Origin of the sequence: Acidobacterium capsulatum ATCC 51196 (genome assembly GCF_000022565.1) — a bacterium.
In the GTDB taxonomy this organism is placed as follows: Bacteria; Acidobacteriota; Terriglobia; order Terriglobales; family Acidobacteriaceae; genus Acidobacterium; species Acidobacterium capsulatum.
Genome location: NC_012483.1, coordinates 3630383 through 3688053 on the forward strand (window position 1 = coordinate 3630383; position 57671 = coordinate 3688053).

The window sequence follows — 57671 nt, forward strand, 5'->3', positions numbered from 1 at the left end:
CAAAGTCGCTGCCGCAGCCGAGGGTGGGGCTCGCGTGGAACCCCGCAGGCGGGCGCACGGTGGTGCGCGCGGGCTTTGGCATTTACAACGACATGCAGGATGCGCTGGGCTATCGCATGGACCAGAATGCTCCGTTCAATCCCACGTATGCGCTCGACAATGTGCCGGTCGGGGAGTTTCCGCTGGGCGCGACGCCACCAGCGGGGGCCAAGGTGGCTCCGGCGGGCGTGCAGCCGGATATGAAGACGCCGACGCTGATCTCATGGTCGCTGCGCGTCGAGCGGGAGCTTTCGCCGAACACGACGCTGTCGCTCGGGTATGTGGGGTCGCATGGGTATCACGAGATCGTGAGCCTGGATGACAACGAGCCAACGCCGGCGCAGTGTCCAGGTGGGGGATGCCCGGCGGCGTATCCCGGAAGTTTTCCGGCGGCGCTGGCGGGGACGAAGGTTCCGGCGGGCGCGTACTATAACGCGCCGGGAACGCCCCGGGTGAATCCCAACCTGGGGGCGGCGTGGGCCTGGTTTTCGCGGGGTGACAGCGCTTATGACGCGCTCCAGGTGGACCTCGAGCATCGCATGAGCCACGGCCTGCTGGTGCGCGGCGTGTACACATGGGCCAAGGCGCTCGACGATGGCGATTCGCTGAATGCGACGGCTTCGGGCAATGCGCCGGGGCTGGTGTCGAATCCTTTTGACATGCGGGCAGACTGGGGGCCGGCGACCTATGATGTGCGCAACGCGGCGGTGGGCGATGTGCTCTACACGCTGCCCTTTGGACATGGACAGCGCTGGGGCGGCGGCCTGCCGGTGGTGGCCAATGACCTGCTGGGCGGGTGGACAGCGGCGTCGATTGTGACACTGCAGTCGGGCTTTCCGTTCACGCCGCAGTTGAGCTACAACCCTTCGAACAATGGGGACACGAAGAATCCGGTGCGGCCGTTTCTGAATCCGGATTTTCACGGCAAGGTGATTGTGGGCAAGGCTTCGGAGTGGTTTGATCCGAATGCGTTTGTGGCTCCGCCGCCGAACAGCGGCTTTTATGGCAACGTGGCGCGCGACAGCTACACGGGGCCCGGGCTGGCGGAGTGGGACTTCTCGATGCTCAAGGACACGACGCTGGGCGGGAAGGTGAAGCTGCAGTTTCGCGCGGAGATCTTCAACCTGCTGGACCGCGCGAACTTCAATACGCCGAACCTGGTGGTGTTTACTCCGTCAGGCGTGTCGCCGACGGCGGGCGTGATTACGAGCACGGCGACGACGGCGCGGCAGGTGCAGTTCGGGGCGAAGGTATTGTTTTAGGCTGCCCCACGGACGTGGACCTGCCGGTGGGGACCCCGGTGAGCTACCCCATCGGCGTGGACTTCTTGTGCGTGAACCTGATTCCCGGGTGGGGGAGTGCGTCCGGGGACGGATGCAGGCGCCGCACCTCGCGCAAAAAAAAACACACATTAACGTCCTGTATCTTATAGATACGGTTGGACTTGCGGGAGGTTAGGCTGGCAAGTCCTTTAGAATCAACGCGGACTAATGTGGGTTTGGACCCCTTGGAGCCGGGAAAAAGCCTGGATATGGATCGGGTCGGGTGAGGCTTTTCTGAGCTTCTATTTCCATGTTAGCGGAATGAGGGGGAATTCCCGGCAGGGTGAGGGGTTACTTTTGGGGGGGTGAGCGGGTTGCGGAATAAATCGCCAAAGGACGCAGCATTTACGCACAGGTTGTTGCCTATCCTTGTTCGTTTACCCGAGCCGAGTGTCCTAGAAGGGAGGTTCTTCATCGCTCCTCGTCAAATCGGCTAGGTAGATGATTTGTGAGGCCGAGATTCCGAGGATGTATTCGGAGAGCTCTGCCGTTGCTGCTCCACCTGACGCAGCTCCGTGAGCTACTCCTTCACCGCTATTCCGGAATCCATAGAGCCCGGTGAATGTGTTCCCGATTGTTTTCGGGAACAGGTTGCGATCACTGCTGGTCGCCCAGCCAACGAATTCTCCTAATGTCTTGACCTTTGCGTCTGGAAATAGCTCCTTCGCTGCCGCTTCCACTGCACAGACGGCCTCTTTGACAGTGTTCTCGTGGTCAATGTTCTTACGGTCAAGAAAATAGCGAAGCGCTTTCGAAAAGTGCCGTCGAGCTGCATCCAGTCTCTGGTCGGCTAAAGCTTTCTCGGCTTTGTTTATTTGGCTAATCGTGTGGCGTTTCCCCCGCCGCTGCACAACTCCGTCCTGGAAGTCGTAACCGAGACCTTCCTCATCAAAAAGACGCTGCAATTCCTCAGCGATATATGACTGTGCTTGCGCTTTTGTGAAGGTGACCTCATCGTGGTCATACCAGCGCGAAATGTCTTGCGCGAGATGGCCATAAAGGCGTTCGCAAAAATCGTATACCCGATCCCACTCGAGCTGGTCCAGATACTTTTCCGTGTCCAGCTTAGCTTGCTTTTCGCCTTGGGTAGTTGTGTTGTTATAGTCCACTGGTGTGGCTCTGGCAATCCTCCTGAGTTCCTTGGCGACGACAATCCAGTCCCGGAGGAAGTACTTCTCAATCGCACCACTCAAGACATGGAGCAGTCCGTTGCGCGCGGTAACGGGAAAGTCTCCATCGATCCACTTCCTTTCACGGTGATGCCGAGCGGAGAAGGGTTGAAATGTTGGCGTTGTCATTTGGATGAGATTCTAACCGGCTTATTTCACTGGGAAAAGCGCAGATCGGAATAGGGAACGGCATTTCTAGCATCTGGACTCTCCCGGCTCTCTCAGCTTGACGTAGGATTTTGAACAGTCAGCGATGCTTAATTTCAATCCACAATGGCGGCTAGAAGCACCGCCTAACGATGACCTACACCACGGATCAATCCCTAACGAAGCGGTGGACGAATTCGTTCAACTGATCCGCGCAATTGCCATTGGGCCTTCGGCAAAAAGGGTTTGGGAACACCTCAAGAGAAAATTCAGCGGACCCGCGAGGAGACAATTTTGGTTGAGCACCAACGCCTCGTTTGCAGAGCAAGACGGTCGCGAATATTTAGTGGATGCGGCGAGAAATTCTCCGCTATTCATCGAGGCGTTCTATGACAGCTGGACGGACTTAATGAGCGAAAACCCAGCCCATATTCCACAAATCGTACCGACCTTAAATCGGATTCTAAGTGCTCATGGGATTGGTTTTAGATTGAATCCTCCAAATTTGGAGACGCTTGGTGAACCGGCGCCCCTTGTTGAAGTGGTGATTCCTGCGGCTACCTTAGAGGGTCGTGCCAGTGAGGTGATTCGCACTTCTCTTGACAGGGCTGCCGAATATCTCGAGCGGGGTGATGATCGCGCCGCTGTAATGGAATCGCTATGGTTACTGGATAGTGTTACCACCATTTTCAGCGGACTAGCTTTACCAGCGGGGGATGTGAACGGAGTCTATTTCAAAACCATCGTGGGAGATCTACGCCGTCTCCAGTCGGGCCGGACCCTTTCGTATGCAGCACGGTGGATGGAGACGTTGTATGGATATCTGTCCGCGCCAGGCGGAGGACAGATACGCCATGGGATGAATCTGAGCAATGAGATTCAACTGAATCGAAATGATGCTCGCCTTTATTGCAACCTAATCAGGAGTTACATCGAATATTTGCTGGGTGAACACGAGCGCCTCACGCGTTGAGAGTGCTTGGGGGAAATAATTAGATCAATCCGTTTCCAACGATTCAGCCATCGACCGGTTCATTCGGCCCAATGCACTCCTCCAAAACAATTCGCGTGTTGTAGAACGCCGAGTCCGTTCTTTTGAGGACAGGAACGACAACCCCACTCAAGCCAACTTCGGGCTTCAATGGGGCACCCGTCTGTGGATGGGGCTTCGATATGGGGGCGCGCGGAGAGTGGTTGCGCGTTTGCGCAGGGGCTGAAGCCCGGGGTTTATTTGTTCGGGGATGGCATGGCTGAAGCCATGCCCTGATACGGTGTCTTTGCTGGATCGGGATTGATTCGTCTCGTCTCTTTGCGATGTGGAGGGCCTGGTGTTGAGGGTTGGGGAATGCGGGTCCCTCCGCTCACTTTGCTTGGTCGGGATGACAGAGGGGGGATGGTGGGGGAAACTCCGGGCGGTGTTTGGCGATGGAGAGATCGCCGGGATTCTTCGGCCAAAAGCGGGCCTCAGAATGACGCATCGCGGGCGGTGGGTGGTGTTTAGGGTTGGAGAATGCGGGTCCCTCCGCTCACTTTGCTTGGCCGGGATGACAAAGGGTGGGATGGTGGGAGGAACTCCGGGCGGTCTTTGGTGTGGAGAGATCGCCGGGATTCTTCGCTTCGCTCAGAATGACGCATCGTTTGCTCAGAGGTTTTCTCGCAGGGGCTGAAGCCCCTCTTTTTTGTAGCCGGTCTGCGGCACGGCTAAAGCCGTGCCCTGATACAAGAGATGCTCTTTCAGGGCGAAGGACTGCAGGCTCCTCCGCTTGCTGCACTTTGGTCGGGATGACAAAGGGCGGGATGGTGGGAGGAACTCCGGGCGGTGTTTGGCGTGGAGAGATCGCCGGGATTCTTCGGCCCAAAAGCGGGCCTCAGAATGACGCATCGCGGGTGGTGGGTGGTGGAGACGCAGGGGAATGCGGGTCCGTCCGCTCGCTTTGCCTGGTTGGGATGACAGGGTGGGTGAGGGGGGAAGACGACCCCACTCAAACCAACCCCGGGCTTGAATGGGGCACCCGAATCCTGCCCTCGTTTTGCAAGAGTGGGCACCCGGTGCGGGAGGTTTCCGCAGGGGCTGAAGCCATGCCCTGATACGGGGAGGCCTCGGATGACTAGATTGCTTACCCACATCTCTTTGAGATGTGGGGCACCCGCATTTGTGCCCTGATTATGGAGATGGTCTTTCCCGGGTCCGAACGGACGGACCCGGGGCACCCTGAGAGAGTGTGATGGGGCGTTCTCCCGTGGATGGACACGGGGTGGCCCGAGGGGGAGCGTGATCGCGCGCTGTCCCGTGGCGGGGGCTATTTGGCGTTGCGCTTTTCGGCGCGGGCCTTGCGGCGGGTTGGGTGGACCATGAACGAGACGCCGATGCTGATGAGGTAGAGGGTCAGCATGGGGGTGGCGAAGACGCACATGGTGAGCACGTCGGGCGTGGGCGTGATGATGGCCGCGATGATGAAGATGATGAGGATGGCGTAGCGGATGTTCTTCCAGAGGAAGCGCGGGCTCACGATGCCGAAGAGCGAGAGGAAGAGCACGACGATGGGCAGCTCAAAGGTGACGCCGAGGCCCAGGATGACGGTGAGAAAGAGGCTGGTGTACTCGTTGATCTCGATGAGGGGCTTGAACTCTTTGCTGTAGCCGAGCAGAAAGTCGAGCGAGCCGGGATAGACCCAGCGGTAGCCGAAGTAGGCTCCGGCAAGGAAGAGGCCGACGGTGGCCACCATGAAGGGGACGACGTACTTTTTCTCGTTGGCGTAGAGGCCCGGAGAGATGAACATCCAGAGCTGGAAGAGCACGAAGGGCGAGGCGAAGATGCAGCCGACCATGAGGCTGATCTTGAGGTACATGTTAAAGGGGTCAATCGGGTTGTGATAGACCAGTTGGGTCGGCATGTGATGCGCAGCCAGGGCGGTGGTGATGGGCTGCTGCATGAAGTTGTAGATCTGGGCGTGGAAGCCGTAGGCGACGAAGAAGCCGATAATGATGGCCAGTCCGGCGCGGATGATGCGGCGGCGGAGCTCTTCGAGGTGCTCCATGAGGCTCATGCCGGGCAGCTCGGCGCGTTCAGAGACGGCGGCGCGGGCGCGATCGACGATATCAGACATGACGGACGGCCTCGCCGCTTTCTGGCTGTGACGGAGGGTGCTGGGCTTTGGCTTCGGGGGCTTCAGTGGTGGCGGCTTCGGTGTGGCTTACGCCTTGCCCGGTGGCCGGGTGGTGGATGACTTCGTGGATGGAGTGGGTTTCGAGCGGTTCGGCTTCGGCGGCGGCCAGGGTGCCATCCTCAGAGGGCGGCAGCGCGGCGACGTAGGGCTCGCCGGGGAATTCGGGGTCTTCCTGCATGGCGACGTGCTGGAGGGGCTGGACGATCTCTGACGGGTCAGCGGGCAGCGGCTCGGTCTGGGGATGGACGGCGAGGACGCGCTCGGTCTGCTCCTTGAGCGAGGCTTCGAGGCGCTTTTTGCGGTCTTCCTCGTCCATGTTGCGCAGCTCTTCATCCATCTGCATCTTGAATTCATTGCTGGCGCGGCGGAATTCCATCATGAGACGGCCGATCTGGCGGCCGATTTCGGGCAGCTTCTTGGGGCCGAAGAGGACAAGCGCCAGCAGAAAGATGAAGGTGTAGTCGCCGAAGTGCATGAATTCTTATGATACCCGCCGGGGTGCTGAGCCGGAATGGGAACCGGCCGCAATGTGAGTACGCCTGAAAGGGCGATTCAGGATGACTGCTGTATTAAACTAACAGCAAATATTGGATTTGCGGGCGCGCAGAATTTGCGACATGCAAGAGGGCGTTCCCATCCAATATTGCAAAAGGCGGCAACATCCCCGCCGGTTGGGCGCGCGAGCGCAGTGAACCGGCTGCAGCCTGCGATTTGCTTTCAACATCCCCGTCCCGGGCGGCCTTGACCGCAGTGGACTGAAGGCGGCTGAACCTTGAATAGTGTTGTCGATATGGAAGTGGCTTCCGCAGTGGCGGAGCCGGATGCGTGCTCGCTCGATCATTACCTGTCGCTGCCCGATCACAGCATGGATGAACGGATTGCCGCGGCGCGGGCGCGCCTGGGCGCAAGCACGGTGTTGCTGGGGCACCACTACCAGCGCGATGAAGTGGTGCGCTTTGCCGATTTCACGGGCGACAGCTACAAGCTGTCAAAGATTGCGGCTGAGACCGAGGCGAAGTATGTGGTGTTCTGCGGCGTGCACTTTATGGCCGAGAGCGCCGATGTGCTGGGGCGCAGCGAGCAGCACGTGATATTGCCGGACCTGAATGCCGGCTGTTCGATGGCCGATATGGCGGAGATCAGCCAGGTGGAAGCCTGCTGGGAGACGCTGCTGGGGGCCGGGCTCGGTGCGGAGCAGGTGATGCCGCTGACGTATATGAATTCGACGGCGGCGATCAAGGCGTTTTGCGGCGAGCGGGGCGGGCTGGTGTGTACGTCGTCGAATGCGCGCAAGGCCTTTGAGTGGGCGTTTGCGCGGGCGGAGAAGATTTTGTTTTTGCCGGACCAGCACCTGGGGCGGAACACGGCCTTTGCGATGGGCATCGGCCTCGATGAGATGGTGGTGTTTGATCCGTGGCAGATTGGCGGCGGAGTGCCGGCTGAAAAGCTGCGCGCGGCGAAGGTGATTCTGTGGAAGGGGCACTGCTCCGTGCATCAGCGCTTTTTGCCGGAGCATGTGGACCGGGTGCGGGCGAAGTACGAGGGGATTCGCGTGGTGGTGCATCCGGAGTGCCGGTGGGAGGTGTGCCAGAAGGCCGATGCGCTGGGCTCGACGGAACGGATTATTGCTGAGGTGGAAGAGGCCCCCGAGGGCACGATGTTTGCCATCGGAACGGAGATTCACCTGGTGAACCGGCTGGCGAAGCGGTTTGCGCCGCTGGGCAAGAAGATCATCACGCTCGACGATACGGGCTGCCTGTGCACGACGATGTACCGGATCAGTCCGCAGCATCTGGCGTGGGCGCTCGAGAACCTGCTGGAAGGGCGCGTGGTGAACCAGATCAAGGTGACGGACGAGGTGAAGCACTGGGCGCGTGTGGCGCTGGACCGGATGCTGGAGATTCGCGGCTGATGAAGACTTTTACGCTTGCCGAGGCCGAAGCCCTGCTGCCCACCATTGAATCGCTGCTGAAGCGCGCGATGGAGGCCAAGCAGGCGGCGGAGTCACTGGAAGAGGAGTTGCAGGATCTGGCGCAGCGCATTTTTGTGAGCGGCGGCATGATGGTGGACGTGGCCGAGGTGACCCGCAAACGCGCGGCGCTGGCCGGACTGGTGCAGCGCGCCAAGGACGCCGTGGAAGAGATGGACGCGATCGGCGTGCAGGTGAAGGACCTGAGTATCGGGCTGCTGGATTTTCCGGCGTATCTGGATGGCGAGATTGTGCTGCTGTGCTGGCGGCTGGGCGAGGAGCGCATCGGCTTCTGGCATTCGCTGGAGTCGGGATATCGCGGGCGGCAGCCGGTGGAGGGCCGCTTTGGAAGCCACGGCCCTGACAAACTGAACTGAGAATCAGGGCAGACACGCTGAACTGAGTTGGGTGGCTGCCGCGCGAATGGAAGCGGTCAGGCTGCGACTTGACGGCGGGAGAAAAGAAGCCCGATGGATGGGCGGATGACGAGGCCCAGAAGGTCAATGAAGGCGTGGAGCGCGATGGCGTTCCAGATGCTGCCGCTGAGCAGGTAGACGATGGTGAGGGCGAGGCCAATGATGGTGGTGGCGAGGATGCCGGCGATGCCCTGGTAGAAGTGGGCGAGTCCGAAGAAGAGCGCGGCGATGAGAAATGCCGGAACGGCGTGGCCGATGAGGATGGTGAGCAGGAGGGGCAGCAGGAGGCGGAAGTAGACCTCCTCACTGAAGCCGGCATTGAGAGACAGAAGGGCTGCATGGGCGACTTCGCCCCAGTTGCGCGGGAGGAGCGGGGTGATATTGCCCACGGTGACAGGCTTGACGGCCTGTTTTTTGTTTTTGCGGCGCGCCATGAAGCTGGTGAGGATAAGGCCGCCCACGACGGCGCAAGCCAGTCCGGCAAAGAAGCCGGCAAGGCCGGAAGCGCTGGGGCCGCGGCTGACGAAGAAATGGGAGAGGCGCTGGAATTCGGCAGGCAGAGCCACCAATGCGGAGAGACGCCGGAGAATGGCGAGAGCGGCGAGCGAGCTGGCCCCGTAGAGCAGGAAGCTCTTGAGGGTCCAGATGCGGAAGCGGCGCTGGCGGTCCTGGGTGCGGGTGAGGGCCTGGAAGGCGCGGTATTCCGCAGGGTCTTTGCGAAGCACATAGAGCGTGGGCAGCAGGCAGAGAAGGAGCAGAACCGCGGCGATCAGCATGGGAGGGAGTCTCCGGCAGCAGAGAGTGAAGAGGATTTGCCTGAGAGTTTACATGGAAAGATGAGCGGCGCAAGAGCCGGGTGCGTCCACTTATGCAACAGGATGCGTTGCCACCGGGCGCGGCTGCGATGGGATGATAAGAGGACGATGAGAGACGTGAAGGGTTCTGCTGGGCGGAAAAAGAGGATCGCAGAGTGGAGTTTGCTGGCGGGGCTGCTGCTGGTTCTGGGTGGATGCGGGCAGTTTTTTCCGCCATTGACGAATAACAGCAGCTCGGGCGGTGGTAGTTCTACGGTGGGCAATTACTTGTATGTCGCCAATTCGGGCTCCGGGCTGGACAGCATTGCAGGGTTTTCACTGGCGAGCGGCAAGCTCTCGACGACTTCAGGGGTGACCTATACCGTTCCTTCGGCTCCATCCTGCGTGGCGGTGACGCCGAGTGACAGCTTTTTGTATGCGGGCTCTCCGGCGGGGGCGATCTATGTGTACACGATCAACAGCGATGGCTCGCTGACGATTGGCAATAGCGGTTCACCTGTGGCGACTGGCGTATTGCCGGGCTGGCTGCGCGTGGATACGACAGGGAACTGGCTGATTGGGCTGGACTCGCTGACGGGCGAGGCGTATGTCTTCAGCATCAATACCTCGACGGGAGCGTTGACGGCGGTATCCGGCTCGACGGTTGTGCTGCAGAGCACGGCAACCCACGGCATGGCGCTGACGCCGAATGACGGCTACGTGTATGTGGCGCTGGGGACAGGCGGCGTGGAGACGCTGAGCTTCAACTCGTCAACGGGTGCGCTGGCGCAGGTGAATGGGCTGGTTTCGCCCAAGCAGAATCTGGATGGCGACAATGCGGTGGCGGTTTCGCCGAATGGAAGCTATCTGTTTGTGGGCGAGACGGGCATCAACGCGGTGCGGGTGTATTCGATTGGGACGGGCGGAGTGATCAATGAGATCTCCGGCTCGCCGTACAGCACGGGGCTGGGGCCGGATGCGATTCTGGTGGATGCGACGGGCTCGTATGTGTACGTGGCCAATGGCACGGACAACACGATCAGCGCGTTTTCGCTGGGGACGACGGGCGCGCTGACGCAAATCTCCGGCTCGCCGTTTGCGGCGGGCACGACTCCGTGGGCGATGGCGGAGGACAAGAGCGGAACTTATCTGGCGGTAGTGGATAAGGGCGGCAGTCCTGACTTGAAGGTGTACAGCTTCAGCACAACGACGCCTGGAGCGCTGGCGGCCTTTGCGACTTCGGCGACCGGGACTGATCCAACGACGGCGATTTCGATTGCGGCGACCGAGTGAGGGTTGATCCCACATCTCTGCGAGATGTGGGGGCTGTGATGGAGCTTCTCACAGGGGCTGAAGCCACTTTCTATTTGGGCTGGGATGGCACGGCTGAAGCCATGCCCTGATACAAGAGGCTTCGATTGATTGGGCTTTTCACCCACATCTCTTTGAGATGTGGGGCACCCGGCTGGGATGGTGGGAGAAACTCCGAGCGTTGTTTGGTATGGAGAGATTGCCGGGATTCTTCGGCCAAAAGCGGGCCTCAGAATGACGCTCCTTGGGCGGGCCGGAATGGGGATTGCGGGTTTTAGCGATCAGGCGGATTTGCGGCGGAAGGCGGCCGAGGCGAGCGCGAGCAGTGTGAAGGCGCTGCAGGCGAAGGCGAAGAAGTCGCCGTGCCCGGTGTAGAAGGTAGTGCCGGACTCGAATCCGTAGCGGGCGGCGAGGCCGCCGAAGATGTGGCGCGGGATGGATTGGGTGACGCGCCCGTCGGGATCAATGACGCAGGTGAGGCCGTTGTTGGTGTCGAGCAGGAGCCAGCGGTGGTTTTCAATGGCCCGCATGCGCGCCATGTTCAGGTGCTGCCAGGGAGCGCTGGTGTCTCCGTACCAGGCGTCGTCAGAGATGTTGACGAAGACCTGCGCGCCATTTTTGGCGAAGAGGCGCACCTCATTGGAAAAAATGGATTCGTAGCAGATGAAGATGCCGTAGATGTGGCCGTGTTCACGGAAGACGACGCGCCGCCAGCCGTGGGTGAAGTCGCCGATCTGGTCAACGAGCGCGCTGGCCCAGAAGAAGAGGCGGCGGTAGGGCACGTATTCGCCAAAGGGGACGAGGTGAATCTTGTCGTAGCGGCCAATGTGCTGGCCGTTGGGCGCGAAGACCGAGGCCGAGTTGTAGGTGGCGCTGGCCGGCTTGCCGTTGCGCAGGAAGTATTGCTGCGCGATGTCGCCGGCGATGACGCCGGCATCTTCGCTGCGGGCGAGCTGGCCCATGTCGGCGCGGAAAGAGGGGTCTTCATCGACAAAAGGCGAGGGCGCTTCGGGCCAGACGATCATGGTGGGGTGGGCCGGAGCGTTTGCGCAGTTGGGGATGACCTTGTGATGCGTGAGGCCGTAGACGCCGGGATAGTAGGGCGTGCAGGCGGTGTGGCTGGCGGCGGAGAAGCGCGTCATGTCCGCAAGCCAGGTGTTGTTTTGCGTGCGGGGCACGTTGGTGGTGCCGAGGTTGACCTGCAAGAGCAGCGCGGTGGCGGAGGTGGGTTGCGGGGCGGGCTGCATCCAACTGCCGACTTGCAGGATGCCGCAGAAGAGGATGGCCGTGGCGAGGAGCTTGATGGCCACACTTTGCGCGAAAGGCGCGCGCGAAGTATGGGGCACCCGATGTTGTTGTGACAGGAGAAATGCTGAGGCGAAGAGGGCGTTGCCGGTGACGAGGACGGCGGCGATGCCGTAGGTTCCGGCCCAGGGAGCGATGCGGGTGAGCCAGAAGTTATCGACCTGCGCGTAACCGAGCTGGTCCCAGGGCACGCGGGTGAGGTGATAGGCGAGCAGCTCGACGGCCGGCCATGCGATGGGCGCGAGGCAGAGCGCGGGAACGAGGCCGAAGCGGCGGCGGAAGACGGCGAGAATCCACGCAAAGAGGCCGAAGTAGAGGCCGAGCACGAGGCTGTAGAGAACCAGGATTCCAGCCGCGCCCGCAGCCGGGACACCGGCGTAGATGTGCATGGTGCGGTAGATCCAGTAGGAGTTGATTACGTACCAGGCGATGCCGCCGAGGTAGCCCACGAGAAAGCTGCGGCTCAAGTAGCGGCGCTGGATGGCGGCGCGCTCGCGCAGCACGGCCAGAAGCAGGGGAACGAGGGCGACAAAGGCGATGGCTCCGCGCCAGGGGCGCATGGGACCGGCGAGCGGGAAGCAGAGGTCAAGGAGGATTGCGGTCGAGAGCGTGAGTGCGATTTGTGCAGACCAGGCAGGGCCACGAAGCCGGGCGGCTGCGGCGGGCGGCTCAGCGAGTGTGCCGGAAGATGTTTCGGGGAGCGTGGTCGCCACGGTGCGAAAGATTCTCCTCGGAGAGATGCGGAGCGTTGCGGAATTGGCGTCAGTCGCCAAAGAGCTCGTGCAGGTCCTCGACAAAGCTGATGACGATCACGGCAGCCGATCCTGCCAGTCCCACAAAGAAGAGGAAGGTGAGGAAGTCGGCGGCGATCCGGATAATTGCGTCCACGACAGGATTGTATCGCGAGAGCGGGATGAGCGCTTTTGCGGGAAATGGGAATGCGCGCAGAATGTGGTTGTTACGAGGTTGTCACAAAGATTGATTGACTGAGCCGCGAACTGCACATAAACTCTGCGATTGAGCGCCGGAGGGGCCTTGTAGACTCCTCCAAATTGCCGAGCCAGCCACTTTTGATGCCTTCAGAACAGACCTATCACGCACCGCAGTCGAACCGAGTGAAGCTCGTAGTTGCTTCATCGGTGATGCTGACGTTCATTTCGTTCTGGCGGGCAGCCGCGGTGGTTTTGAACGATCTTGGGTCGTCGGCCTTTTATGCCGGCGGCATTGCCGAGGCAGCCATCGGCAAGTCCGCGCCGTGGTTCATTCTGGGCGTCATGCTTTTCTCGTTTGCGGTGCGAGCCGTTTACGTGGAGAGCTGCTCGATGTTTACGCGCGGCGGCGTTTACCGCGTGGTGAAAGAGGCGCTGGGCGGCACGTTTGCCAAGGTGAGCGTTTCGGCGCTCATGTTCGACTACATTCTGACGGGACCGATTTCGGGCGTGTCAGCGGGGCAGTACATTGTCGGCCTGCTGAATGAGCTGCTGCAGGTTTGCGCGCGGAATGGCTACCTGCCCGATACGCTGATGGACAGCCATCATGCGGCGATATTGCTGCCGGTGAATGGCGCCTCGGCAGTGCTGGCCATTGCGGTGACGGTGTACTACTGGTGGCTCAACATCAAGGGCATTGAGGAGTCGAGCGAGAAGGCCCTGAGCGTGATGAAGATCACGACGGTGATGGTCGTGATTCTGCTGGGGTGGGGCTTTTATACGGCGTGGGTGCGGCATGCATCGCTGCCGCCGTTTCCGACGCCGGAGAATCTGCATTTTTCGATGCCGGCGCTGGGCTTTTTGCAGGGCACCAAGCTGGCGAGCATGTTCGGGTTGTTCGGCATTCTGATGGCCTTTGGCCACTCGGTGCTGGCGATGAGCGGCGAAGAGACGCTGGCGCAGGTGAATCGCGAGATTGCGCACCCGAAGCTCAAGAATCTGAAGCGCGCCGCAATCGTGATTGCGATCTACAGCTTTGTCTTCACCGGCATTGCTTCGCTGCTGGCGGTGATGATTATTCCGGACAGCGTGCGCGTGCCGGTCTATAACCAGAACCTGATTGCGGGCCTTGCGATGTACATGGTGGGGCCGCTGTCGCTGCGCATCATCTTCCGCATTTTTGTGGTGGTGGTCGGCTTCCTGATTCTGTCAGGCGCGATCAACGCCTCGATCATCGGCTCGACGGGCGTGCTGATGCGCGTGGCCGAAGATGGCGTGCTGACGGACTGGTTTCGGAAGCCGCACAAGCGCTTTGGCACCAGCTACCGCATTGTGAACCTGGTGACCGCGCTGCAGCTCTTCACGATTGTGGTCAGCGGCGGCAACATGGACATGCTGGGCGAGGCGTATGCGTTTGGCGTGATCTGGAGCTTCACGTTCAATTCGCTGGCCATGCTGGTGCTGCGCTGGAAGTACAAGGGCGAGCGCGGCTGGAAGGTTCCGGTGAATATTCGCATCGGCAAGATGGAACTGCCGGTGGGCTTGTTCAGCGTCTTTCTGGTGCTGCTGATGACGGCCACGGTGAATCTTTTCACCAAGACCGTGGCGACGGAAAGCGGCATTGCCTTTGCGGTTGTATTCTTTGTGATCTTCACCATCTCGGAGCGGCACAACTCCAAGCGCACGCTGGTGACCGAGCAGATGAAGGAGCACTTCCAACTGGAGCATGAGGAGAAGATCAGCCGCGAGGCGCTGGCGATTCGTCCGGGTGGCGTGCTGGCGACGATGCGCGATGCGTCGAATCCCTTTGCGCTGAAGTGGGTGCTTTCCCGCACGGATACCGAACAGCAGGATGTGGTGGTGCTGACGGCCCGCATGATGGGCGCGGGCGGTCCGGAGTATGTGGACGATCAGCTCTTCAGTGAATATGAGCAGATGCTGTTCACCAAGGCGGTGTCGGTCGCGGAGAGCTTTGGGAAGCATGTGTCGCTGCTGGTGGTTCCGGCAGGCGATATTTTTGCGGCACTGGTGCAGACGGCGAACAATCTGGAAGTAGATGCGCTGGTGAGCGGGCTTTCGCACCGGATGACGGCGCAGGAACAGGCGTTCCATGTGGGGCAGGCGTGGGAGAATCTGCCGGAGCCGAAGCGGCAGTTCACCTTTTATGTGATTTCATCGAATGGCGAGGCGCAGGCGTTCCATATTGGCCCGCATGCGCCGACTCTGCAGGCCGAAGATGTGCAACTGGTACACCGGCTATGGTTGAACTTCAAGCGCGATCCGGAGATGGGAAACCTGCACCACCACGACATTGTGACGTATGCGCTGACGCGGCTGGCCGGTGAGTATGCGCGCGACAAGGAAGAGACGCTGAAGGGGCTGCGGCGGTTTGCGCACGACGGGGCGAAGAGTCCCACGCTGGGGCTGCCGGGCAGCCAGCGGCGCGATCCGAAGGATTATTCGATTCCCGCGCCGGGCATTGGCGGCGGGAATGTGGATGACATTGATGGGTAACGGGGTGAAAGTCCCCAGTTGTCAGTCCGCAGTTGCGAGTGAGGCGGCAGTGGAAAGGAATTGAGGCAAAAGGCGAGGCGGGGAGAGATCCCCGCCTCGGTTTGTTTGTGGACAGGATTTAGTGAAGGGTGGTGCCGGGCTCGACTTTGTGCACGGCGACGCCGGCTCCGGCGAGGTGCTTCTCAAGCTCTTCAGGGCGGCCTACGAGCGGCGGCCAGGTGCCGAAGTGCAGCGGCAGCACTTCCTTGATGCCGAGGTATTTGACGGCCAGGGCGGCGGCTTTGGGGCCCATGGTGTAGTGGTCGCCGATGGGCAGCATGCCAAACTCCGGCGCGTAGAGATCGCGGATCAACTGCATGTCAGAGAACACGGTGGTATCGCCCGAGTGGTAGAGCACGGGGCCATTGTCGATGGTAAGGACGAAGCCGGTGGGCACCCCGCCGTAGACGAATTTGTCGCCATCCTGAATGCCGGACGTGTGGCGCGCCTCAGTCTGCGTGACGGCTACGTCGGCGTGGCGGAAGGTGCCGCCGATGTTCATGCCGACGGTGTTTTCTGCTCCCTTGGACTGAAAAAAGGCGGCCAGTTCGAAGGTGGCGACGACTGGCGCGTTGTATTTCTTTGCCATGGGGAGAACGTCAGCGGTGTGATCAAAGTGGCCGTGCGTGACGAGGATGAGGTCGATCTTCTCAGGGAACTTGTAGTCCCTGGGGAACTTGGGATTCTGCTCGATGAAGGGATCGATGAGGATGTTGGTTCCCTTGGGGGTGGTGACCAGGACGGTGGAATGACCGAGCCAGGTCACGGAGGCGCCTTTCAGGTTCGCCATGGAATCTCCTAATTGGATTGAGTCTTCGAGTTTCCGCGAAATCGATCGCGACAATTACTTGAGATGCAGTGGCCAGCGGCCGGGCTTCGCATACAAATCATAGACTTTGCATGATTTTAGGTGTTGTCATCCGGCGGAAAGCCCGGCGGGCGGATTTTCATGAAATTGGCGGTTGACGGAGGGGCGGAGCGGGCGCATACTTTCGCCATGAGCGAAGAAAAAGCGAAAATAAAGCCGGAATTGCACTCGATCTGGGAGCAGGAAAAGCCGCTGTTTCCAATTCTGCAGCCCGCGCCGCTCAAGGGGGTGGCACGGCTGGCGGCCGAGGCCGAGCCGGCGGGCGAAGGGCACGAGGTTCGCTTTCATGCGCTCCAGGCGCGGTCAATTCTGAACCGGTCGATCTCAAAACGGCGGCTGCGGTTTGCGTGGAGCGTGAATCCTTATCGCGGGTGTGAATTTGCGTGCCGGTATTGCTATGCGCGCTACACGCACGAGTTTCTGGAGATGCGCGATCCGGCGCAGTTTGAGCGCGAAATTTATGTGAAGCAGCAGGCGGCATGGCTGCTGCGGCGGGATTTGCACCAGGTGAAGGCAGGCGAGGAGATTGCCATTGGCACGGCGACGGACCCCTACCAGCCGATGGAGCGGCGGATGGGCGTGACGCGCAGCCTGCTGGAGGTGCTGGCGGAGCATCGAGGGTATGAGATCGGGATTGTGACGAAGTCTGCCCTGATTACACGCGACATTGATGTACTCAAGGAGGTGGCGCGGCACAACCGGCTGGTGCTGCATGTGACGATCACGACGCCAGAGGTGCATCTGGCGCGGATACTGGAGCCGCGCGCGCCGAGGCCGGATATCCGGTTTGAGACGGTGCGGCGGTTGCGAGAGGCGGGACTGATGGCAGGTATTTTGAATTCGCCGCTGCTGCCGGGCCTGACCGACAATGCAGCGGCACTGCATCGGATGGCGCTGCTGGCGAAGCAGGCGGACGCGAGCTTCTTTGTGGCGCAGCCGCTGTTTTTGAAGCCGTGCTCGAAGGCGACTTTTCTTGCGTTTATCGAGGAGCATTTTCCGGCGTTGCGGCCGGAGTATGCGCGCCGCTTTGACACGGCGGAGTTCGCGACGAAGGCCTACGGGGAGCGGATGCAGGCGCTGGTGCGCGCGGTGACGGAGAAGCACGGACTGAAGACGCGCCGGAGCGATGCTCTGCTGACGCGCACCCATTGGGCTGCGAATGAGGAGCAGAAGCCGGAGTTGCCGGTGCAGGGAGAGCTGTTTCCGGTGCCTGCGCCGCAGCCCTCAGCCGACGGCCTGCAAACCTTGGTGAGAAAGAAGATTGCGGAGGGTATGCATCCACAACTGTCACGGGGATTGGCACGCGGGCTGGCGCGCGGCGCCTAGGTCATAACCGAAATGGTTACGGAGAGGTGGAGATTCACTGCGTTGCGGTTGCGATGGAGGGGAGCGCTTGCGTATATTTCGAGCAAAGCTCAATGCGGCAAAACCATACAGGAGTGAGTGCATGCCCCCAGGCGACGTAAGCGCGGTGATCGGGAAATCGGTCCAGATCAAGGGAGAGTTGCAAGGTAACGAAGATTTGCTGATCGACGGGCAGGTGGATGGAACGATCACGCTGCATGAGAGCCGGCTGACGATTGGCCCTAACGCGCGGGTGAAGGCGAATGTTTCGGCGCGGGACATTGTGGTGATGGGCCTGCTGCAGGGCGATCTGCACGCCTCCGGGCGCATTGAGCTGCGTGCGGGATCACAGGTGGTGGGTGACTTGCGGGCCGGACGTCTCTCGATCGAAGAGAATGCCTCATATTCGGGCAAGGTGGATCTGCTGCAATCGGGCAAAGAGGAAGCGCGCAGCGCTGCGGCCGCAGTGCAGAGTGCTGCTTCGCATGCGCCGGTTTCGCCGGGAACCAGTCCGAGCCCAGCCACGAAGCCATTGTTTTAGTGTGACGCGAAGCGCCCGCGCGGCGGCGTGCTGCCGCCGGAGTGTCTTTGCCGCAGCCTGAGGAACAACGACCATTGTGATTCGCAGTCTTTTCAAACGCGGAGGTTCCGGGCCGGAACGAACTTCTCCCACGTCGCTGACGGGGCCGCGCGTGCCGCGCCACTCCAGCAGCTGGAAGGCGCTTTTGCAGCGGCTGAAGGCGGAAGAGGGCCTGCGCGTGATGGACATTGGCCCGACCTCGCCGCGCAATATCAACATGCTGACCGGCATGGGGCACAGTGTGTATATGGCCGATCTGGTGACCGATGCCATGACGGGCAATTATGAGCTGCCGCCGGAGGAGCCGGGAGGCGCGGCGGGCTTTGATGTGCCGCGCTTTCTGGAGGAGGAGTCGTCGCTGCGGGGCCGGGTGTTTGACGTGGTGCTGCTGTGGGCGGTGCTCGATTATCTGCCCGAGCCACTGGTGGCGCCGCTGGTGGAGCGGCTGTACGAGGTGACGGAGCCGGGTTCACAGGTGCTGGTGATCTTTCACTCGAAGAAAGAAGGGCCTTTCACCAGCTATTGCCGATATCACATCACGGATTCAGAGATGGTTGAGATGCAGGAGTCGGAGCCGTATCCGGTGCTGCGCCTTTATACGAATCGCGGGATTGAGCGATTGTTCAGCAAGTTTTCGAGCTGCCGGTTTTTTCTCGCCAAGGATGATCTCTACGAAGTGCTGATTACGCGGTAGCAGGGGCTGTTCGGGGCTGTTTCCGGGAATGCTTTGTATGAGAGCAGGAAAAAGTATGGGGAGCCGGAGTGGCTCCCCATTTGGTTTTCAGGCGCGCTGAGCTTTAGTAGTTGGTGATGCTCTCGATGGCGCGGAAGATATGCTCCGGCTGCGGGAGGATGACGTCTTCGAGCACGGGCTGGTAGGCGACGAAGGTGTCCATGGCGGCGACGCGGCGGACGGGCGCGTCGAGGTCGTCGAAGAGCTCGTCGGCGATGCGGGCGGCGATTTCGGCTCCGAAGCCCCAGCTCAGCGTGTCCTCATGCAGGACGATGACGCGGCTGGTTTTGCGCACGGAGGTGGCGATGGCCTCCCAGTCGTAGGGGCTGAGGGTGCGTAGGTCGAGGACTTCTGTCTCGACTTCGAGCTCGCGCTGGGCCCGCATGGCGGCCTGCAGGGCGCGGGGAACGGTTGCGCCATAGGTCACGATGGTGAGGTCGCTGCCCTCGCGCACGGTTTTTGCCTTGCCGAAGGGGATCATGTAATCCGGGCCCGGATAGGGGGCACGGCCGTAGGCCTCGCGATAGAGGCGCTTGTGCTCGAGGAACATGACCGGGTCGTCGCAACGGAGCGCGGTGCGGAGCAGACCGTTGGCATCGAGCGCGTTGGAGGGGAAGACGACGCGCATGCCGGGCGTGTGGGTGAAGATGCTCTCGCCACACTGCGAGTGATAGAGGCTGCCGCCGGTGAGATAGCCGCCGATAGCGACACGGATCACCGCAGGATTGGAGAAAGTTCCGTTGGAGCGCCAGCGCATGGCGCTGAGCTCATTGCGGAGCTGGTGCATGGCGGGCCAGATGTAGTCGAAGAACTGAATCTCAGGGACGGGCTTGAGGCCGCGCACGCCCATGCCCACGGTGCGGCCGATGATGGAGGCCTCAGCGAGCGGGGAGTTGAAGACGCGGTCGCTGCCGAACTCGGCCTGCAGACCGGCGGTGAGCTTGAAGACGCCGCCCTTGCCCTTGACCTCACCTTTTTCGAGGTACTCCTCGCGGGAGCAGTCGGCTACGTCTTCGCCGAAGAGAACGATGCGCGGATCGCGGCGCATTTCATCGCGCAGGCAGGAGTTGATGAGGTCGGCCATGGTGCGCTCCTGCGCGTCTGGCTCTGACTTTGGCTCGGTCTGAAGCTCGGGGCGGGTGGGGTCGTAGTCCTCTGAATATTGGTGGCGCAGGATGCTGGCTTTGTCGCTGGCGGGCAGGGGGGCGCGTACGGCGCGCTCGGCGGCCTGGCGGACTTCTTCATCGACCTGGCGCTCGATTTTGTTGATGCCGGACTCGTCGAGGATGCCTTCGCGCACGAGATATAGCTGGAATTTGGTAAGCGGGTCGCGCTGCGTGTCAGCGTGGCGCTCGCTCTCAGGGCGGTAGAGTTTGTCGTCGTCAGAGAGCGAATGCGAATAGGGACGAATGACGTGGCCATGCACGAGCGCGGGTCCTTTGCCGGCGCGGCAATAGGCGACGGCCTCGCGGAACGCATCGTAGGAGGTGATGGGGTCGGTTCCGTCAACTTCAGCAAAGTGAAAGTTGGGGAAGCCGGTGACGACCTTCGAGATATTGCCGCCGGGAGTATTGACCTCAACGGGAACGGAGATGGCGTAGCCGTTGTCTTCGACGGCGAAGACGACGGGCAGCTTCAGATTGGAGGCGACGCTGAGGGCCTCCCAGAACTCGCCCTGGCTGGTGGAACCCTCGCCAATGGAGACATAGACGACCTCGTCGCCGTGGAACTGAACATCTTTATAGGCACGGTAGTCGCCGTCATGCTTGGCGGCGGCCTCGGGGTGGCGCGCGAAGTAGCGGCCGGCATCGGCGCAGCCGATGGCCTGCAGGCACTGCGTGGCGGTGGAAGAGCTGGGCGAGACGATGTTGAGCTTGCGGCTGGTCCAGTGCGAGGGCATCTGACGGCCGCCGCTGGCGGGGTCGTCAGCCGCGCCGACGGCCTGCAGCAACTGCTCCTCGGCGGTGTTGCCGAGAGCGAGGCAGAGAGCGCGGTCGCGGTAGTAGGGGAAGAACCAGTCGTAGCCGGGCTTCATGGCGAGGGCGGCGGCGACGAGGAACGCCTCATGGCCGGCACCGGAGATCTGGAAGAAGATCTTCTGCTGGCGCTTGAGCATGATTTCGCGGTCGTCGGTGCGGCGCGAGAGGTACATGAGGCGGTAAATCTCGATGAGTTGCTCGCGCGACAGCGAGGTTTTGCTGTGCCTGGACTTCTTAACTTCGGCGGTGACCGCGGACTGGGCCATGGATTCCTCTACTTCAAATGGACTTGATGTGTTTTTCGCCGGGGCGACTGAAGAGTATACATGCTTCAGTCTACGGCTGTGCAGCGGCGGGGCCGCACGGCGGCGGAAAGCGAAAAACCTGCTACGTGATGAAAAGACAAGGGCTTTGTATTCAGAATACCGCCTGTGAGAAGTGGCATTGACCGGCGTTTTATTCGCATGCTCTAATGCGCGTTTTCAGTGCATTTGCATCGTTTGGTGCAAGTGAAAACAATCATCGCCGGCTTGCTGTCAGAAGTCCGGCACCAGGGTGGAACCCTATCTGGAGGAGTGGAATGTTCTTTGTTTCCCAGCCGGCCTACGCTTTATTGCAGGCGGCGATGCCCGTGAGTGCGCATGACAGCAATTATTTGTGGATTTCATTGATCGTTGGCGTTTTTGGATTATTGGCCGCGCTGCTTTTTGCGCGCGGCGTGCTCAGCAGTGACAACGGAACGGCCGAGATGCAGAAGATTTCCAATGCGATCCGGCAAGGCGCGGAAGCGTACATGAAGCGGCAGTACAGCACGATTGGCTGGATTGCGATTGCGCTGGCAGTGGTGCTGTTTGTGGGCTATTCCATTTCGCCGTTTACGCGGCCCTATGCGTGGAAGGTGGTGGTGAGCTTTCTGATTGGCGCGGTCTGCTCGGCGTTGTCGGGGCTGACGGGCATGGCGGTGTCGATCCGTTCGAATATTCGAACGGCGGCGGCGGCGCGCAGCAGCCTGGGACGGGCGCTGCAGATTGCGCTGCGCGGCGGCGCGGTGACGGGCCTGGTGGTGGTGGCGCTTTCGCTGCTGGGGCTGGGGATTCTGTTTGTGGCGTTTGGCGGGCTGCATGATCCGCGGCAGGCTCCGTATCAATTAGTAGGCTTTGGCTTCGGCGCTTCGCTGGTAGCGCTGTTTGCGCAGCTTGGCGGGGGCATTTACACCAAGGCGGCCGACGTGGGCGCGGACCTGGTGGGTAAGGTAGAGGCGGGGATTCCGGAAGACGACCCACGTAATCCGGCGGTGATTGCCGACCTGGTGGGCGACAACGTGGGCGACTGCGCTGGCCGTGGTGCGGACATTTTTGAGTCCACGGCGGCGGAGAGCGTGGGCGCGATGATTCTGGGCGCGGCGCTGTTTCCGGTGTTCGGTGTGCGGGGAATCATCTTTCCTCTGGTGGCGCAGGCCATCAATGTGGTGGCGAGCGCGGTGGGCATTGCGCTGGTGCGCAGCGGCGAGCATGAGGAGCCAATGCATGCGCTGAATCGCGGGTATTACGTCACGTCGGTGCTGGCGCTGGCGGGGTTTGCGGCGGCGGTCTACTTCATGCTGGGGGCTCGGTGGTGGCTGCTGGGCTGCGGCATCTGCGGCATCGTGAGCGCGTTCCTGTTTGTGCGCATTACGGAGTACTACACCGAGACACGGTTTCATCCGGTGAAGAGCATCGCGCTGGCGTCAGAGACAGGGCCGGCGACCAACATTATCAGCGGGCTTGCGGTAGCGATGGAAACGCCGGCGCTGCCGGTGCTGGTGATTGGCGCGGCGCTGCTGCTGAGCTATTACTTTGGCGTGCTGGGGCTTGAGGATGTAACGACCGTTACCGTGTATGCCAAGGGCATCTACGGCACGGCGATTGCGACGATGGGCATGCTTTCGTCCTCGGCCTACATTCTGGCTATGGATACCTTTGGGCCGATCACGGACAACGCGGGCGGCATCATTGAAATGTCAAACCAGCCGCTGGAGACGCGCGAAAAGACCGACAAGCTGGATGCGGCCGGAAACACGACGAAGGCGCTGACCAAGGGCTATGCGGTGGGTTCGGCGGCGCTGGCGGCGTTTCTGCTGTTCTCGGCTTACCTGCAATCGGTGCATGACATTGTGGGGCAGCGGCTCTCGATGGTTGGCCAGATGCTGCCGGCGAACTGGAGCTTCTCCACGGTGAATCTGGCTTCGGTGCCGGTGTTTGTGGGGGCGATGATCGGGGCGATGCTGGTGTTCCTGTTCTCGTCGATGGCGATCAAGGCCGTGGGACGCGCGGCGCAGACGGTGATTGAGGATGTGCGGAAGCAGTTCCGGGAGAACCCTGGAATTATGGAAGGCACCTCGGAGCCGGATTATGGCCGCTGCGTTCACATTGTGACGGGCGCGGCGCTGAAGCAGATGGTGCTGCCGGGTGCTCTGGTGGTGCTGACGCCGACGCTGGTGGGAATTATCTTCCGCTACTTCAGCAGCTCGTTCAGCCTGGACAAGCTGGCCGACATGCCGATGATGAATGGCAAGCCGGTCAACCTGAGTGGCGCCGAAGCCGTGGCCGGGCTGCTGATGGTGGGCACGATTGCGGGCATTCTGATGGCGCTGGTGATGAACAACGGCGGCGGCGCGTGGGATAACGCGAAGAAGCTCATTGAAACCGGCGCGCACGGCGGCAAGCGAAGCGAGGCGCACAAGGCGGCGGTGGTGGGGGATACGGTGGGCGATCCTTTCAAGGACACGGCCGGACCTTCGCTGCATGTGCTGATCAAGCTGCTAGCGACGGTGACGCTGGTGCTGGCTCCGCTGTTTTTGTAGAGCGCGTGGCATAAGCTGCGGAATGGCGTCTGCTTATGAAAGAGCAGACGCCATTTGTTTTTTGACGATGAGGGGGAAGGTCTGCAATGACGGGGAGCTGGAGGTGGCAATTGGGTGTTTCGTGGATGGATAGGCGATGATAGAACAGGATTTTGAAAGAGCCCATGATGCTGGCTATGCAAGCGCCTTTGCTGCAACATTTCGTGATCATTCGCCCGGACCAGTTCTTTAGTGATTTGGGGCAGAACTATCTCAGCGACCTGCTGGAATTTTTACGGAACAAGCTGCCGCGCCTGCTGGTGATTCTGATTGGCGCGTGGATTTTGATTCGCGCGATGGGCGTGATTGCGCACAGGGTGGTGCGCTCGGCGGAGCGGCACTCCACGCGGCCCGCGCACCTGGGCCAGGTGAAGACGCTGACCGGAGTAGTGCGCGCCACCGGCATTGCGATTGTGGGCGTGCTGGCGACGCTGGAAGTGCTTCCGCTGCTGGGTTTCAATCTTGGCCCGCTGCTGACCAGCGCGGGCGTGGCGGGCGTGGCGATTGGCCTTGCGGCGCAGACCATTGTGAAGGATTGCCTGAACGGATTTCTGATTCTGGTGGAAGACCAGTACAACGTGGGCGATGTGATCAAGGTGGCCGGGCTGACGGGCACGGTGGAAGAGATGTCGCTGCGCAAGACGATTTTGCGGGACGGTGACGGCACGCTCTATACGATTCCGAATTCGCAGGTCACGACGGTGGCCAACAAGACGCGCGACTTCTCGCTGGCGACGATCAATGTTTCAGTGGACTTCTCTGCGAATCCCGAAGAGGTAATGAAGATTTTGCGCGACACGGCGTTGGGTGTGCGCAATGATCCGGAGTTCAGCGATCTGTTTCTGGCCGACCCCACGCTGCTGGGTGTGGACTCGATCCAGGGCTCGCAGGTGATCTATCCGGTGCAGTTGCGCACGAAGGCAAACAAGCAGTGGGCCCCGATGCGTGAGCTGCAGAAGCGCATTCGCCTGGCTCTGGAAGAGCACAATATTCTGCCGGGTGACGCCTATCGTGTGTACGCGATTGATGGGCCCTCGTCGCCGGCCGAGGTGAAGACCAGCAGCGGGCCTCAGACGGGGGCAGCACCGACAGCCATCAAGCCGGGCAAGAGCTAGAGATTTGCTGCTTTCTTCCGTCCGCGGGAGTCATCAGGTGCTTCCAGACCATCAGAATGGATAGCTATGAAAATTTTGACGGCAACGGAGATGAAGGAGACCGACCGCGTTACGGTCGCGGAGCATGGCGTGGCATCGTTTGCGCTGATGCAGGCGGCAGGCGGCGCGGTGGCACGCTTTGTAGAGCGTGAGTATGCCAGTGCGCGGCGCGTGGTGATTTTCTGCGGCAAGGGCAACAATGGCGGCGACGGCTTTGTTGCCGCGCGCTCGCTGGAGCTGATGGGCCGTCTGGTGCAGGTATTTCTGCTGGGCAAGCCGGAGGATTTGAAGGGCGATGCTCGCGCGGCGTTTGAGGCATGGGGCGGGCGTCCGCATCTGCTGGCCGAAGAGACGGCGCTCGAGACGAGCGTATTTCGCAAGGCGCTGCAGCAAGCCGATGTGCTGGTAGATGCCGTGGTGGGAACGGGATTTCAGCCGCCGCTGCGCGGTGTTGCGGCGGCGCTGGGGCAGCACTTGAGCGGACTGAAGACGCCGGTGGTAGCGGTGGATCTTCCCTCGGGCTGGGATGCGGACTCGCGCGAGTTCTCGACGGATGGAGCGTATCGCGCGAACGCGGTGGTGACCTTTACCGCGCCCAAGCTGGCGCATGTGTGCGGCAATTTGACGGGCAGTGCGTATGGGCCGATGGTGGTGGCTGAGATTGGTTCGCCGGATGCAGCGATTCGTTCTGATTTGCGAATGAGTTGGGCGGGGACATCGAAGCGTTTGTTTGACGTGCCACGCACGGCGGATGCGAACAAGGGCCTGTACGGGCATGTGCTCGTAATAGGCGGTGCGTGGGGCAAGCCGGGTGCGCCCTCGATGTCCTCGCTGGCGGCGCTGAGGGCCGGAGCCGGGCTGATGACGGCGGCCGTGCCGGAGCGAATTTTGCCGCAGGTGGCGAGCATTGCGCCGGAGTTGATGACGGTTCCGCTTGCCGAAGGGCCGGAGGGCGAGATTGCCGCTGCGAATCTGGAACCAAAGCGGCTGGAAGCGCTGCTGACACGCAAGACGGTGCTGGCGTTGGGGCCAGGCATGGGGCAGTCAGAAGAGACAGAAGCGTTTGTGCTGGGGCTGCTCGAAAAGACCGCCGAGAACAAGGATCTGGCGCTGGTGCTCGATGCCGATGCGCTTAACATTGTGGCCAGACACAAAGACAAGCTGCGGGGCGCGGGGCGCACGCTGGTGCTGACGCCGCATCCGGGCGAGATGGGCCGGCTGGCGGGGATGAGCACGCGCGAGGTACAGGCGGATCGCGAAGGCCTGGCGCGGCGCTTTGCTGAGGAGCATCAGGTGACGCTGGTGCTGAAGGGCTGGCGCACGCTGATTGCGCATCCGGATGGATCATTGGCGATCAATACGACGGGGAACCCGGGCATGGCAAAGGGCGGCAGTGGAGATATTCTGACAGGGATTGTGGCGGGCTGCGTGGCGCAGTTTCCAACTCAGGTGAGAGAAGCGGTGGAAGCTGCCGTGTATCTGCATGGACTGGCTGCGGATTTTGCTGTGCGAGAGCAGAATGAGCACACGCTGCTGGCGACCGACACGATTGCGCATCTGCATCGAGCGTTTGGATTTTCTGCCGAAGACGCTGCAGGCTATACCTGGCTGGAGGGACTGCCGCGGGCATCGCAATGAACGAGAGCACTCAGACGCTTCACCTGACAACTCACAGCACGGAGGAGACGATTGCGGCCGGACGCAAGATTGCGCAATTGCTGCGGCCGCCGATGCTGCTGCTGCTACGCGGCGATCTGGGAGCGGGCAAGACCACGCTGGTGAAGGGGATTGCCGAGGCCTGGGGTGCGGCGGATGCTGATGAAGTGACGAGCCCAACCTTTACGCTGCTGCATGAGTACATGGGATCGCGTGATGGACAGCCTGTGCTGCTGTGCCATCTGGATCTCTATCGCGTGGAGGATGAGCGCCAGCTTGCGGCGATTGGCCTCGACGACCTGCCGACTCAGGATGCCGTGGTGTTGGTGGAGTGGGGAGAGAAATTTCCCGCGCTGGCGGCACGCAGCGACGGAGAGATTGCAATTACCTCGCCCAGCGGAGAGGCTCGCGAGATTCGTCTAAGGCTGCGATAGTTGTGGATTCTTGAGTAAGACGCATTTGTTGAGCGAAGAGATGTGGCGCGTATGGAACTGCTTTGAATGCGCAAAAAGGATTCCCCCGGTGAAGAGGGAACCCTTTTTGCGTTAAACGCGGGCTTGCTGATGATGAATGATGAGGCCGGTGATAGACGATCGAGCCGGCCAGCAGTGCCACCCCGTTAGCGCCCCAGGCCTTTCATGCCGCTCATCATGCCCATGGCGCGGCGCTGCAGTACATTTCCTTTGCCAAGCCCCTTGAACATCTTGCGCATCTGGGCATATTGCCGCAGCAACTGATTGACCTCTTGCACGCTGGTGCCAGAGCCATTGGCGATGCGCTTGCGGCGCGCGCCTGAGATGACCTCGTGATGGTTACGCTCGTAGGGCGTCATGGAGTTGATGATGGCCTCAACGCGGACGAATTGCTTTTCATCTACCTGCCCAGCCATTTGCTGCATGCCGGCAAATGGGCCGACGGAGGGCAGCATCTTCATGATGTTTTGCAGAGAGCCCATCTTGCGAATCTGCCGGAGCTGATCGCGGAAGTCTTCGAGAGAGAAGCCGTCGCCGGAGAGTGCTTTGCGCGCGAACTCCTCTGACTTTTTCTTGTCGAGTGTTTCTTCGGCTTTCTCGATGAGCGACATGATGTCACCCATGCCGAGAATGCGGCTGACGATGCGATCAGGATGAAAAGGTTCGAAGGCATCGGGCTTTTCGCCGGTGCCGATGAACTTGACCGGCTGGCCGGTGACGTGGCGAATGGAGAGCGCAGCGCCGCCGCGGGCATCGCCATCCATTTTGGTGAGCACCACGCCGGTGAGCGCGAGCTTGCGGTGAAACTCCTGGGCGGAGCGCACGGCATCCTGGCCGGTCATCGCGTCTGCGACAAAGAGAATCTCCTGCGGCGCCAGCAGCGCTTTGAGGCGCGTCATCTCGTCCATCAGGTTGTCGTCAATGTGCAGGCGGCCCGCCGTGTCCACAATGAGCGTGTCGCAACCGGTGATGACCGCTTCACGGCGCGCTTCTTTGGCAAGACGCTCAACCAATGCTGTGCCGGCAGCCTCGCCTTTGGTGTCCCCCTCGTAGATTTTCGCGTTGATGGAGTTGGCAACGACTTTGAGCTGCTCGCGCGCGGCAGGACGGTAAACGTCCACGGAAACCAGCATGGGGCGATGGCCGCCCTTCTTGAGCCATGCCGCCAGCTTGCCCGAGGTGGTCGTTTTGCCCGAGCCCTGTAAGCCTGCCATCAGTATCACGGTAGGAGGACGCGAAGCGAACTGGAAGCGAGCCGTGTCTTTGCCGAGCAAGTCGACGAGCTCGTCGCGAACAATCTTGATGACCTGCTCGGTCGGTGAGAGTGCGGTCATGACCTGCTGGCCGACGGCTCTCTCGCGTATGTGCTCGATGAGTTCTTTGGCGACGTTGAGGTTTACGTCGGCTTCGAGCAGCGCCACGCGAATTTCGCGCAAGGCTTCCTGAATGTTTTCTTCGGTGACGGTGCCTTGACCGCGAAGATTTTTGAAGGCGCGCTGCAGCTTTTCTGAAAGATTGTCAAACATAGGTGGCATTATCAGTTTAACAGCGCTGGGTACGGTGAATCGCTAGAGGCTTTTCGGGGGCTGGTGAGTTTTGCCGTGAGGACTTTTAAGCAGATGGCAGCCCTGGTTCGCATGGAGCTAAAGGGGCAGACGCAGGGTTCAAAATGCGGAGGCGCCTGTTGAAAAGTAACTCTTAAATGTGCAAATGCTGTTCTGAGCCGCACCAGAAGCGGGTTTGACCCGATCCGTATGGATTGTTACTATCAAGTTGCGGGGTGGAGCAGTCCGGTAGCTCGTTGGGCTCATAACCCAAAGGTCGCAGGTTCAAATCCTGCCCCCGCAACCATTTAGGAATTTTGAGGGCGCAATTGGGGCGCATCTGCTCCGAAAGCCAATAGTTCCTCCACCAGCTTCGCATTAGCTGGACGAGTTAATTTGAGCATGGCATTCTGCCCGTACTTCATGGTCATATCAATCGAACTGTGCCGCATCAGCCGTTGCTGAACCTCGGGTTCTGCACCGGAGTCTCCCAGTCGCGCCCGGTAGGTATGCCGGAAGTTGTGCCATCCCAGGTTGGGGATGCCTGCTTTCCGCCCAGCCGGAGCCAGATGATCGTTTCGCAGGGAACTGGCGTGGTATGGCCTGCCCGTATCGAGGTTTCCGAAAAGCCAGCCGTTTACGCCGTCCTCCCGTGCTTGCCATGCTCTCAACTCCTGCACCAGCATCTCGTGCAAAGGCAGGACGTCGGCGGAAGCCATTGTTTTGGTTTCCCCTTCGTGACGGCCGACGATTGACCTTGAAATCGTCAGGGTCCGCTCTTCGAAATTTGCGTCCGTCCACCGCATTCCGAGTATTTCGCTGATTCGCAGGCCAGTATTCATGGCCAGTACAGCCATGAGCCGGACATGAGGAGCGAGGTTCGCAAGGATCTGGTAGTACTGCTGGGGTGTCAGCAGATAAATGGGGCGCACCCTCCGGGTTGTTCCCCGCAATTCAATCAAGCTCATTGGATTACGCTGGCAGTCGAGATAACGCCAACGCATGGCATATTCAAAGAGCCGATGAAGAACGGAACGAGTATGCAGTTTGCTCTTTGGAGAAAGATCACGAGGCTTTTCGCCCTTTCGCCGCGGCTTCGACTGCAGCCCTTTGATCCACTGCTCCACCATCATTGGATCTTTTGCCATGTCTGAAATGCGAACATTCTCCCATCGAGGAAGAAGGCGTGCATTCAGCATGGCGCGCAATGGCGCAGCCGTGGACTCCCGTTCTGGAATTGCTTCCTGCAAGTAACGCGCTACCAGTTGACCGAATGTGGCCACTTCGATCGAGTTATTGATCTCGGCGGTGAGCTTTGAAGCCGCTCGCTGCGCCTCTGCTCTGGAACGAAGCTGTTGGGTCGTGCCCAGAGTTGTTGACCGGTTAGTATCTCCATCCCGCCATCGAAGAACCCATACATCAGATCCTTTGCTGCGGGCCTTCCGTACAATCCAGCCGCGCTGGAAAGTCTGCCGCTGTTTGGTGCTCATTTGCCGCTTTCTCCTTTTGCAAGCGGCGCGGATGATGGAATTAAAGATACCTCGCATTGCATCCTGTTCGCCAGTTCCGAAAGCAGGAATCTCCAGCGTTTGCGCGTCCCGTTTGTGATGGAGTGAGCCGGAATCTTGCCTTCGCGCGCGAGTCGTTTCACTGTGATTGGGGAGCACCGCAAAAATGCGGCAGCCTCAGTCGGAGTAACAAAATGCTCTGGCGGAGCAGCAACGTGTGGTCGGGAAGATTGGACGGGAAGAAGGAGACTCACGGGATTACACCTCCTGCAGTTCGCCTTACGACTGTACTGTCAGGTTGGCCTGCGGCGGAACGGCGAGTCCAATACTTCTTATTTATCGGGTGATAGATCAAAGTTATCGGGTGCGTTGCGGGCGACTCGTCATTCGCATAGTTTCCCGCTCGAAGTAAATTTGGCCAAACGTCGCGATTCCACTTGCACGCCAGCGAGAAGCTTGTCACCATCTGGGCAGGAAAAGAGTGTCGAAAAAGTACCTGTCGCAACGACCTTGAGTTCTCTTGCTGGATTGAAGGGTATGAACGATTGGGCTGAATTCCGGCACTTCCGCTACCTGCTTGCCATTCTGGAAAAGCAGGGTTTCCGCGCGGCCGCAGAAGAGCTTCATACCTCTCAGCCCAACCTCACCGTGCAGGCCAGACAGTTTCAGGAGAACGCACAGATCCGGCTCTTCCGGCGTTCACGCGCGGGGCGTATTCACCCCACAGAAACTGGTCTCGCTTTCATCAGGCTCGCACGGTTGCTGTTGGAGCTTCGGGACGAAGTGATGGAAGTGCTGAGTTCGATCGAGCGTGGGGAGATTGTCTCGGTCTGCTTCGGATCTACGCCTTTGGTCGATCCCGATCTCTTTAGAGCCTTGTGTCTGATGCACAGATCGCTGTTGCCGTCCGCAACCGTCCGCCCGACGCACGGCGATGTGACGCAGGTGATGGATGAGGTTCTGAATGGTGCCATCGATCTTGCTCTGGTCACCCTGCCGGTGAAACATAGTGAACTTCACGTGGAATTGATTCGCCGGGACCGGTTGGTGGCATGTCTCCGCAGAGATAGTCCGTTGGCAGCCAAGAGGGCATTACTGCCCGAGGATCTTCGCGACAATCTAGGCATTCTCTATGATCCCCAGCGCCATCCCGCCGCCCATGTTCGGCTGCTTGAGCTGCTGCACGAAGCCGGCGTGCAAGTGGATCGTTATTCGCGCGCGTCACATCCCTCTGAGGTGCAGACACTGGTCAAGGAAGGCGCTGGAATCGCGCTTGTGCGGGAAGGAGTGAGACTCGATGAACAACTCATCACGCGGCCGCTTGCGGGCGTGAACTGGACGGTGGACACGGCTCTTGTCTACCGCAAGGCGAAGCGTGTCCCCACCGTTTCGCTCATCGTCGGGAAATTCAAGCAGAAGTTCAGCAAAGGAGTAGAGGAAATCCTGCCGGTCGTTGCCCGGTTTCCGGCCCATTCCGCGCACGAAGGACTGCCCCCGTCCAGTGATGAGGCGGAGGGTCTCCCGGTCCAACTCAGGCTTATTGGCTAGGTCTGAGGCTGATCGCTCGGAGTTATCGGGTGATAGATACAAGGTATTGGACGAGAGGACAAAGAGGAACCATGATCACGGCATATCGCGACTGATTTCGGTCGACGGAGGTGCTGATGATTCGCAAGCTTCAATCCCACAAAGCCCGCAAAACTGAGGCGCGCCGGCAGGTACTCCGCTATCTGCGTGCGTCGGTTCCAACCCTCGTTGCAATCTCTCTTTCCAGTGCTGCCCACGCCCAGGGAACGATGGACTTCTCTGGTGCAGACACGCTGATGCAGACATTCAAAACGTTTGCTGTCTACGCTGGCGCGATCATCTGCTTTGGCGGCCTGATCTTCGCCGGAATTCGCATGATGACCGGACGCTTTCAGGATGCCATTCCCGGTCTGTTCGGTGCGCTGTTCGGCGCTGGGGTTCTCGGCTGGGGAGCTGGCTGGATTGGCTCGCTCACTGGGCAACAGATGTGACGGTGAGCAGCCATGACCCGACGAGGAGAACAGTTACCGATCAATCAGGCGCTTAATAGGCCACGGGCCAAGCTCGGATTGGACCTCAGCGCATGGATGGCGATCGTATTCGTCTGCGTAACGGTTTTCCTCGTTGGATTTCGTCTGGTGGCGATGATCGCCTTCCCCACGCTTGCAGCGGGGGCCTGGCTCATCGTTCGCAAACACCCGAAGATGTTCGAACTCTGGGGTCTGAGCCTCAGCCAGAAGTCCTACTATGACCCGCGCAAAGACTGAACAAGCAAAATTCGTGCCATGGTTCGCGAAGGCCGGAGCCGCGTGCAGCATCGTTCCGATTGCACGCTTCGTCAATGAGCACATCTTTGCGCTCAAAGGCGGCGGGTACGGATGCCTGTTCTCTTTAGCCGGTATCGATGAAGAGGGGCTGACTGACCCGGAACTCGAAGCGCGGATGCGTTCGCTGGAGGGAGCGCTCCATGGCCTGCCAGAGGGTTCATGCCTCTATCAGTACACCCGCTTGATGTCCGGCTTCGAGCTGCCGCGCCGACCGCATTACCAAAATCCTGTGACGCAAGTATTCGCGGATGACCGACTGACGTTTCTTGAGAGAACCGCGGGATTCCGACGCATCGACCTGCACTGGTGCCTGACCATCGAGCCGCCAAGGATCAAGGCATTCCAGCAGAAGCCGAAAGAGCTCGCCGCCGACACTTCGCGGATGCTCGCCGAACTTGAGAAGACGGCCACGATTCTGGAAGGTCATCTTGGCAGTTCGTTGGGACTGCGGCTGCTCGGCAAGGATGCCGCATTCCAATTCTTCAGTTACGTTTTCAACCTGGAGGAATGGGCGGAGGATGACCAACTCCGGGCCAATACCGGTGTAGACCGCCAGATTGTGAAAAACCCGATTACCTGGCATAGCGACCATCTGCGGGTGGGCAAGCGCTACGTTCAGATGTTTTCCCTGAAGGCGACGCCGGAGGCATCCAGGCCATGCCTCTTTTCCAGCCTACTGACGCTCGACTGCGACAGCATCGTCTGCTCAACATGGCGGCCAAAGTCCACCGCAGCGGCTCGAAGCGAGATCGACGCCCAGGAGAAGTTCATTTCCTTCTTCAAGGTTGGCGTGCTGACGCGCGTCATGAGCGGGCGTGATACGGCATCGCTCGAAACCGGAGCCGGGGCAAAGGCCGCCAATAGCAGTGTCGATGATCTGAGCGAAGTCATCCGCTCGCTCGATAAAAAGTCCCAGGGCGAATACTCGCTCCGCCTCTTGCTGGCTGCAAACAGCCCGGAGCACTTGCGCGATACCATCCCCGCCGTACATCGAGCATTCGTCGATGCACGGACACAGATGATCGAGGAATCGCTCGGCAATCTCTCCGCGTTCTATGCCATGTTCCCCGGCAATGGAAAGTTCAACGTCTTCCCACTGTGGCTGTCGGAAGATCATCATGCCCGGCTTTCCTCGATATTTGCTCCGCATCTCGGCCATCCGCACTCCGAGGATCTCGATGCCGAGTATCTGAATGTCTTCGAGACACGCACGCGAACGCCGTTCTTTCAGGACGTGTACGTCGATGGCGTGCGGGTGATGCTCATCCTTGGGCCGACCGGCACGGGCAAATCCGTCCATGGGAATCAGCTCATTGCCTTGGAACAGAAATACGGTGGCTTCAGCTACATCTTCGACATCGGTGGCAGCTATGAGAGTGTCGTCGAATTGTACGGCGGACGGGTTGACCGCATTGGCAAGGATGGCCCCCGTGTCAATCCCTTCGCGCTGGAGCCGACCGAGAGCAACCTCAAGTTCCTGTACACCTTCATTCGCCTGCTGCTGGCCAACGGCGGAGCCGAACTGGAACCCGAAGACGACGACGTGATTCACAAGGCGGTGCAGGATATGTACCTGCTCGACCGGGAGAACCGCCGCCTCTCGAACCTCTACCTGCCGAAGAAGCTCGATCGTTACCTCTCGAAATGGGTCCGGGATGGCGTCTACCACGCGATCTTCGACAACGTGGAGGACGGGTTGTCTCTCTCGCGCGTGCAGTGCTTCGACTTCGCGGGTGTCAACAACGAGCAGTATGCCGACTTGATCGAACCGCTAATGGTCTGGCTTCTGCGTCGCATCAACGATGTGCTCCACGATCCGGCGAATCTCGGAGTCCCCAAGCACATTCTCATCGAGGAACTCTTCCCTTCGATGAAGAATCGCCAGTTGCTCGAAGGCGCGCTCTCCTCCATCAAGACGGTGCGCAAGAATCTCGGCGGTGTGACACTGATCGGCCAGTCCGCAGAAGACCTCGGCGAGAACGCGGACAGCATCGTGAATTCCTGCTCGTCTTTTCTGTTATTGAAAGACCCAACCTTCAATCGCAAGCGTTACGCCGAACTCTTCCGGATGAATGAGCAACAACTGGCGCTCTTCGAGAGCCTGCAGGACCGCGAAGCTCTGTACATCCGCCGCGACGGGCTCACAAAGGTTGTCATCTTGAATCTCGACAGCCGCAGCTATGCCACCTTCTCCACCAAGCCCAAGGACCGGGTACGCCGGTCGAAGTTGATCGCCAAATACGGACTCGCCGAGGGTATCGACCGCTTTGCCCAAGGTGAAATCGCCTAACAAAGAAAGGACCGCTCGTGAAACCGCTCATCCCAATTGCCGTAGCTCTTGGCCTTTTGCATCCAGCATTTGCAGCACTGCACGCACAGCCCGCTACCAAGCAACCCGTTCCCAACGCGCCACGCACGGTTGTGGTATCCGCAACTCTCTCACCTCCTGTGGTCCGCACCGCATTGCTGCAAGCGACGCTGATCGTGCTTCCCTCCGAGGAGAAGGTAGCGAACGTCTTTGCGGGAGACACAGTGGATTGGGTGTTTGACGGAGGCCATGTTGCGAGCCGATTTATCAGCATTAAGCCGAAGGCCGCCGGCAGCACCACGGATGTCCACATCATCTCCGACCACGGCAATGAGTACACGCTGGAACTTCAGGAGGTTTCAGGCCAAGCTGATCCGCACTTCGATTCCAAAGTGTTCCTCGTACCCGGTGACAAATCAGCAAAAGAGAAGTTGACCGAGCTGCCGGTCTTTGTGCCTGCGTCGGAGCTGAACCAGGCCAAGCAGGAGGTTGCAGCGGCAAAAGCAGCGGAGGCGAGAACGCTCAAGGCAGAACAAACGAAAGAGGAAGAGTACCGGAGCCGCTATCCCGGCACGCTCCGCTTTGACTACACCTGGAACAAGTCGAAAGGCGACGCGCTTGGGCTTCACGAGATCTGGCACGACCACAAATTCACCTACTTACGCGGCCAGTTTCAGGAGACGCCTGCCCTCTACGAAGTGAAAGATGGCAAGCCGTCTCTGATCAACTTCGACTTCTCGAATGGCCTGTACATCGTGCCCAAGGAACTCGACCGCGGCTACCTCACCATCGGCAAGCGGAAGGTGGAGTTCCATCGCACGGACGGAGGCAACTAGCCATGCCGGAACTCAATCAGAACACGCCCGCGACGGTTCCCGAACAGCCCGAAGCCAAACCGCCTGTCCGGAAGACCATGCCCGTGGTTATCGCGCTGGTTGTCATTATGGCGCTCATCGGGATTGCCAATCTCTCCAGCCTGCTCAGGGGAAGCAAACGGTCAACATCTGCAACCGCCATGCCGATACGACCGGCAGCTCCGAATGCGCAAGAAGTAAACAGCTTCGAGACGCAACAGCATTTGCAGGCCGAACGCGACGCCCAGGAGCGACAGCACCAGCAGGAGATCACGGCAGCCATGCAGCAACTTGAAGCTGCGGAAGGTATTCCCGGCCCCGAAGGAACGACCACTCCCCCCATGACCGCCGCGCAACGGGCCGCGATCTATGGCCAAAGTCCCAATGCTCCGGTCATCACGTCGAGTGTTTCCGAAGAGCGTGCGGAGGCGAAGCAGCGCGAACTGGCCAAAGAAAAGCAACACAGGGATGCTCTGGCCAGTGACACGGTCGCCATCGACTTTGAGTCTTCTGGTTCCACCCCAGCCAGTTCGCACGCGACTCGGTCACCGGAGGCGCAACCGGACATGCCCGCGACAACGCCAACCGTCGCTCCGAGAGCAAAGTCTCCAAATGCCTCCAATGCGATGACTCCATATCCTTTCGACCACTACCAAGGCAAGCTTTATCGAATCTTTGAGGGCACGATCCTTGAGGGCGTCGTGACCAACCATATCGACGGCGGTTTCAGTGGACCCGTCCTGGTCATGCTCACCACGGACTACTATTCGCACGACCATCAGCATCTTCTGATGCCACAAGGGACGCGACTGATTGGAACAGTACAGAGCATCGGCAATGCTCAGCAGCGCAAGATGTTTGTTACGTTCCACCGTGCTATTTGCCCAGACGGCTTTTCCATCGACTTCGATAAATACATCGGTCTAGACCAGATCGGCACCACCGGGCTCGCTACAAAGATCCACCACGGATACTTTCAGGCGTTTGCCGCCGCAGCCATGATCGGCGGCCTTGGAGGGCTGGCCCAAATTGGCAACAACGGCAGCATCCTTGATCCCTCGACCGAGATCCGCAACGGCATCTCCCAGCAGTCAGCCGCTGAAGGCGAACAGGTGCTGAACCACTTTCTTGACCGCCTGCCAGTCATCACCCTCAAGGAAGGCTCGCGCGCCCGCGTCTACGTGGGCCGCGACATCCTCGTACCGTCCTACTCAGAACACCGAATGGACCCCAACCTTTAACACGGAAGGACCTTTGCTATGAAAAACCGAAAGAAATGGATCATTGGCGCGGCGGCACTGCTGCTCACAGCCACCCCGAGCTTTGCACTCTTCGGTCTCGGCGACATCGTCTTTGACCCGACGAGCTACGGGAACCTTGTCTCGCAGCTCACCACGATGGAAACGCAGTACAGGATGCTCAAGAACAACATCGAGCACTTCTCCTTTAAGCAGCAGTGGGAGACCGCCTTCAGCGCCATGAAGCAGGCCAATGTCCGCGACCTGTTCGGCGAGACGAACGGTATGACGACTGCCTTGAACACAAACTCGCCGGCAGCCTCGTCCACGGCGTGGACGGCGGCCACCGTTCCCGTCAACGGCACGACGACCACCTATCTTGCTGGCGAGACACCGGGGAGTGCGCAGCTCTCCGAACTTGCCATGATCGAAGCATCCGATTCCGTCTCGCCCGACTGCCTGACCGCCATCGGCCAGTACCGGGCCGCGCGAGCCCAGAACACGGCGGCCAACAACAGTCTTGCCTCAGAGCAGCTTGACGGCAGCACAGCGACCAACAGCGAAGTGGAACAGCTCAATCTGCTGAACGCCGCTCAGGCCCAGAAGATGTCCGAGATGCAGTCCCAGGGGGTCCTGCAAGCCTGCCTCGCATCGGAGATGGCCGTTGGCAACATGCAGCAGCGCAACGCCGCGGCGCTTGACCTCAACACCGCCGCCTACGTCGCCCAGCAGCGCGCGGCGGACGATACCAGCGCCGCAAATGAAAGCAACACCTGGGACAGCTACCTTCCCTAGACAGGAGTCGTGATGCTCAAAGCGCTCAATACGAAGATACTGCTCACCATTCTCGAAGTGCTCCTGGCAATCGCCGGTGCGGTAGCATACCACCGCCATGAGGCCGCGAAGGCGGCACAGCTACGCGAGCAGCAGCAATATCAGCAATTGCGGCAGCAGGTGGAGAGGGACAAGAAGAAGCACAACTCCAGTGCGGCTAACGAGGGCAAAACCTGGCAGAAGTATCTGCCTTGAGGTGAGGTTGCGAGATGGTTCCGACGACACTGCTGGCACAGGCGCTACCGACCACGAGTTCCGGCGTGGACTGGCTGTACCAGTTCACTAACAATCTGACCAACCTCACCACGCAGAATGGCGGTGCGCTCACACAGTTCGGTTTGACCGAGTTGAGCGCCATCGCCCTTTTCACGCTCATCAGCATGGTCATCAACTGGAACACTTCGGGCATGACCCTGCGTTTTCATACGCATCCAGTCCGGGCCGGCGATCTGACGAACTTTATGCTCCGGCTGATACTTTGCTCTCTTCTGCTGAATTACTGGGTCAACCCGCTTCCGGGCGCAAGCTTTGGCATCAATCACTTCTTCAGCTACATCGCGCAGGCGATGGTGGCCGTCTTCGATCAGAATTCGCTCAATCATCTGCTCGTGTTGCTGAAAACGGCAGGCGACAACACCCCCATGCCCTCGATTATGGCGCCTGTTGAGATCCTCTGCTATTTCGTGGTGCAGGGATTGCTTGGCATAGCTTCTGCCATTCTGTTCGTCATCAATTGCAGCGCCTTTATCCTCTACGGCGTGACGGCGCTCTTCGGGCCGGTATTCATTCCACTGCTCATGACTCGAACCTTCCGCGCCAAGTTCTTTCACTTCCTGGACGTGCTGGTCAGCTTCGCGATGATTCGCGCCGTGGCCGCCGCTTTCATCTTCGTGTGGGCCGGATTCATGAACACATTTCTTCAGCAGACCTTCAGCGGAAATTATTCCATTGCGATGTGGCTTGCGAACCTCATTCCCTGCATCATGGTGTTCATCGCCTTCATCGTGAACATGCTGTTCATTCCCAGCATGACGCAGGCGATTTTCGGCGGGGCTGCTGGGTTGACATCTGCTGCAGCAGGAGCAGCGGGCAGCGCAGCCGGATTGTTCTTAATGAAGTCGGGAGCGTAACCATGTGGAACATCTTACTTGCGTTCTTCTTTGGCAGTGCGGTTTCTAGTAGCCGCACAGGTCGCCGCCTTCTGAGGCCATTTCTGATTCTCTTAGGGCTTGGCGTCATAGCCGCAGGTTTGGTCTACACCTACGTGGTGTATAGGGCCGTCACCGAAAGGAGTCAGACTCTCCATGTCCACGCACACAGCACTCGTTGAACAATCCCTGACTCCAGCGCAAGCGCTTCTGACCGACCAGGTCGGCAACGAGGTCTACGCCTCGCATTACGCGGAACGGAAAGCCTATCGCCTCATCCTCGGCTGCGGAACAGTGCTGCTGTGCAGTTCCATGTGGCTCAACTTCTCGCTTGCCACCCGCCCGGTCGTCGATCGCTACATCCGCATCAATGCGATGGGACGTGCCCAGGCCATCCAGTATAGTGACCTCGACTTCACGCCGCGCGATGGGGAGGTGCGGACGTATCTCACCGACTGGGCCAACTACCGCTATACGATCCACCCTGACACCATCGCGACGAAGTATCCCCTGAACTATTACTTTCTGTCGCAATCGTTGGCCTCGCGGCTCATGTCCGAAGACAACCGGAACCACCTTGTCTCGAAGGTCATGTCCGGGCAGATTGAGCAGAGCGATGTCGTGGTTCGGGATGTGACTATTACGTCCATGTCCGTCGAGAAGGTGCAGGGCGAGAAGATGGCGCGTGGGACTGCGCTGGTGGCCCTCGACCGAATCTATTCTCCAGCCCACTCCCAACATCCTCGCACCGAGCACTGGATGGTCAGCGTGACCTACTATCTGAACCCGGCCCAGGTCAGCCGGCAGGCTCAGGTATTCCCGCAGTTCGAGACCATCAATCCGCTGGGCCTTACGATCACGCAGTTCCACCAGAACGAAGTATCCGTTGATCCATTGGTGCCGGGCGCAAACGCCGCGCCGGCAGGAGGGACCACGCGATGAGATTTCGGATCCTAATCCAGGCGCGTATGGCGTCCCCGACACGGACCTGCCGGTCGCGGTTGAAGGCCCGCTCTTACGCGACAGGATGTGTCTTGTGCGCGCCGTTCAAGGCGGCACTATTCGGAGAGCACGAGTTCCACATCTTTATCCGGGAAGACAGCGCGAATTTCGATGTGCCCGCCAAGGGCGCTGACGTAGTTGCGCAGTGTGCCAAGTTTGACTTCGGAGCGTTTTTCGAGCCGGGAAACTTCGCTCTGCTCGATCTTCATGGCGAGCGCAAGTCTTCCCTGAGTCATCTTTCGGTCCTTACGCAGTTCATCGAGCGTCATGCGTTTGAGAATGGCGTTGGCACGCTTTCTGGCGCGGGCACGGCTGGCTTTGGTCATCAGCTCGTCCGCGATGCTGTCATAGGAGAGGGTTTTGTTCGCCATAATGTCCTTTCTCACCTGCCGGATACAGAGGCAGGTCTGCGTTTACTTCTTCAGTTGCCGCAAATGTTCGCGGTAAAGTTCATCGGCCTGGCGGATGAGCTTCTCGTAAAACCCGCGCCGCCCATGTTTGTCGCCACCGATCAGCAGGATGGCGGCACGTTTGGGATCAAAGGCAAAGAATGCGCGAAGCGCAAGATGTTTGTCGTGCGCGGTGCGCAGTTCCTTCATATTCGGAAAGGCCGATCTCTTGACGGTATCGACATAAGGCCGGCCGAGCATCGGACCTCTTTCCTTGAGAAGGTTTACGGCTGTATCGAACGATTCCCGTTCTTCCCGAGAGAGGGTCTGCATCCATTCCCGAAACTCAGGCGTGGCGCGAATCTCGTAAGCCATACAAGCAGTATGCGCTGTACATCATATTACATCAAGCTCATAATCTGTGTTGCGATAGGGCGAAACAATGGGGGGATGGTTCAATGAGTTACGAGCTGATTCTCCCGTTCTTTCCCGAGGAATTGCGCGCGCTGCTGCTTGATCCTTCGATCTCGGATCTCATGATCAACGGCACCAGCGGCGTCTATGCCGACCGTGGCGGCAGAATCGAGGAGATTGCTCTGACGGCGCCCTACACAAACGACCGCCTGCAAGCTGCCATTGAGCGGGTCGCCAGGGTTCTCGGGCAGGACCTCACCAGCCAGAATCCCATCCTCAATACCCGCCTGCCGGACGGCTCCCGCGTGGCGGTCGTTGGGCCACCGTCGTCCATTCATGGGACGACGCTGACCATCCGCAAATTCAACCGCTGGTATTCCTCCGACGAACTAGTGGCATCGGAAACGATGACGCAGGAGGTTCGAGATGCGGTCGTCGGGCTCATCCACGAGCGCAAGAACGGCATTATCAGTGGTGGTACAGGTTCGGGCAAGACGACCCTGATGAAGGCCCTGCTCGATCATGTTCCAGTCGAGGAACGGCTGATCGTCATCGAGCAGCCTGCAGAGTTGAAGATTGCTCACCCGAATGCCGTGCGCTGGGAGGCCGTCGATGCCATCCCTGGCCAGGTGGCCGTCACGACCAGCCAGCTCGTAGCTGCTGCTCTGCGCCACCGACCTGACCGCATCATCATGGGCGAGATACGCGACGAGTGCGGCTACGACCTGTTGCAGGCCATGAACACAGGCCACGGGGGGACGCTCTCGACCCTGCATGCCGACTCCGCGCTCGACGCTCTGGACCGGCTGGCCGACATGGCGCTGAGTGCCCGCATCAATCTCAATCAGGCGTTTGTGCGTTCGCAGACCGGCAAGGCTGTCGATTTCGTGCTGCATTGCGAACGCGATGCCGGGGGCCGCCGCCGGGTACGAGAGCTGATTACCGTTTCCGGCTACAGCCATCAGGACGGCTGCTTCCAGACGGAGGAGGTCTATCGTGCTTCCTGTACCTGACGAGCACACCCTGAGCTTCATCTTCTAACCCGAACCCGAGGTCACTTCGATGTCCGATCTTGCTGCCTTCACGGCTGCACAACCCAACTCGTCTCTGAATGCGCCCGGCGTGGCAATCCCCGCTCGCGGCAGACAGCGGTGTGGGTGCTCGACAAAGCCGCTTCCAGAGGCCGTTGCCGCACCATCGAAGGCGGCGGTCAGGGCGAATGGACATCGCCGGAATCTTGGCAGTGACTTTGGCGCATGTGCGTGCCTTCCGCCTCGTATCCCGTCCTCTGCTCGGGATCACGCTTCGGGCCTTTCCTGCGCCCCATCACCCCATCGCGCCAAGACCGCGCGAACGGGGACCCCGATTCTGCGGCAGGCTCGCTCTTCTGCTTCCGCTGCGCGGCCCTCCGGGTTACGGTTTCCGTCTTCGACGGACCCTCCGTAAATGCAGAGCTTCGGCCTTGGGAGCAGGGGCCACTCGCTCGCTTGCGCGAAGGGTGACCCGAGCAGGATACGGGAACTTCAACGAAACGGAGATCACACCATGTACCAGAACAAAGTCACCCTCATCGGATTCCTTGGCAGCGATGCCGAAGTTCGCACCAACAACGACCGCAGCCTCACCACTCTCTCAGTGGCAACCAAGTCCTCCTACAAGAAAAACGGCAAGTACATCGAGCACACCGAATGGCACCGCTGCGTTGTCTTCGGCAAGCTCGGAGAGTTCGCCGCCACGCTCAAGAAGGGCGCGCATATCCAGGTCGAGGGCGAGTTGCGCAGCCGCAAGTATGACAGCAAGAAGACCAACTCGGAGCAGACCATCTGGGAGATCCGGGTGAACTCGATTCTGAAGCTCGACCGTGCCGCCAAAGCGGCTGCGGAAGACGAAGACTCGACCGAGGAAGAGGCCGCATAGGCCCCTTCCCTTCACCACAGCGGAAGCCGGGTGAAAAGCCCGGCTCTCCTGCTGCTATGGACCGCATGACCGCTGGGAGCTAAACCATGAACCGCATCGCCCAAAGATTCCTCGCCCGTTGCTTTCAACCAGAAGAGACCATCGCGCTCCTCCTTCGCCGGGAAAATCCCCGCTCCGTAGCACAGCGCGTCGTGCGCCTGGAGACGGCTCTGGAACCTCGTTACCGGGCATGGCTCGCCTATGAGAACAGCACCGGAGCCAACGTCTACGTTGCTGCCAATCCGCTCCGCTCTGGCAGCAGAAAGCGCACGAAAGAGAACATCGCTTCCGTCCGCCATCTCTATTTAGACATCGATACCGATGGCGATGCCCGACTCGCTGCGCTCCGGGCATCGGACTTAGTACCGCCGCCGACCTCGATTCTGTCCACGTCGCCGGGCAAGTACCAGGTTCTCTGGCGCGTCGAAGGTTTCGACTTCGAGCGGCAGGAACAGATGCTCAAGCTACTCGCCATCGCCTTCGGCGGCGACCCTGCCTGCACAGACTGCAACCGGGTGCTCCGCATCCCTGGCTTCCTCAACCAGAAGTACAATCCCGCCCATCGCGTCACCGTCGAATATCCCGACGATTCTGTCTGGACTCCCGGTGACTTCCGGCTGGAGATTGCGGCCACAGATACCACGGCTTATGCCCTCATGAACCATGGACGAAAGCCGCCGCGCAAACACAGCAATTCGGAAAGCGACTGGGCATGGGTTTCGAGCCAGCTTCGCCAGGGCAAGGACGCCGCGAAGCTGACACGAGAATTGGCTTCCCGGCGTTCAGACAAGCCCAACCCGCTTTATTACGCCCAGCGCACCGTCGATGTCGCTTCCGCTCATCTTTGGCTGCTTGAAGGCATCCGCATCGACGACGTAATCACCATGCTCGAATGCCGGCGCCGCTTCGATCTTCCCATCGCACTTTGCTCCGCTCGTGCGCGCGAAATTGCTGCCACAGCAGAACGCATGATTGCCCGCAGAAAGATCGCCTGATTTCCACCCTGAAAAGAGTCTCCAATGCCTCTACTTGAAGTTGTCCAAACCCGTCACATCAATGCCTATATTCGACTGCTCGACACGACTGCTACACAGGTCGATCAGTATGCCGCCTTCATCAAGGCATCGGCAGACGATGTGGTCGAGCAAGCGCTCGCCTATGTCTTCTCGAAAGACAGGGACTTTCAGGAGTTCCTGAAGTCTGATGAAGCACAGCGAATCACTCCGACATTGCGCGTCCGTCGAGCACAAGGAACAGACCCCGTTGAGCGGCCTCGGAAGAAGCCGGCGAACGGTGCTGCCAACGGCAGCACTTCGGCAGCTTCCGTGGCGGGATCAAGGGCATGATCCGCCCTCCAGAGTGGTGGCAGTGCCACAACGGTGCTTCGCACCGGATGTACGTTGACACTCCACCCCTTACAGGTTCGTGTAGGTATACCAACGTAAACCTCAACAAACTACAGGAAATCCGCTAAAGCCGGTATACCCAGGTATACCGGCTCGGAGCTAACAAAATGGCGCTCCTCACTTCACTAGACGACACCAAGAAGACGACGAGCAAAACCGTCTTCCGCAACACGACGCGCTGCCTCAAGTTGACAGAGGAGGAAGCGCGATTGCTTGATGACGTCGCCACGGCAAAGGGCCTCGCGCGTAGTGAATGGATGCGCGATGTGATTCTTCGTGAGCTGCGTTCGGAGCCTGCCTCCGATCCTTCTCTGGCGGAGATTCTTGGTGTGCGTCTGCTCCTGGTCAACGTCCTGCGACCGCTGGCCGCAGGACAGAGCATGTCGATTGAAGCCTTCGACAAGCTGCTTGACCAGATCAGCAACCTGAAACACGAGTTGGCCGGAAAACTCCTGGCCGAAGGAAGGAGATAAGGCAATGGCAAAGATGACATGGGGGCGTAAAGAGACCATTATCTGGCCGCAGAACCGGCCCATCTATACCTACGCAGCGATCTTCTTGGCGCTGACTCTTACGGCAGTGTTTGTGTTCGGATGGGTTCGCTTTTTCACCAGACCGTTGCAGTGGTTCTACGCTCCCGTTTATGTCCGCACGTCTATCCTCGGCACCTTCAGTCGGACACACAGAAGCGAGTACCGGATGCTGTTTCTTACCGGCCACGGATCGAAGCCAGGGCCGGTAATGAATGGGGATGTTGTGCATGGACGGACGCCGGAACCCGGTGGCCGTGTTCTCCCTCTCGCGCTCTCTGTCACGGCACTTCAACGCGGGAACGACCTCCTCTTTCGCGGCCCGGTACGGAGCTATGTGGATGCCCGGCTTCATGAGTACCTGAAGGCGGCTGTCTATGAGGGACGCGACGTGTCCGCCATCCTTAAACCGCCCATGCTTTGCGGTGCGGGACTGTTTCTCATATTGCTTCCGTTCGCCGTCACGCTGGACGTGAAGCGGCAAAAAGCGTTGAAGTACGGACGCCGCCTGAAAGGCCCGGAACGACTCACGCCGCAAGCGTTCAATCGCGCAGTCAAAGGGGATGGCATCGGATTCAAAACCGACGACATGAAGGAGATGATTCGGATTCCCGCGAAGGCCGAAGCACAGCACATGCAGATCATCGGTGACACAGGCGCAGGCAAGTCCGCGATGCTTTTTCAGGTGCTCCGGCAGGTACGGGGCCGGGAGGATTCGGCCATTGTGTACGACCCTGCCCGCGAATTCGTTAAGCGGTTCTATGACCCGTCGCGTGGCGATGTCATCCTGAATCCCTTCGATAAGCGTTGCCCGTATTGGGGACTAGCCGAGGAGCTGCGTAGTCGCTCCGAAGCGAAGGCCCTGGCCGCCTCTCTCTTTCAGCCGCCGCAGGACCGGAAGGGTGAGTTTTTCATCGAGTCGCCGCAGAAGATCTTTGCTTTCCTGATGGCCTATGGGCCGACGCCGGACGAGCTGGTGCAGTGGATGTCCAATCCCGATGAGATCGACCGCAGACTCAAAGGAACGGAGCACGCGCATCTGATTGATCCGCGAGCGCACCAGCAGCGGGCCGGTGTTCTCGGCTCCCTCGCATTGGTTGCGGACAGCTTGCGTCTCTTGCCGAAAAAGGGTGAAGGCAACGGCAGATGGACGGCTACCGAATGGGCCGAGAAACGCCAGGGATGGATCTTCATTACCTCTCTTCCCGCCGAACGCGAGGCGTTGCGTCCGCTGCAAAGTCTCTGGATTGACTGGCTGGTTTTGCGGCTCCTGAATGAGCCGACCAAAGAGCAAAAGCGGGTGTGGTTTGTTATCGACGAGCTGGCGAGTTTGCAGAAGTTGCCACAGCTTCATACGGCCATCACCGAGAGCCGTAAGAGCCGGAATCCGGTGGTGCTTGGCTTTCAGGGAAAGGCCCAACTGGAATACCTGTACGGCCATCTGGCCGAGGTGATGCTATCGCAGCCAGCGACGAGTGTTTGGCTCACGACAAAGGAGCCGAATGCCGGGGAGTGGGTGAGCAAGTTCATCGGCAAGGTAGAGATTGAACGCCTGCGCGAGACGCACTTCGACGGCACTAGATCAGGCCACAACTTCACCATTGAGAGGCAGGTGGAGCCGCTGGTATTGGAGTCGGAAATCTCAGGCCTGCCCGACCTGCACGCCTTCATGAAGTACCAGAACTATGTAACGTACTTCTCGTTTCCTTACTTCGATATGCCCGAAGTTGCCAAGCCCTTCGAGCTGCGCGAGCGCACCGACGACAAGCTGCCATACGACCCCACAGCTTTGCGCGAAGGCCGACCGCAGGCGGAATTGAAACAGGAGCCGGAGGCCCCGGTTCCTGCACCTGAGCCGAATGAGCCTGTTGCTTCGGAGGCGATCCAGCCGGAGCTTTCTGCCGCCCCTGCCGATCAAGAAGAACAGAACGTGATTACGCACGGTTGAGGTAAAACGCCATGCTCAATATCTCGAAACCGCTCTCCGCAAGCCAGGCACAGACTTACCATGCGAAGGAGTTCACCGCTGCTGAGCAGAACTATTGGAAGCAGGGCGACACCATACAAGGAGAATGGCACGGCAAGCTGGCAGATGAGTTTGGGTTGTCGGGAACCGTAGGCGCAGCGGAGTTTGCCCGTCTCTCCGAAGGCCAGCACCCGGAAACCGGCAAGCAGCTAGTCTCGCATCGCGTTGTCCACGAGTACAAGAATTCCGAGGGAAAGACAGTCTCCCCGGTCGAACACCGCGCCGGTTGGGACGCTACCTTTTCCGCGCCCAAGTCCATCTCTCTGACCGCCCTTGTCGGCGGTGATGACCGGGTACGCGAGGCGCACCGCGAGGCCGTAAACGTTGCGTTGAATGAATTGGAGAAGTACACGCAGGCCCGCATCGGCGGCAACAATCCCGCCGAAACAACCGGAAAGTTTGCAGCGGCAAAGTTCGAGCATGACACTGCCCGCCCCGTAGACGGCTACGCCGCGCCGCAGCTCCATACGCACGTTGTCGTCTTCAATATGACCGAGCGCGACAACGGCGCGATGCGGGCCTTGCAGCCGCACTCGTTATTTGAAAGCCAGCAGTTTGCTACCGCCGTCTATCAATCTCATCTGACCTATAAGTTGCGCGATCTTGGCTATGAAATCGAGGCGGGCAAGAGCGGAGCACCTGACGTAAAGGGGTTCACAGCGGCCTACCTTGAGGCATCCAGCCCACGCCGCCAGCAGATCGAAGAGGCGCTAGGCCGCAGCGGTTTCACCGGGCCAGAGGCCGCGCAGATCGCGGCACACAACACCCGCGATAAGAAGGTTATCCTGTCTCCCGCTGAAATCCTGGCCGCACACAAACAGATTGCCGATGAGTTCGGCAACCAGGCCGAAAGGGTTGTCGCCGCGGCGCGGCAGCGGCGGATGGAACAAACACAAGAGCGCCTTCCAAACGAAAGGCAACAGCAGGTACGGGAGGCTGTCACCTTCGCCCGCGATAAAGGCTTCGAGCGTGAGGCCGTCGTAGATGAACGCGCCCTCTATGTGGATGCGTTGCGCCGGGGTATGGGAGAGATGACGTACCCGGAGGTACGCGCCAGCTTTGAGGCCCGCATCGCCTCCGGCGAGTTCAAACAAATTACCGATGACGGCTCGAAAGCCGGGCGCAGGTTCACCACGGCGACGACTATCAAAGCTGAAAGTGAAATCGTGCAGAAGGTACGGGACGGACAGAGCCGCGCACCGCAGATCATGGGGATTGAAAACGCGGTCCCGCTCGTAGACTCGCGTCCTCATTTCAACGCCGCACAGAAACGGGTTGTCGAAGAAGTCCTTACATCCTATGACCGCGTACAGGGATTGCAGGGGCGGGCAGGCAGTGGCAAAACTTCAGTCTTGGCAACGATACGTGAAGGTGCCGAGAGGAACGGCTACGCCGTAGAAGGGTTTGCACCGACATCGCGTGCTGCGAAGCAATTGCGCGATGCCGGAATTCAGGCGGATACGTTGCAACGCTTCCTCGCGGGCGGCGGCCTGCAGGTCGCCGGCGGTCCCGCGAGAAAGCATCTCTATATGGTCGATGAATCGTCTTTGGCATCGACCCAACAGATGCGGGACTTCCTGAATAAGATTGCTCCACAAGACAAGGTGCTGTTGATTGGCGACACACGCCAGCATCAGGGAGTGGACGCCGGAAAGCCCTTTGAGCAGATGCAGGAAGCAGGCATGAGGATGGCGCAGCTTGACCAGATCATGCGCCAAAAAGATCCCGACCTACTGAAAGCCGTCGAGCATTTGTCCAACAATGAAACGGCTCTCGGCGTCGAAATGCTTCAGCATCAGGGACGGATTACACAGATTGAAGACCCGCAACAGCGTATTACGGCCATCGCTAAAGACTATGCCGCCCATCCTGAAAGCACGCTCATCGTCTCGCCCGATAATGCTTCGCGCCGGGCCATCAATCAGGCTGTTCGGCAGGAGTTGCAGGCACTTGGCGTCGTAGATAAAACCGATCATTCCATGCGCGTTCTTGCACCGCGCAACGATATGACCGGGGCTGACCGGGAATGGGCCGCTCGCTATCAGCCGGGAGATGTTCTTCATTACGTGCGCGGCAGCAAAGAACATGGCATCGAGGCCAGAAGCTACGCCCAGGTCGTGACGACGAATGCGCCCGAAAACCTCGTAACCGTGCGAAAAGTGGACGGTCAGCAAGTCACCTATGACCCGTCACGCTTGCGGGGCGTCGCTGCCTACCGCGAGATCGAGCGCGAGTTTGCGATTGGCGACCGGGTGCAACTGACGGCCCCAAACCGCGATCTTCAAGTGGCAAACCGGGATCTCGGTACGCTGGAAAATTTTGACGATGCGGGGCGCATCACGCTGCTAATGGATAGTGGGAAAAACGTGTCGTTCGACCCGCGAGAAATGCGTCATTTCGATCACGGCTACGCCGTAACATCGCACAGTTCACAGGGACTCACGTCAGCGCGAGTCTTAGTAAATATTGATACCCAGGTTCACCCAGAATTAATCAATGGGCGGTTCGCATATGTATCCGTCTCGCGTGCTTCGCAGGATGTTCAAATCTTTACCAACGACGCCGCGAACCTAGCGGAAAATCTCAGCCACGATGCGTCGAAGACCTCGGCACTGCCCCTTGTGAAAACAGCAACGGTCATCCCCGATTTAGTGCGGGAACAGAATCCCGTGACCAAGACAGGCCCCTCGGCAGGACTAAGCTTGGCACTCTGAATACAAGCACCAGCGCACAGCCGATCGCCATCTAGTGAATACCCCACCGACGCGGCTATCGCGGAGCGACTTGGGTAAGGGACGCTTGAGCAAATACTGAGGATAGAGAGGTTGCATGCTTTGGATATTAGAATGCTGTGCAGTAGGCTACGCGTCTACCGCGACTCTTACCAAGTCCTCGATTGATCGGATCTTCTTGCCAGCTAATCGAGAAATTCCTCTGTGAAGGTGCAGCCGGAATTGCGTGCTAATCAGCGATGGCGACACGGTCCCAAAATCTTTGATAACACGGGCCAACAAGACTGCCTTGTATGCATCTTCTTCATGACCAGCGAAAGTCTTCCAATGCATTTCAAGAGAGCTCAGTGCGCTTTCGCCCTCTATAGGAGGCTTCGAGGGTTCTTGAAGGGAAACACATAGGGCCCACCGGCACAGCACGTTCCAGTGTTCGATCCCGGTATTTCTCTTGAGCGTAATCAGTTGCTGTTTTGCACGCTCAGATACTCGTATCGTATCGATGGGAAACGGGTCACCCGGCTTGAAAGTATCCGTTTTTGATTTCTGTGCCATAAGCCTTCTCGTTGAAATTCAGCAAATAACTTGCTGCTATGTTGTGGTTGAGCATCCTGAGCATCTGTTCGTCGACTTCTTTGTCGGTCGAGAAAACAATCGTTTGGTGGGAAGCGCTTGGCAAGTAGTGCTGCGCGATTCGTTGACGATGTATGCCATCGAGACGCCCCAATGGGCTGTCAATAAGAGTCGGAATCTGACGACCGGAGGATTTCGCCAATCCATCGAGTATCGCAAACGCAAGAATCTGCCGTTCTCCTGCAGACAATTCACCTGGATCTATATGCTTTCCAGAGTTTCCTGTGAGACTCATATGGAAAGTGTGCGGATCGATCTTCAAACCAGAAAGAAGTTCAGGCTTGCGTGCGATTAGGCGGAAGCTGGCTAAGATTTTCGAGCTGATGTCTCCGGAATGCCTCTCAACCATTTTGACCAGATATTCCTGCAGGGACCTATCTACCAACTCAATATGGCGTACCACTCGTTCCGCTTCTGCATTCGAAATACCCTGTTTCAGTCGTGTGCCAAGTGCGGAGTCCAAGTTCTTACGTGCATCCTCAATTTGTCGATTCCAACGTTCGATCTGGTCATCTAGATTCGCCATAGCCGCCTGTACGCGCGCGAGCTCCGCGTTTGCATCTTTCAGCTCCCACGTAAGCTCGGCAATCTGCTCTTCAGAGGGGACGGCTTCGATAGCTTGATCAACCTCCGCCAGTTCATTCTTTTGCTTTTCAGATTCCTTTAAGAGGGCACTTACATCTTTGTTCAGTCGCTTGCGTTGAGCAGCGGAATACCTCTCCAAACGCTCGCTTCGAATTCCGAAGCTCGTTGGAGGCGTGTTAGATGGAATAGTAGGCACTGTATGAGCGAGTTCAGCTGCAATTTCCTTGCCGATCGAAGCAGGCAACTGAAGTTCTCGCAGGATTCGAACATACTCTTTGTCACGCGCTCGGATGGCCTCGATGGTGATCGAAAGCCGCTGTGCCTCATCGCTGCGCCTCACAGCATCGATACCTTGATCGACCAATGCAGAACACGCCAATAGAGGAAGTTCACGACCAGCGATCTGCCGCAACTGATCTGAGGTGTGTCGTGACGCTGCATGTAGCTCGGTCTGTCGACGTACCCAGCGTTCCCGCCGTTCAAAGAGCTCACCCCCACCTTCACGGAAGGTTCGCTCTGCGTTCAAGACCCGCATATTAGCTCGATCAAGAACGTTCGTGAGCGACGCGCGCTCCTGTGCGAGTGTCGAGCGCTTTTCGAGACTTTCAGCTACTTTACCTTCAAGCACTCGAATTTCGTCGGAGTTCTCTTCGCCCTCTATGGAATTCAGACGCCTCCGCTTGACTACTCGGAGATTGGCCCGGAGTTCCTCGATCCGATCAAGATCTAATAGTGTGAAGATGCCTTTCCTGATGATAGAAGCAGCTTGGTCTGGGGCAGTCAGTGCCTCAATCTTTTCGCCGTCCAAGAAGAAAAGATCGGCAACACGAGCCGGCAGGATGCTTGCGATGAACGTGTCCCAAGTCTGCGTTAGATCGTCACTTGCCTCAGACCCCTTCCACACCGTGAGTTGCTCTCGCACTTCATTGTTCTGACTCCGCCACCACCGGCGTTCCACACGTATGTGACAATCGTCTGCAAGATCATCGAGGATCAGCGTAAGGGTAATGCTTGCGCTCTCATGCAATGCAGCCTGATTGTTGATGAGATGCCTGAGATACTGTTGGTAGTTCTTGGCACTACGTCCAGGCAATGAGTCTCGTCCATATAGAGCCAATTGAAACGCGTTTAAGAGGGTAGTCTTCCCGCTGCCGTTCAATGCACCAATCAGAACAATATTGCGGGGAGAACTCACCGCCAATTTTATGGCGTGTCTTCCCCGAAACGGCCCCAAATTCTCTAAGTCAATTTCAAGAAACGTCATTTTGCTCCGGCAGTGTGATGTTGACGAACAGCGAAGGCATGTCTTGGCCGCCGAGTCCGGAGTCTTCAGATGCACTCATTCCTCTTCGACTCAGTGCAACACTCAATGCTTCGTCCGCATCAGCGAAAGCGCTTCGTTCCAGGACTCGGTCCAGTTCGTCAAGTAGCTTCGCACGGCTGTGCGTGCTCTTTGACACAGCTTGGGTAGTGATCAGTTCACGAAGAAGCTCGTAGTGCAAACGCGACTCGACTGTTTGACCATCCGATATCTCGCGAAGCGTCTCAATTTCCGACGTGCGGAGCAGCGGCACCACAGACACGCTGTTTGCCGAGAATGGTCGCTTCAACGTGTCTTCATAGACTGCGGGAAGGAGATCCTCAACTTCATGCTTATCTTCAATCCAGATTCGTCGTATCTCTCGCAATTCTTCAATGGTAATCAGTTCGAGGGAGTCGATCCCTTTGGGTAAGTGCTTGTTCACTGTCAACTGCGTTTCTAATAGGGCCCGAAGCATATTCACGCGATAGCTCTGGGTGTAAGGCCCGTGTACTAAACGATCGTTGTGCACCATGAGGGAACCATTTAAGCGCTTAAACTCTCTCACGTTGCGATCGTTTAGATTTCCAAGATATTGATTACGAAACTGCAAAAGCGGAAGCATCCACGCTTTATCGGAGTCGTTGGCGATCATTGATCGCATCGACTTGTCTTCTGTCACCATTGTGCACACGTAGCAACCAAATCTGCTGTCGCCGCAGCTCGGAGTACTCGTATCCACGACCAACGGGCATTCTCCATCTTCAGTTGCCCCTTGATACATCCCCAGCAGATCCTTATTGTCGATACCCCAAGGATTTTTTACTTGCATCAGATATTGCCAGACATCGTCGTTCGACCAATCGACGATCGGCGAGAATACCCAACTTCGGTCTAATTGTCCATGCCGCTGTAATCCAGCCCGCGCATTCTTCGAGTAATGATCAATCGAAGCCGAGCGCACCTGGCTTTCCGCCTTTCGTGTCCCCAACGCCAAGATGACCTCACCCGCATCGTCGACGACGTTGCGGATAAAATTATTCGACGGGTTTATCTTTAGTCGCTCAGTACACCAACGAAATTTTGGGCGAGGAGCAGGATATCCGCGCCCGATCATGTTTACCCAAAAACGGTCCTTTAGCTCCGGCAACAAGCGATTGGGGCGAAACGGCAAATCTTGGTCACTCGCGCTCCGTTGCATAGTTAATAAAGACGCATTGACCCAACCGGCAATGATCGGGTTTTCGACGAGCGTATCGGTGCTGATTACATGAATGACCTTTGTACGTTTTTCCGCTGGCAGTGCAGCAATGGCTGTCCAAATTAGTTGAAGCGTCGCAGTTGAATCTTTCCCTCCACTGTATCCAACAACCCATGGAATCTCATCTGACAGGTATAGAGCCTGCACGTTCTCTGCTAGGAGTTCCAATGTCTTCCGAAAGCCCTGCGCCTTGAATGCAGATTGTCGGCCCACTTGAGGTGATTTCATTTGTTGGCTCCCTTCATGTCCTTAACCGTACGTGTCAGCTCCAGTCCTAACTTTTTCTGTATGTGATTAGCCATGAGCAGTTGGCTCGAATTGGTCTTCGCGATTGCCCCTGCCAACATCGCCCGGCCCTCCCAGTCTTTGGTATTCGACCGCGACCAATCTATGTCACGCAATTTTCGGAGCTTTCCCTTCCAGTTCTTCGGGAACTGCTGAACCAAGTCCCGTCCCACAATGCCCAGGGCATGTAGAGCGATAGAATGCGCATGAATGAAATCCCTACGCAGTTCACCTGAAGTTTGGCGGCCTTGTTGAATCAACTGCCATTCCTTCATATGGGAGCCAACAGTGTCCCAAAAATCGATAAGGAACTGCAGCACTTCAGTTCGGTTTTCAAACGGCCTATTCTCCGTAAGGACTTTGTTCGCTCCGTAAATGGCACTAAGCGTAAAAAGTTTTCGTGAACGCTCCGCAAGCGTGGAACGCTCAAACTCGACCATATCTCGAAAGATCTTCGTACGAGGAATCGCTTCTTTCGTTATCAGAGCCAAGTCGTCCCGCTGTTCATAGAGAAGACCTAATGAACGCGAAGGGCGTGCCGCATGCATGTTTAGATCTGCGAACATCTGCTGGCTTCGAGCCAATCCACGGTCATGAAAAAACACGACGGCAATGCTCTCGTCTCCGAGACTAGGATCTGCTTTCAGCGCATTTTCAATCGCGGCTCGGCGATGCTGCCCATCGTTGATGATGAACTTCGCATTCATCTCGACACGCAAAAGGCCCAGTCTTGTCATAGACACGTCTTGGCTCATCGGCTCGAACTGAATGCCGCCGTCTACAGATGCCGTAATGGCAGAAAACGTGTACGAGTCTCTGTTCTTGACGATGTAGTCGGATATTTCCGGTATCCGTGCGCGGTTGAGGGTTCTCTGGGCGCGAAGCTCAGGACGCAGCTCTGCCTCATCGAAGATAAATAGCTTTGGAATCAATCGTAAGGGGCACATTGAGATGTAGTACTCCCGGTTCGATTGAATCCCGCGAATCGCGGGGAACCGGTACTCGAATGCCACATCCATGGTGTAAACCGCTCCTGTTTGTATGTAGAATACACAAACAGAGGTAGGATCAACAAACAGAGCCTATGCCGCCAATTTACCTTGACTGCAATGCATCAACGCCCATCGACCCTGCGGTTTTTGACGCCATGCGGCCCTGGCTCGTCAACGATTTTGGAAATTCGAGCAGTAGAACACACGAATTCGGCCTCAAGGCAAAGCGCGCGGTTGCGCTTGCGAGGAAGCAGATCGCCAGTGCCTTCGGAGTTGATCAAGAAGAAGTTGTATTCACTAGTGGCGCGACAGAAAGCAACAACCTTGCGATTCTCGGGCTGGCGAGTTGGGGCGAGCAGACTGGCCGCAAGCATCTCATCACTTCCGCGATGGAGCACAGTGCTGTTCTTGAGCCTATCGCTTGGCTTCGAGATAACGCCGGTTTTTCCGTCACGGAGCTTCCCGCTTCATCGGACGGCATCATAGACCCAGACGACCTTAGGCGGTCACTCCGGCCCGATACCGCTCTCGTATCCCTGATGCAGGTGAACAATGAGACGGGTGTGATCCAACCCCTCCGTGAACTCGCAATAGTACTTACAGATCACCCTGCATACTTCCACGTCGATGCTGCTCAAGGATTTGGCAAAGAATTCACAGAAATCTCGGCGAGAAGGATCGACCTTATCTCTTGCACCGGTCACAAGATCTATGGGCCTCAAGGCATTGGCGCACTCGTTGTAAAGCGCACTCACGAGCGGCCCATTCCTCTGAAACCTCTTACGTTTGGCGGTGGACACGAACGTGGACTCAGGCCAGGCACCCTTCCTACCCACCTGATTGTTGGATTCGGTAGTGCTGCATCCTTGGCTGTTGCCGACCACAAAGCCCGTGAGAGCAAGAATCGCAGTTTCCGGAAGCAATTGTTCGAGGGGCTCGACGGATTGCCTTTGACTACTCACGGAGCCCCAAATTTGGTAATTCCGCACGTAACGAACCTCAGCATCGATGGGGTCTCTTCTGAAGCAGCTATGGTAGCGCTTAGGCAGTACATCGCGATTTCAAATGGTTCAGCCTGCTCATCGGCGAAGTATGAGCCGAGCCACGTCTTGCGAGCCATGGGACTTTCTAATGAGCAATTGGATGGAGCAATGCGGTTTTCTTGGTGCCACCTCACACCTGAGGTTGATTGGCGCGCCGTTCGGGCACTACTTGCGGAATTTCTTTAGGGGTTCTTCTGGTTTGGGAAGGCCGGCTCCGCCCCATGACGCTTAAGCCGGCCCGAAAAATTAATCGCCAGCGGTAGCTTTCATCATTTTTCGATAGTTCTCGACGAGCACTGAAGCCTCATCGAGCATTGGCCGCAAATGCTGTTGCTGCGAAATCAAAGTCTCGCCTTTGAGCTCCTGCAGCGCTCGAACCAGCGCGCCGATCACGTCGATTGGAGACTGCGCTGTTTTGTGTTGCAGGTATTCAGACTCGACAAGTTTCATTGGCCGCGCACTATCCGGATCGTCAACGTCGAACTGCTCGGCAAAGCTGGTTCTTTTCTTGCCGTCGTACGTTCTCATCTGCTGCCAGAGCCGAATGTTTTCAGCTTTGTAGAAAACATTTTCATTGCCGTCTTCGTCATCCTTTGACGCCGCGCTACGTGGATGGGAGAAAGCCCACTGGAACAAAGCCTTCTCTGATTCAGGAGGCAGTCTCAGTGCATCTTTGCCGAACCTAAATTGCTCTTGAGGGTACTTGTTTTGCAAGATCAGCTCGAAATAGTAGTGGTCCGCATCTTCAAACGCCTCTCCTTCTGGCAGCTGTTCTTCGTACGCTCGCTTGAAGTGCGTGAACGCAGATGCAGCTTGAATGTTGCGACGCGTCTTCGTCTCGCCCAACGAAACCATCTTCGCCACTGCTGCAACGAGGTCCTGCTCAATCCTGAGACTGGGCTCGTCGCCGTATCGCTGCCTAAAAAGACGTTCGTATAAGGACAAGATGTAGAGATTAGTAGCGTATGGCTTCCATTGCTGCGCATGATTGATGTGCCGGACCCCCATCAGACGCGGAAGACGATCCAAGAGTTCTTCAGCCGATTTCGCCGCGACCGGATAGGCTTTGAGATTGTCTGTTGACGCAACAACACGTTCTAGTTGGTCGACCAGCTCGGTTTGGGCTTTGAGTTCTTCGCCAAATGAAGTTTTAGATTTTTTGATCTTATCCAGCTTCTTTCGCTCACGGTCGAGGCGTTCCCCACGAAGGCCCCGGAGAGCCACTGTCCGAGTATTGCCCTCCACCACGATGTAGTGTCCCTTCTGCTTCGGGTGCTCCCACACAATGATCGGATCGTATGGTACCCAACCCTGGGCTACGATTGAGTCCGAGAGAGCCGCGACTTCATAAACCTTCTGGACCTTCGCTTCTAGCTGGGCCTGCATGTCCGCAGAGAAGATCTCCTTCGGATCGTCGTAGCCCGGAGGAGTTTCAGGAGCAATTCTCGGGTTGTTAGGGTCAAGAAAGAGCTTCTCGAATGGAACCGTTATTGCGGCATAGAGTTCGGTATTGTTGTCCTCTGGTTGTTGTTCATGTGTCATGCGACGTCTCCAATTGAAGTTGCGAGTAACGATTTAAAATCAAAGCAGCGTGAGGCATCGCCGAGTAGAGACTCCACTCTGCAAAGAAGGCGATTCGGGAGCGTGGGAACCGTTAGTCGCACAAGCGCAGCCGCAAAGACTGCATATTGATCCGCAGGTGGAACTCGAAGGATCTCTTCCCGAAGCTGGCTCAAGAATTCGGCTAGCGAGTGAAATTGCTGCTCGGATAGGAGAAACGCCTCACTTCCCCCTAAAATCAGAGGGATTTTTACTGCACCGCGGTAGAGGGCTCGGTGCTCGACGTACTCTGCCTGAACTTGGGCTGCGTTATGACAGTCCGCAAAAAAATCAACGAGTTCCGGAGGTACAGTCGGACGGTAGGTGAAAGTTATGTATTTTAGCCAAGTGGTATGTCCATGTGGTTGGAGAGGGCGCCGCCCCCATCCTTCGGTGAATCCGGGGCCATGGATCTCGCGTTTGGCGAGGTAACATGCGGTCAGAAGTGCGACATACCTCATCCAATCACTGTCAGCTTGAAGATTTTTAACAAGCCCGTGCTTTACACCGTCACGCAACAAGAAATCTGACGGGTCTGAGACATCAGCGCCTATTGAGCAGAAGGTATTGAAAATTGATCGGAACGTTTCCGAATTAGAAGGCTCCTCCAAAAATGCTCCCCAGGTCGCGTCCTTGGAGAAATTTTCCAGTGCCCCATAGTAAGGGAGTCCAAAAAGCAAGAGCCGACAAGTATCCCCAACGCGTAGGTTGTGAACGTTGTTCAGGATCGCTTGGCAAGTTGCCGAATTTACATTGTGCTTCGTGAGCATGGCCAGAATTTCGGCATTTAACTCACGGTTCGCCCCATAGTCGATGTCGATGAGCTCTGGTCGGAGAAAATCATCAATCTCCTGATACAACCACCGATGATCGAAATGATAGGCAATCTGATCATTACGAGCTTGAACTACGTATGCGGACGTTTTCGACGGTGAATATCGCAC

At 58.5% G+C, this 57671-nt stretch carries 50 protein-coding genes and 1 tRNA gene (2 of these 51 running past the window's edge); 32 read left to right on the plus strand and 19 right to left on the minus strand.

What is annotated here, in order from left to right; genetic code table 11:
* A protein-coding gene (locus tag ACP_RS14915) for a TonB-dependent receptor (protein ID WP_238525708.1) crosses the window boundary here: on the plus strand, window positions 1-1301 show its final stretch. 1954 nt of this gene lie to the left of the window's left edge; the window shows 1301 of its 3255 coding nt (coding positions 1955-3255); its start codon lies beyond the left edge, outside the window; it ends in the stop codon at window positions 1299-1301.
* 455 nt (window positions 1302-1756) lie between these two features.
* On the opposite strand, the gene ACP_RS14920 is transcribed toward ACP_RS14915, so the two are convergent.
* A complete protein-coding gene (locus ACP_RS14920; RefSeq protein ID WP_041839630.1) occupies window positions 1757-2659 on the minus strand; it encodes an AbiJ-NTD4 domain-containing protein in 903 nt (300 codons plus the stop codon).
* A 316-nt stretch (window positions 2660-2975) separates the two neighbouring features.
* Between ACP_RS14920 and ACP_RS14925 the strand changes: the two genes are divergently transcribed.
* Window positions 2976-3650 (plus strand): hypothetical protein, encoded by a 675-nt coding sequence (locus tag ACP_RS14925; protein WP_148215178.1) that lies wholly within the window; start codon window positions 2976-2978, stop codon window positions 3648-3650.
* A 1327-nt stretch (window positions 3651-4977) separates the two neighbouring features.
* On the opposite strand, the gene tatC is transcribed toward ACP_RS14925, so the two are convergent.
* Together tatC and ACP_RS17480 are read right to left on the minus strand one after the other, a co-directional pair.
* Entirely contained in the window at window positions 4978-5784 is an 807-nt protein-coding gene (gene tatC, locus ACP_RS14930; RefSeq protein WP_015898188.1) for a twin-arginine translocase subunit TatC, read from the minus strand.
* Window positions 5777-6319: a Sec-independent protein translocase subunit TatA/TatB gene (locus ACP_RS17480; protein WP_015898189.1), complete on the minus strand. Its 543-nt coding sequence runs from the start codon at window positions 6317-6319 to the stop codon at window positions 5777-5779. Before ACP_RS17480 ends, tatC begins: the two co-directional genes overlap by 8 nt.
* A 297-nt stretch (window positions 6320-6616) precedes the next feature.
* On the opposite strand from ACP_RS17480, the gene nadA reads away from it, so the two are divergent.
* Together nadA and ACP_RS14945 are read left to right on the plus strand one after the other, a co-directional pair.
* The gene (gene nadA, locus ACP_RS14940) at window positions 6617-7756 is read left to right on the plus strand and encodes a quinolinate synthase NadA (RefSeq protein ID WP_238525583.1); all 1140 of its coding nucleotides are present in this window, start codon (window positions 6617-6619) and stop codon (window positions 7754-7756) included.
* On the plus strand, window positions 7756-8190 hold the full coding sequence (locus ACP_RS14945; RefSeq protein ID WP_015898191.1) for a DUF2203 domain-containing protein: 435 nt from the start codon (window positions 7756-7758) through the stop codon (window positions 8188-8190). Before nadA ends, ACP_RS14945 begins: the two co-directional genes overlap by 1 nt.
* Window positions 8191-8246: 56 nt before the next feature.
* On the opposite strand, the gene ACP_RS18390 is transcribed toward ACP_RS14945, so the two are convergent.
* Complete coding sequence (locus tag ACP_RS18390) at window positions 8247-9005, minus strand: CPBP family intramembrane glutamic endopeptidase (protein WP_015898192.1); 759 nt, start codon at window positions 9003-9005, stop codon at window positions 8247-8249.
* A 201-nt stretch (window positions 9006-9206) separates the two neighbouring features.
* Here ACP_RS18390 and ACP_RS18395 point away from each other — a divergent pair, with 201 nt between their 5' ends.
* Complete coding sequence (locus ACP_RS18395; protein ID WP_041839631.1) at window positions 9207-10316, plus strand: lactonase family protein; 1110 nt, start codon at window positions 9207-9209, stop codon at window positions 10314-10316.
* A 299-nt stretch (window positions 10317-10615) separates the two neighbouring features.
* On the opposite strand, the gene lnt is transcribed toward ACP_RS18395, so the two are convergent.
* Together lnt and ACP_RS18705 are read right to left on the minus strand one after the other, a co-directional pair.
* Window positions 10616-12352 (minus strand): apolipoprotein N-acyltransferase, encoded by a 1737-nt coding sequence (lnt, locus tag ACP_RS14960; RefSeq protein ID WP_015898194.1) that lies wholly within the window; start codon window positions 12350-12352, stop codon window positions 10616-10618.
* A 49-nt stretch (window positions 12353-12401) separates the two neighbouring features.
* Entirely contained in the window at window positions 12402-12527 is a 126-nt protein-coding gene (locus ACP_RS18705; RefSeq protein ID WP_015898195.1) for a hypothetical protein, read from the minus strand.
* Window positions 12528-12712: 185 nt separating this feature from the next.
* Between ACP_RS18705 and ACP_RS14965 the strand changes: the two genes are divergently transcribed.
* On the plus strand, window positions 12713-15082 hold the full coding sequence (locus tag ACP_RS14965; RefSeq protein ID WP_015898196.1) for an APC family permease: 2370 nt from the start codon (window positions 12713-12715) through the stop codon (window positions 15080-15082).
* A 118-nt stretch (window positions 15083-15200) separates the two neighbouring features.
* Here ACP_RS14965 and ACP_RS14970 read toward each other — a convergent pair whose 3' ends face one another.
* A complete protein-coding gene (locus ACP_RS14970) occupies window positions 15201-15911 on the minus strand; it encodes a metal-dependent hydrolase (protein WP_015898197.1) in 711 nt (236 codons plus the stop codon).
* A 159-nt stretch (window positions 15912-16070) separates the two neighbouring features.
* Here ACP_RS14970 and ACP_RS14975 point away from each other — a divergent pair, with 159 nt between their 5' ends.
* The 3 genes from ACP_RS14975 to ACP_RS14985 all read left to right on the plus strand — a co-directional run bounded on the left by ACP_RS14975 (window position 16071) and on the right by ACP_RS14985 (window position 18607).
* Entirely contained in the window at window positions 16071-17315 is a 1245-nt protein-coding gene (locus ACP_RS14975) for an SPL family radical SAM protein (RefSeq protein ID WP_238525584.1), read from the plus strand.
* A 121-nt stretch (window positions 17316-17436) separates the two neighbouring features.
* Window positions 17437-17874, plus strand: coding sequence for a bactofilin family protein (locus ACP_RS14980; RefSeq protein WP_015898199.1), 438 nt, complete (start codon window positions 17437-17439; stop codon window positions 17872-17874).
* A gap of 76 nt (window positions 17875-17950) precedes the next feature.
* On the plus strand, window positions 17951-18607 hold the full coding sequence (locus ACP_RS14985; RefSeq protein ID WP_015898200.1) for a class I SAM-dependent methyltransferase: 657 nt from the start codon (window positions 17951-17953) through the stop codon (window positions 18605-18607).
* Window positions 18608-18710: 103 nt separating this feature from the next.
* Here the strand turns inward: ACP_RS14985 and ACP_RS14990 are convergent, their stop codons facing one another.
* The gene (locus ACP_RS14990) at window positions 18711-20891 is read right to left on the minus strand and encodes an alpha-ketoacid dehydrogenase subunit alpha/beta (RefSeq protein WP_015898201.1); all 2181 of its coding nucleotides are present in this window, start codon (window positions 20889-20891) and stop codon (window positions 18711-18713) included.
* Window positions 20892-21205: 314 nt separating this feature from the next.
* Here ACP_RS14990 and ACP_RS14995 point away from each other — a divergent pair, with 314 nt between their 5' ends.
* From ACP_RS14995 to tsaE, 4 genes are all read left to right on the plus strand, one after another.
* Window positions 21206-23467 carry a sodium-translocating pyrophosphatase gene (locus tag ACP_RS14995; RefSeq protein ID WP_202944475.1) on the plus strand — a complete coding sequence of 754 codons (2262 nt, stop codon included), beginning with the start codon at window positions 21206-21208 and terminating at the stop codon, window positions 23465-23467.
* Between the two features lie 164 nt (window positions 23468-23631).
* Entirely contained in the window at window positions 23632-24621 is a 990-nt protein-coding gene (locus ACP_RS15000; protein ID WP_238525585.1) for a mechanosensitive ion channel family protein, read from the plus strand.
* A 66-nt stretch (window positions 24622-24687) separates the two neighbouring features.
* The gene (locus tag ACP_RS15005) at window positions 24688-26298 is read left to right on the plus strand and encodes an NAD(P)H-hydrate dehydratase (protein ID WP_015898204.1); all 1611 of its coding nucleotides are present in this window, start codon (window positions 24688-24690) and stop codon (window positions 26296-26298) included.
* Window positions 26295-26750, plus strand: coding sequence for a tRNA (adenosine(37)-N6)-threonylcarbamoyltransferase complex ATPase subunit type 1 TsaE (gene tsaE / locus ACP_RS15010; protein WP_015898205.1), 456 nt, complete (start codon window positions 26295-26297; stop codon window positions 26748-26750). Before ACP_RS15005 ends, tsaE begins: the two co-directional genes overlap by 4 nt.
* 185 nt (window positions 26751-26935) lie before the next feature.
* On the opposite strand, the gene ffh is transcribed toward tsaE, so the two are convergent.
* On the minus strand, window positions 26936-28315 hold the full coding sequence (gene ffh / locus ACP_RS15015) for a signal recognition particle protein (RefSeq protein ID WP_015898206.1): 1380 nt from the start codon (window positions 28313-28315) through the stop codon (window positions 26936-26938).
* 248 nt (window positions 28316-28563) lie between these two features.
* Here ffh and ACP_RS15020 point away from each other — a divergent pair.
* Window positions 28564-28640 (plus strand) — tRNA-Met (locus ACP_RS15020).
* A gap of 1 nt (window position 28641) precedes the next feature.
* Here ACP_RS15020 and ACP_RS15025 read toward each other — a convergent pair.
* Both ACP_RS15025 and ACP_RS18855 read right to left on the minus strand, forming a co-directional pair.
* A complete protein-coding gene (locus tag ACP_RS15025) occupies window positions 28642-29823 on the minus strand; it encodes a tyrosine-type recombinase/integrase (RefSeq protein WP_015898207.1) in 1182 nt (393 codons plus the stop codon).
* Window positions 29820-30095 (minus strand): helix-turn-helix domain-containing protein, encoded by a 276-nt coding sequence (locus tag ACP_RS18855; protein WP_083770633.1) that lies wholly within the window; start codon window positions 30093-30095, stop codon window positions 29820-29822. Before ACP_RS18855 ends, ACP_RS15025 begins: the two co-directional genes overlap by 4 nt.
* Before the next feature lie 283 nt (window positions 30096-30378).
* Here ACP_RS18855 and ACP_RS15030 point away from each other — a divergent pair, with 283 nt between their 5' ends.
* The 10 genes from ACP_RS15030 to ACP_RS15075 all read left to right on the plus strand — a co-directional run bounded on the left by ACP_RS15030 (window position 30379) and on the right by ACP_RS15075 (window position 39519).
* On the plus strand, window positions 30379-31389 hold the full coding sequence (locus ACP_RS15030) for a LysR family transcriptional regulator (protein WP_015898208.1): 1011 nt from the start codon (window positions 30379-30381) through the stop codon (window positions 31387-31389).
* A 116-nt stretch (window positions 31390-31505) separates the two neighbouring features.
* Window positions 31506-31859: a TrbC/VirB2 family protein gene (locus ACP_RS15035; protein WP_015898209.1), complete on the plus strand. Its 354-nt coding sequence runs from the start codon at window positions 31506-31508 to the stop codon at window positions 31857-31859.
* 12 nt (window positions 31860-31871) lie between these two features.
* Window positions 31872-32135 (plus strand): VirB3 family type IV secretion system protein, encoded by a 264-nt coding sequence (locus tag ACP_RS15040; RefSeq protein WP_015898210.1) that lies wholly within the window; start codon window positions 31872-31874, stop codon window positions 32133-32135.
* A complete protein-coding gene (locus tag ACP_RS15045) occupies window positions 32116-34485 on the plus strand; it encodes a VirB4 family type IV secretion system protein (RefSeq protein WP_015898211.1) in 2370 nt (789 codons plus the stop codon). The genes ACP_RS15040 and ACP_RS15045 overlap by 20 nt, the downstream gene beginning before the upstream one ends.
* 17 nt (window positions 34486-34502) lie before the next feature.
* The gene (locus tag ACP_RS15050; protein ID WP_041839632.1) at window positions 34503-35339 is read left to right on the plus strand and encodes a TrbG/VirB9 family P-type conjugative transfer protein; all 837 of its coding nucleotides are present in this window, start codon (window positions 34503-34505) and stop codon (window positions 35337-35339) included.
* A gap of 2 nt (window positions 35340-35341) precedes the next feature.
* Window positions 35342-36598 carry a TrbI/VirB10 family protein gene (locus tag ACP_RS15055; RefSeq protein WP_015898213.1) on the plus strand — a complete coding sequence of 419 codons (1257 nt, stop codon included), beginning with the start codon at window positions 35342-35344 and terminating at the stop codon, window positions 36596-36598.
* Window positions 36599-36616: 18 nt separating this feature from the next.
* On the plus strand, window positions 36617-37390 hold the full coding sequence (locus tag ACP_RS15060) for a hypothetical protein (RefSeq protein WP_015898214.1): 774 nt from the start codon (window positions 36617-36619) through the stop codon (window positions 37388-37390).
* 12 nt (window positions 37391-37402) lie between these two features.
* The gene (locus ACP_RS15065) at window positions 37403-37624 is read left to right on the plus strand and encodes a hypothetical protein (RefSeq protein ID WP_015898215.1); all 222 of its coding nucleotides are present in this window, start codon (window positions 37403-37405) and stop codon (window positions 37622-37624) included.
* 14 nt (window positions 37625-37638) lie between these two features.
* Window positions 37639-38559, plus strand: a complete 921-nt coding sequence (locus ACP_RS15070) for a hypothetical protein (protein WP_015898216.1) — start codon at window positions 37639-37641, stop codon at window positions 38557-38559.
* A gap of 174 nt (window positions 38560-38733) precedes the next feature.
* Entirely contained in the window at window positions 38734-39519 is a 786-nt protein-coding gene (locus ACP_RS15075; protein WP_015898217.1) for a VirB8/TrbF family protein, read from the plus strand.
* A gap of 116 nt (window positions 39520-39635) precedes the next feature.
* Here ACP_RS15075 and ACP_RS15080 read toward each other — a convergent pair whose 3' ends face one another.
* The gene (locus ACP_RS15080) at window positions 39636-39950 is read right to left on the minus strand and encodes a helix-turn-helix domain-containing protein (RefSeq protein WP_015898218.1); all 315 of its coding nucleotides are present in this window, start codon (window positions 39948-39950) and stop codon (window positions 39636-39638) included.
* 42 nt (window positions 39951-39992) lie between these two features.
* Window positions 39993-40343 carry a type II toxin-antitoxin system RelE/ParE family toxin gene (locus tag ACP_RS15085; RefSeq protein WP_015898219.1) on the minus strand — a complete coding sequence of 117 codons (351 nt, stop codon included), beginning with the start codon at window positions 40341-40343 and terminating at the stop codon, window positions 39993-39995.
* Between the two features lie 83 nt (window positions 40344-40426).
* Between ACP_RS15085 and ACP_RS15090 the strand changes: the two genes are divergently transcribed.
* The 7 genes from ACP_RS15090 to mobF all read left to right on the plus strand — a co-directional run bounded on the left by ACP_RS15090 (window position 40427) and on the right by mobF (window position 49014).
* Window positions 40427-41395 (plus strand): TadA family conjugal transfer-associated ATPase, encoded by a 969-nt coding sequence (locus ACP_RS15090; RefSeq protein WP_015898220.1) that lies wholly within the window; start codon window positions 40427-40429, stop codon window positions 41393-41395.
* A 532-nt stretch (window positions 41396-41927) separates the two neighbouring features.
* The gene (locus ACP_RS15095; RefSeq protein ID WP_041839633.1) at window positions 41928-42299 is read left to right on the plus strand and encodes a single-stranded DNA-binding protein; all 372 of its coding nucleotides are present in this window, start codon (window positions 41928-41930) and stop codon (window positions 42297-42299) included.
* 86 nt (window positions 42300-42385) lie between these two features.
* Window positions 42386-43333 carry a RepB family DNA primase gene (locus ACP_RS15100; RefSeq protein ID WP_015898221.1) on the plus strand — a complete coding sequence of 316 codons (948 nt, stop codon included), beginning with the start codon at window positions 42386-42388 and terminating at the stop codon, window positions 43331-43333.
* Window positions 43334-43357: 24 nt separating this feature from the next.
* Window positions 43358-43684, plus strand: coding sequence for a hypothetical protein (locus ACP_RS15105; protein ID WP_015898222.1), 327 nt, complete (start codon window positions 43358-43360; stop codon window positions 43682-43684).
* Between the two features lie 167 nt (window positions 43685-43851).
* Window positions 43852-44217 carry a hypothetical protein gene (locus ACP_RS18435; RefSeq protein WP_015898223.1) on the plus strand — a complete coding sequence of 122 codons (366 nt, stop codon included), beginning with the start codon at window positions 43852-43854 and terminating at the stop codon, window positions 44215-44217.
* Between the two features lie 4 nt (window positions 44218-44221).
* The gene (locus ACP_RS15115; protein WP_015898224.1) at window positions 44222-46222 is read left to right on the plus strand and encodes a type IV secretion system DNA-binding domain-containing protein; all 2001 of its coding nucleotides are present in this window, start codon (window positions 44222-44224) and stop codon (window positions 46220-46222) included.
* Window positions 46223-46233: 11 nt separating this feature from the next.
* Window positions 46234-49014 (plus strand): MobF family relaxase, encoded by a 2781-nt coding sequence (gene mobF, locus ACP_RS15120; RefSeq protein ID WP_015898225.1) that lies wholly within the window; start codon window positions 46234-46236, stop codon window positions 49012-49014.
* A gap of 147 nt (window positions 49015-49161) precedes the next feature.
* Here the strand turns inward: mobF and dndE are convergent, their stop codons facing one another.
* From dndE to dndB, 4 genes are read right to left on the minus strand one after another with little or no spacing between them, the layout of a single operon-like run.
* Window positions 49162-49584 carry a DNA sulfur modification protein DndE gene (gene dndE, locus ACP_RS18860; protein ID WP_015898226.1) on the minus strand — a complete coding sequence of 141 codons (423 nt, stop codon included), beginning with the start codon at window positions 49582-49584 and terminating at the stop codon, window positions 49162-49164.
* Window positions 49544-51511, minus strand: a complete 1968-nt coding sequence (dndD, locus tag ACP_RS15125; RefSeq protein ID WP_015898227.1) for a DNA sulfur modification protein DndD — start codon at window positions 51509-51511, stop codon at window positions 49544-49546. Before dndD ends, dndE begins: the two co-directional genes overlap by 41 nt.
* Window positions 51498-53036: a DNA phosphorothioation system sulfurtransferase DndC gene (gene dndC, locus ACP_RS15130; protein ID WP_015898228.1), complete on the minus strand. Its 1539-nt coding sequence runs from the start codon at window positions 53034-53036 to the stop codon at window positions 51498-51500. The genes dndD and dndC overlap by 14 nt, the downstream gene beginning before the upstream one ends.
* On the minus strand, window positions 53033-54112 hold the full coding sequence (gene dndB / locus ACP_RS15135; protein WP_015898229.1) for a DNA sulfur modification protein DndB: 1080 nt from the start codon (window positions 54110-54112) through the stop codon (window positions 53033-53035). Before dndB ends, dndC begins: the two co-directional genes overlap by 4 nt.
* A 65-nt stretch (window positions 54113-54177) precedes the next feature.
* Here dndB and dndA point away from each other — a divergent pair, with 65 nt between their 5' ends.
* Window positions 54178-55314 carry a cysteine desulfurase DndA gene (gene dndA / locus ACP_RS15140; RefSeq protein WP_015898230.1) on the plus strand — a complete coding sequence of 379 codons (1137 nt, stop codon included), beginning with the start codon at window positions 54178-54180 and terminating at the stop codon, window positions 55312-55314.
* 60 nt (window positions 55315-55374) lie between these two features.
* Here dndA and ACP_RS15145 read toward each other — a convergent pair whose 3' ends face one another.
* Both ACP_RS15145 and ACP_RS15150 read right to left on the minus strand, forming a co-directional pair.
* Entirely contained in the window at window positions 55375-56670 is a 1296-nt protein-coding gene (locus ACP_RS15145) for a hypothetical protein (RefSeq protein ID WP_041839634.1), read from the minus strand.
* Window positions 56667-57671: the 3' portion of a DEAD/DEAH box helicase gene (locus ACP_RS15150; RefSeq protein WP_202944476.1), read on the minus strand. 1362 nt of this gene lie beyond the right edge of the window; the window shows 1005 of its 2367 coding nt (coding positions 1363-2367); its start codon lies off the right edge, out of view; the stop codon is at window positions 56667-56669. The genes ACP_RS15145 and ACP_RS15150 overlap by 4 nt, the downstream gene beginning before the upstream one ends.

Excerpts from the sequence above, each read along its gene's own strand:
- ACP_RS14920 (WP_041839630.1), bottom strand. The coding sequence starts at position 2,659 with ATGACAACGCCAACATTTCAACCCTTCTCCGCTCGGCATCACCGTGAA.
- tatC (WP_015898188.1), bottom strand. The coding sequence starts at position 5,784 with ATGTCTGATATCGTCGATCGCGCCCGCGCCGCCGTCTCTGAACGCGCC.
- ACP_RS17480 (WP_015898189.1), bottom strand. The coding sequence starts at position 6,319 with ATGCACTTCGGCGACTACACCTTCATCTTTCTGCTGGCGCTTGTCCTC.
- ACP_RS14945 (WP_015898191.1), top strand. The coding sequence starts at position 7,756 with ATGAAGACTTTTACGCTTGCCGAGGCCGAAGCCCTGCTGCCCACCATT.
- ACP_RS18390 (WP_015898192.1), bottom strand. The coding sequence starts at position 9,005 with ATGCTGATCGCCGCGGTTCTGCTCCTTCTCTGCCTGCTGCCCACGCTC.
- ACP_RS14965 (WP_015898196.1), top strand. The coding sequence starts at position 12,713 with ATGCCTTCAGAACAGACCTATCACGCACCGCAGTCGAACCGAGTGAAG.
- ACP_RS14970 (WP_015898197.1), bottom strand. The coding sequence starts at position 15,911 with ATGGCGAACCTGAAAGGCGCCTCCGTGACCTGGCTCGGTCATTCCACC.
- ACP_RS14975 (WP_238525584.1), top strand. The coding sequence starts at position 16,071 with ATGAAATTGGCGGTTGACGGAGGGGCGGAGCGGGCGCATACTTTCGCC.
- ACP_RS14980 (WP_015898199.1), top strand. The coding sequence starts at position 17,437 with ATGCCCCCAGGCGACGTAAGCGCGGTGATCGGGAAATCGGTCCAGATC.
- ACP_RS14990 (WP_015898201.1), bottom strand. The coding sequence starts at position 20,891 with ATGGCCCAGTCCGCGGTCACCGCCGAAGTTAAGAAGTCCAGGCACAGC.
- ACP_RS14995 (WP_202944475.1), top strand. The coding sequence starts at position 21,206 with ATGTTCTTTGTTTCCCAGCCGGCCTACGCTTTATTGCAGGCGGCGATG.
- ACP_RS15000 (WP_238525585.1), top strand. The coding sequence starts at position 23,632 with ATGATGCTGGCTATGCAAGCGCCTTTGCTGCAACATTTCGTGATCATT.
- ACP_RS15005 (WP_015898204.1), top strand. The coding sequence starts at position 24,688 with ATGAAAATTTTGACGGCAACGGAGATGAAGGAGACCGACCGCGTTACG.
- tsaE (WP_015898205.1), top strand. The coding sequence starts at position 26,295 with ATGAACGAGAGCACTCAGACGCTTCACCTGACAACTCACAGCACGGAG.
- ffh (WP_015898206.1), bottom strand. The coding sequence starts at position 28,315 with ATGTTTGACAATCTTTCAGAAAAGCTGCAGCGCGCCTTCAAAAATCTT.
- ACP_RS15025 (WP_015898207.1), bottom strand. The coding sequence starts at position 29,823 with ATGAGCACCAAACAGCGGCAGACTTTCCAGCGCGGCTGGATTGTACGG.
- ACP_RS15030 (WP_015898208.1), top strand. The coding sequence starts at position 30,379 with ATGAACGATTGGGCTGAATTCCGGCACTTCCGCTACCTGCTTGCCATT.
- ACP_RS15035 (WP_015898209.1), top strand. The coding sequence starts at position 31,506 with ATGATTCGCAAGCTTCAATCCCACAAAGCCCGCAAAACTGAGGCGCGC.
- ACP_RS15040 (WP_015898210.1), top strand. The coding sequence starts at position 31,872 with ATGACCCGACGAGGAGAACAGTTACCGATCAATCAGGCGCTTAATAGG.
- ACP_RS15045 (WP_015898211.1), top strand. The coding sequence starts at position 32,116 with ATGACCCGCGCAAAGACTGAACAAGCAAAATTCGTGCCATGGTTCGCG.
- ACP_RS15055 (WP_015898213.1), top strand. The coding sequence starts at position 35,342 with ATGCCGGAACTCAATCAGAACACGCCCGCGACGGTTCCCGAACAGCCC.
- ACP_RS15060 (WP_015898214.1), top strand. The coding sequence starts at position 36,617 with ATGAAAAACCGAAAGAAATGGATCATTGGCGCGGCGGCACTGCTGCTC.
- ACP_RS15065 (WP_015898215.1), top strand. The coding sequence starts at position 37,403 with ATGCTCAAAGCGCTCAATACGAAGATACTGCTCACCATTCTCGAAGTG.
- ACP_RS15070 (WP_015898216.1), top strand. The coding sequence starts at position 37,639 with ATGGTTCCGACGACACTGCTGGCACAGGCGCTACCGACCACGAGTTCC.
- ACP_RS15075 (WP_015898217.1), top strand. The coding sequence starts at position 38,734 with ATGTCCACGCACACAGCACTCGTTGAACAATCCCTGACTCCAGCGCAA.
- ACP_RS15080 (WP_015898218.1), bottom strand. The coding sequence starts at position 39,950 with ATGGCGAACAAAACCCTCTCCTATGACAGCATCGCGGACGAGCTGATG.
- ACP_RS15085 (WP_015898219.1), bottom strand. The coding sequence starts at position 40,343 with ATGGCTTACGAGATTCGCGCCACGCCTGAGTTTCGGGAATGGATGCAG.
- ACP_RS15090 (WP_015898220.1), top strand. The coding sequence starts at position 40,427 with ATGAGTTACGAGCTGATTCTCCCGTTCTTTCCCGAGGAATTGCGCGCG.
- ACP_RS15095 (WP_041839633.1), top strand. The coding sequence starts at position 41,928 with ATGTACCAGAACAAAGTCACCCTCATCGGATTCCTTGGCAGCGATGCC.
- ACP_RS15100 (WP_015898221.1), top strand. The coding sequence starts at position 42,386 with ATGAACCGCATCGCCCAAAGATTCCTCGCCCGTTGCTTTCAACCAGAA.
- ACP_RS15105 (WP_015898222.1), top strand. The coding sequence starts at position 43,358 with ATGCCTCTACTTGAAGTTGTCCAAACCCGTCACATCAATGCCTATATT.
- ACP_RS18435 (WP_015898223.1), top strand. The coding sequence starts at position 43,852 with ATGGCGCTCCTCACTTCACTAGACGACACCAAGAAGACGACGAGCAAA.
- ACP_RS15115 (WP_015898224.1), top strand. The coding sequence starts at position 44,222 with ATGGCAAAGATGACATGGGGGCGTAAAGAGACCATTATCTGGCCGCAG.
- mobF (WP_015898225.1), top strand. The coding sequence starts at position 46,234 with ATGCTCAATATCTCGAAACCGCTCTCCGCAAGCCAGGCACAGACTTAC.
- dndE (WP_015898226.1), bottom strand. The coding sequence starts at position 49,584 with ATGGCACAGAAATCAAAAACGGATACTTTCAAGCCGGGTGACCCGTTT.
- dndD (WP_015898227.1), bottom strand. The coding sequence starts at position 51,511 with ATGACGTTTCTTGAAATTGACTTAGAGAATTTGGGGCCGTTTCGGGGA.
- dndC (WP_015898228.1), bottom strand. The coding sequence starts at position 53,036 with ATGAAATCACCTCAAGTGGGCCGACAATCTGCATTCAAGGCGCAGGGC.
- dndB (WP_015898229.1), bottom strand. The coding sequence starts at position 54,112 with ATGGATGTGGCATTCGAGTACCGGTTCCCCGCGATTCGCGGGATTCAA.
- dndA (WP_015898230.1), top strand. The coding sequence starts at position 54,178 with ATGCCGCCAATTTACCTTGACTGCAATGCATCAACGCCCATCGACCCT.
- ACP_RS15145 (WP_041839634.1), bottom strand. The coding sequence starts at position 56,670 with ATGACACATGAACAACAACCAGAGGACAACAATACCGAACTCTATGCC.